The organism is Streptomyces sp. NPDC017940 (genome assembly GCF_044328435.1).
GTDB lineage: Bacteria > Actinomycetota > Actinomycetes > Streptomycetales > Streptomycetaceae > Streptomyces.
The window spans coordinates 915,582-970,230 of record NZ_JBIRHJ010000003.1; the positions used below are offsets into that span (position 1 = coordinate 915,582).

Sequence of the window (54,649 nt, forward strand, 5' to 3'; positions counted from 1 at the left end):
TCGCCGTCCTTCGCGGACAAGCTGATCCTGCGCCTCACGGACGCCAACGAGTACTCCCTCGCGGGGCTCTCCGCCCGTGAGGTGCCCAAGGACATGCCGTCGGGCCGTGCCCTGCGCCTGACCGACCAGGGCGTCCAGGAGAGCCAGATCGCCCTGCTCGCCCCGGACCCCTCGGGCCAGGCGCAGGTGGCCGCCCTGCGGGAGATCGCGGCCGAGGCGCGGCGCGCGCACCCGGCGCCGCCGCGGGAGTGCCGCCCCCTGCGCGTCGACGAACTGCCCCTGCGGATCACCCTCGACCAGGCGCGCGCCCTGGACCCGGCGTTCGTGCCGCCGTCGCCGCTGTGGGCCCTGTTCTGCGTCGGCGGCGACGAGTTGGAGCCCATCGGCGTCGACCTGGAAGAGTCGGGTCCCGGCTTCGTGATCGCGGGTCCGCCCAGGTCGGGCCGGTCGACCGCCCTGCTCGTGGCGGCGAGGAGCCTCCTCGCGAACCGGGTGCCGACGATCCTGGTCACCCCCCGGCGTTCGCCGCTGCGATCCCTGGAGGAGGATCCCGGCGTGCTCGGCGTGCTCACCGCCGACAGCACGGAACGCGACCTGAAGGAACTCATCGAGCGTACGGACGGCACGTTCGCGGTGGTGGCCGACGACGCCGACATGCTCTACGACGGGCCCCTGGACCGGCCGTTGGAGGAGGTCGCGCAGAACGGCAGGGACGGCGGCATCGCGGTCGTCGTGGCCGGTGCCACGGACACGCTCAGCTCGCAGTACCGCGGGTTCGTGGTGGAGGCGCGGCGTTCGCGCCAGGGCATGATCCTGTCTCCGCAGAGCGCGTCGGACGGGGAGCTGTTCAACGTCCGGGTGCCGAGTGGGTCCGGCGGGGGTCCCGTCGGGCGCGGCATCCTGGTCCGCTCCGGCCTGATGGTGCCGGTGCAGGCCATCCTCGACTCCTGACCTGCCGGGCCCCGCCAGGGCCGGGCCCCGCCAGGGGCGCGGGGCTGTATCGATGTGCGGCTCCGCCGCGTGGGCGCGACCAGCCACAGAAAAGCCGCAGACGCGTCTGCACAGATATCAGGCAGACGCGTCTGCGGCTCGTCGCGCGCTGAGCGCGCAGTTCCCCGCGCCCCTTACGGGGCCCCACGTACGGGTACGCGGGAACGGGTCAGCGGGCGGTGGCCTGCTCGATTCGGTCGTGGCTGTTCTTGGCCGACTTGTGGGCGTCACCGAGGGAGTCCGCGAGCCGGTTCATCTGCGGCTTGAACTCGCGCCACTCGTCGCGGAACCGGTCGGCGCCCGGGCCCTTCCAGAAGCCGTGGCTGTCGTTGGCCTGACCGTCCAGGAGGTGAATCAGGTCGCGGACCTCAGTCTCCTTCTTCTGGAACGCCTCGTACAGCTTCTGCAACTTCTCGAGTTTTGCACCGCGGTCGATGTCGGACATCGATACCTCCCCGTGTCGCTAAAGTAAATCTTCTCAACTGCCACGTGGGACGCTACCGCACCTGTCAACGCCAGGTTTACCGCCCACCGCAACCTGCGACGGTCCTGCGACATCCCCGCGACGCAACGGTGTTCGACGAATCCCCCATAGCCTTGCAGAGGCACATATCTCCCCCGGCGTCGGCTCAGTCGCCGCCTTTGCCCCAGTCGACTTTCCTCAGTCGACTTTCCTCAGCCGCGCTTCCGGGTCCCCCGCCCCCGGGTCCACGGAGGTGTACTGCAACTCCGATCCGACCGGGCGCAGTCGTACGGTGTGGGCCGTCTGGGAGCACTGCTTCTCGTTGGACTCGGCGCCGGTGCCCGTCGCCACGAGTTCCTTGGCCGACGCCGACTTCAGGGTGAGGATGTCGACGCACTTGTTGCCGATGAGGTCCGTCTGCGTCACCGTGCCGATGCGCCGTCCCTTCGCCGGGGCCTGCCGCACGGTCACGTCGAACGTGCCGAGCGGTACGAGTCCCTCCTGCGCGGACGCCTTGCCCCGCCACGTGCCGAGGTAGCGAACGGGAACGGCGCCGTCCGCGGGTGTCCGCGCGCCACCCGTCGCACTCGGCGTCCGCCCCGCCGCGTCCTTGTTGTCGTCCCCGTCCTTCGGCAGCAGGCCGAACACGAACACCGACCCCACGGTGACCGCCGCGAGCGCCCCGGCCGCGGCCAGGACCACCGTGCAACTGACCTTCCTGCCCCGCCCGTCGGACCGCGCGGGCGTGGCCGCCGCCGCCACGGACAGGGAGAGCCTGCCGGGGCGGGAGGAGTCCCCCGGTGCGTGCGACGGAGCGGATGTCGCGCCGTACGACGCGTCGGGCGGTCCGAACGCCCCCGCCGCGGGGCCGGTGAACGGCACGGGTCCTGACGCGGGCACCGGATCGCCCGGCGGCCCGGCGGCCGCGCCCCCGGCCCCCGCGTCGAGGTTGAGGAGCCGCACCGCGCTCCGGCTCACCCGTTCCACCAGGGGTCCCGGCAGCCAGCCCGCCGCCACCAGGGCGGCGGCCCCTGCGGGGGCGAGGCGGCGGGACAGCTCGGCGGGGGCGGGGCGCGCCGCCGGGTCCTTGTGCAGGCAGGCGGCGGCGAGGTCGCGCAGGTCGCCGCTCAGGCCGCCGAGGTCGGGCTGCTCGTGGACGACCTTGTAGAGCAGGGCGGCCGTGGAGTCGCCGGGGAACGGCGCGCGGCCCGTGGCGCCGAAGACAAGGACGGCGCCGAGGGAGAAGACGTCCGCCGCGCCGTCGACCGCCCTGCCGAGGATCTGCTCGGGCGCCATGTAGCCGGGCGAGCCGAGGGAGACGCCGGTCGAGGTCAGCGCGGTGAGGGTGGCGGTGCCTTCCGTGGCGCGCGCGATGCCGAAGTCGATGAGGCAGGGCCCGTCCAGGGTGAGCAGCACGTTGGACGGCTTCACGTCGCGGTGCACCAGGCCGATGCCGTGCATGTGCGTCAGGGCCTCCGCGAGGCCGGCGGCCAGGACGCGCGCCGAGTGCCCGGGCAGCGGCCCGCCCTCGCGCACGGCGTCCGTCAGCGAGGGGCCCGCCGCGTACCCCGTCGCCACCCACGGCACCGTCGCCTGCGGGTCCGCGTCGAGGACCGGGGCGGTCCAGGCGCCGCCGGCCCGCCGTGCCGCGTCGACCTCCCTGCGGAAGCGGGCGCGGAACTCCCGGTCCTGCGCGAAGTGCGGGTGCACCACCTTCACGGCGACCGTGCGGCCGCCCGCGCTGCGGCCGAGATAGACCCGGCCCATGCCGCCGGAGCCGAGCCGGCCGAGCAGCCGGTAGGGCCCGATGGCGGTGGGCTCGTCCGGTTCGAGCGGGTGCATGGCGAAGGCCTCCCCCAGATGCGGCGACCGCATGCCCGGTGCGGTGCCCTCCGGTGCGTCCCCCGGTCGTCCGCCGCATGCCGGTGCTGGGGGCCCAGCGTAATGGGCGCGGGGTGCGCCGCCCGCGCCCTCCCGGCGTCCGGTCCCGGTGTCCGGTCCCGGTGTCCGGTCCCGGCGTCCGGGAAGCCCGGCGCCCGCCGGGGAAAAGGGGGGCCGCTGTTCCTTGCGGTGACGCCGGTGGTCGATCCCGGCGACCGGTTCCCTTATGCCGCGGCGACATAGGCGGAAGCCGCACATCGGGATCCGCTTGACGGTTTCGGACGCCTCCCCAATACCGTGCCGTCGAATTCACCCCGGTGGTTCGGGGCGGTCAGGTCCGGAGGAGTTCCACCCGTACATCCGGAGCGAACCCCGTCGTCGCGCCGACACGCCGGGCGAACTCCTGCACCCCGGCGAGCTGTGCGCCGCCGAAGCGGAAGTCGAGCGTCGTGAAGTAGCGCTCGAGGACGCCCGCGTCGAACATCTCCCAGCGCGCCGCCTGCTCGGCGACCTTCGCGACCTCCTCCAGGGACACGTCCCGCGAGGACAGGAACGCCTGGTGCACCTCGCGCACGACCTCGGGCTCGCGCGCGAGGTAGTCGCGCCGGGCCGCCCACACCGCGAAGACGAACGGCAGGCCCGTCCAGTCCTTCCACATCTGGCCCAGGTCATGGACCTCGAGGCCGAGCCGCGGCCCGTCGATGAGGTTGGCGCGCAGCGCCGCGTCGCCGATGAGGACGGCGGCGTCGGCCTCCTGCATCATCAGGCCGAGATCGGGCGGGCACGTGTAGTAGTCGGGCCGCACGCCGACCTTCTCGGCCAGGAGCAGCTGCGCCAGGCGTACGGAGGTGCGCGAGGTCGAGCCGAGCGCGACGCGGGCGCCGTCGAGCTGGTCGAGGGGCACCTGCGAGACGATCACGCAGGACATGACGGGACCGTCGCAGCCCACCGCGAGGTCGGGGAACGCGACCAGTTCGTCGGCGTTCTTCAGGAACTCCACGAGGGTGACCGGTGCGACGTCGAGTTCGCCGCGCACCAGCTGCTCGCTGAGCTTCTCGGGCGTGTCCTTGGTCAGCTCGAAGTCGAGGAGGGTGCCCGTCCTGGCGAGACCCCAGTACAAGGGGAGGCAGTTCAGGAACTGGATGTGACCGACGCGCGGCCGCGCGGTGCGGACGGGGCCTGCCCCGTCCGAGGTGTCAGCGGGAGAATTGTCCACATCGGCGAGGTTAGCCCTCCCTCGGTGCGGTGCGGCGGCCGGGGCCCCGGGGGTGTCTTGGGGAGCCCCTCCGGGAACACCTGGGGAGCACCTCGGCAGCACCTCGGGGAGCGCTCCCGTCAACCCCTCCGGGGGTCCGTCAAACCTGCGGGTGACGTGATCTTGATCCCTATTGCATCCGGGTGCCTGCGTGCTAAGCTCACCGCAAGTTGCAGTTTGGTTTCCCTTGCAGTACAGAGCCTGCGGAGCATGTAACCCGCAGGCTCTCGTCGTTTTCAGACTTTTGCAGTTGTTTCAACAGCAGGTTCTGGAGCAGGGCAACCCTTTGGCCCAAGGAGGGCTTATGGCTACCGGAACCGTGAAGTGGTTCAACGCCGAAAAGGGCTTTGGATTCATCGCCCAGGAAGGCGGCGGCCCCGACGTCTTCGTGCACTACTCCGCGATCAACGCCAGCGGTTTCCGCTCCCTCGAGGAGAACCAGGCCGTGACCTTCGACGTCACGCAGGGTCCCAAGGGCCCGCAGGCGGAGAACGTCACCCCCGCGTAGCGGTGGGTTGATCCGGAACGGAAGCAGTACCCAAGGAGCCCCGGGCTCCCCGCGTCCGCGGGGGCCACGGGGCTCCTGCCTTTTCCTGGCGAGGGCGCTTTTTTCTGGCGGGGGCGCCTTGGCTGGGGGCTCGTCGGCCTTCGGCCTCGTCCTCAAACGCCGGACGGGCTGACACACTCCGGCCGCCCCGCCTTGCCCCCGCACAAACCACGGCCCTCGGGCCTCGTCCTCAAACGCCGGACGGGCTGACACACTCCGGCCGCCCCCGCCTCGCGCCCCCACAACCCACGGCCTTCGACATCGTCCTCAAGCGCCGGACAGGCTGACACACTCCGGCCGCCCCGCCTCGCCCCCGCACAAACCACGGCCTTCGGCCTCGTCCTCAAGCGTCGGACGGGCTGGCATGAAGTGGTCAGGCGTGTTGCATGACCAGGACGAACGTCGTGCCGGGGGTCAGTGCCTCGTACGTATGGGGGACATCGCCCCGGTAGGACATGTAGTCCCCGGGGCCGAGTTCCACGACCTCGCCCCCGGGCCCCGCGGCCAACCGGCCCGTGCTGACGACCAGGTGCTCCACGGAGCCGGGGATGTGCGGCTCGGACGCACGTACCGAGCCGGGCTCCATCGCGCCGTGGTAGATGTCGCGCCGCACCCCCGCGGGCCCCGGGGACAGCAGCGTGCCCGCGTACGAGGCCTGCTCGGCGTGCATCGTGGGGCCCTCACCCGCGCGGATCACAGTCACCGCGGGTCCGGGCGACTCGGCGAGGACGCTGAACGGCACGCCGAGCGCCACGGCCAGCGCCCACACGGTCTCGATGCCGGGGTTGCCCGACGCCGCCTCCAGCTGGGACAGCGTGGACTTGGCGATGCCCGCGCGCTTGGCCAGCTCGGAGAGGGAGAGCCCCGCGCGGGCGCGCTCGCGGCGCAGCGCCGCGGCGATCCATTCTCGCGGCAGCCCTGCCGGACGCGGCGCCCCGGCGCCTTCGTCGACCTCGGTCATGCGGTGTTCTCCCTGCGTCCTGCTGCGATGTTCCGGTTCCCGGGCCTCTCCGGACGACCGGGCCGTTCGGTACCGGACGGGTCGTTCGGACCGTTCGGACCGTTCGGACCGTTCGGCACAGAGAACGAAGCGTTCGGCTTGACGAACGGCGCGGCGTCTGTCCATGCTACCCGGTATGCGTTCGCCAAACCGAACGGATGACCCCGTAGAGCGAACGACGGGGTGGGTCCGCTTCTCCGATCTGCCTCCGGGCGTCCCGCGCGACATCGCGCTCGTCCTGGTCGCCGACGCCGTCGTCGGCGTGTCCTTCGGCGCGATATCCGTCGCGGGCGGCCTCCCCCTGTGGGTGCCGGTCGCCATGTCCCTGCTCGTGTACGCGGGCTCCGCCCAGTTCAGCGCGGTCGCCGTGCTCACCGCGGGCGGCGGCCCCGCGGCAGCGGCGGCGACCGGGCTGCTGCTCAACTCCCGTACGGCCGCCTTCAGCCTGGCCGTCGCCGACAGCCTCGGGCGGTCCTGGCCGGCCCGGCTCGTGGGCGCGCACCTGATCACCGACGAGACCGCGGCCTTCGTCCTCGCGCAGCCGGACCTCCGCAGCCGCAGGGCCGCGTTCTGGCTGTCGGGGGTCGGGCTCTTCGCCGTATGGAACGTCAGTGTGCTCGGCGGTGCGCTCGCCGGTTCCGCGCTCGGGGACACCGCGCGGTTCGGGCTCGACGCCGCGTTCCCCGCGGTGCTGCTCGCCCTGGTCCTGCCCGCGGTACGGGACGACGGCAACGCCCGCCGGGCCGGTGCCGTCGGCGCGGTGGTCGCCCTCGCCGCCACCCCGGTACTGCCCGCCGGGGCGCCGGTGCTGCTCGCCCTCATCGGCCTGCTCGCCGTGCGCCGCCGGAAGCCGGTCACCCCGCCGAGCCCCGGAAGCCCCTCGTGAACGCCTACCTCGTCTGCGTCCTGGTCCTCGCCGCCGGGACCTATGCCTTCCGCCTCGCGGGCCCGGTCCTGCACGGCCGCGTCGAACTCCCCGCGCGCGTGCAGGAACTGCTGACCGTCGGCGCCACCGTGCTCCTAGTCGCGCTGCTCACCACCGGCGCCTTCACCGAGGGGCAGGACTTCGCGGGCTGGTCGCGTCCGGCGGGTGTGCTCGTCGGTGGTGTCCTCGCCTGGCGCAGGGCACCGTTCGCGGTGGTCGTGGCGGGGGCGGCGGGCGCGACGGCGCTGCTGCGGCTCGCGGGCCTGCCGTAGGCGTCCGTCACCTGGGCTCGCGGGCGCCACCGCGGCCGCCGTCCGCCGGAGGCCGCCTCACGAACCGTCCTCGTACAGCCGCTGCACCTGGGCCGCGTACCGCTCCGTCACCGCCCGCCTGCGCACCTTCAGGCTGGGGGTGAGCAGGCCGTCCGCCACCGTGAAGTCCTCCTCCAGGATCGCGAAGGCACGGATCCGGGCGGGCCGTGACACCCGGGCGTTCGCCGTGTCGACGGCCTCCTGGACGAGGGCGCGGACCCGGGGGTCGGCCGCCGCGGGGACGGCGAGGGTGACGCCGGAGCGTTCCGCCCACCCCGCGACCTCCTCCGCGTCGAGGGTGATCAGGGCGACGGGGTGGGGCCGCCGGTCGCCGACGAGGACGGCGCGGGAGACGAACCGGGAGGCCTGGACCGCGAACTCGGTCAGGGACGGCGTGAGGTTCTTGCCGCCCGAGGTGATGATGAGGTCCTTCTTGCGGCCGGTGATGCGCAGATAGCCGTCCTCGTCGAACGAGCCGAGGTCGCCCGTGTGCAGCCAGCCCTCGTCGTCGAGGGCGGCGCGGGTGGCGGCCTCGTCGGCGTAATAGCCGGGGAAGATGTTGGCACCGCGGGCAAGGAGTGGTGAACTCGACGAGCTGCGCGAGGAGATGGGCGAGCGGCAGATAGAGGTAGGTGGCGTCGCCGGGCCCGCCCTCGATCAGGGGCAGCGAGGCGTCCTGCACGGCGCCGACGTTGCCGTGCGTGAGGACACAGCCCTTGGGCGGGCCCGTGGTGCCCGAGGTGTAGATGATGGTCGCGGGGTCCTCGGGCGCGCGGCTCTCCGCCCGTGCCACCAGTGCCTCGGCCGTGACGGCTCCGGCGGCGGCGTACGCGTCCGCTGCCGTCATCACGACGACGCGCCGCAGCCCCGGCAGCTTCCCCCGCAGCCGCTCCACCGCGGCCGCCCGCGCCGCGTCCTCGCAGAGCACCACCGAGGTCCCCGAGTCGCCGAGCACCCAGGTCACCTCGTCGTCGCCCGCCGTCGGATACACCGGCACCACGACGGCTCCGGCGGCGAAGGCGCCGAAGTGCGCGTACGTCCACTCCGGGCGGGTCTCGGCGAGGATCGCCACCCGGTCCCCGCGCTCGACGCCGAGTCCGAGCAGGGCGCGCCCCACCTCCCGTACGGCGGTGCGCAGACCTTCGTAGGTGACCTCCTGCCAGGCGTCGTCGCGCTGGAAGCGCAGGGCGGGCAGCTCGCCGTGGCGGTCGGCCGCCCACTCCGTGAGGACGGACAGGGTCCGCGGCCGTGCGGCCGGCGGCGGCGCGGAGGTCTGAGTCATGCTCACGACGCTAGGGACGGCGCCCGGTCGCGCGGGATGACCCGAAACGTCAGCGCCCCTGGCCGGGGCGCTCACCCGACCGGCGCCCCCCGCCGCCGAACTCCCCCCTGAGCCCGGCACCCCGGAGCCGGGCTCCCCTGCCGCGCGCTCTTCTTGACCGCGCCCCCGGCGGCTAACGTCGTGGTCATGGCCAGGCGGACGATCACCGTGCACCATGTACGGGCCGTGCTGCGCGGTGCCGAGCGCGGGGGCATCGACACCGTGCCACTGCTCCAGGCCGCGCAGATACCGCCGCTGCTCCTCGGTGACGACCGGGCGCGCATCACGGCCGCCCAGTTCGCGCGCCTGTTCCGGGAGTTGTACCGGGCGACGGAGGACGAGTTCCTCGGCCTCGGCTCGTCGCGGAGCGGGCCGGGCACCTTCGCGATGATGTGCTACGCCGCCCTCGGCTGCCGTGATCTCGGCGCCGCGATGGAGCGTGGCGTGACGTTCTACGGACTGTTCCCCGGCGGCCCCGACCTCGCCCTGACGCAGACGCCCGACGGCGTCGTCTTCACCGTACGCAACGACCTCGACCAGGACTTCTTCCTCGCCGAGTGCCTGGTCATCATCTGGCACCGGCTGTGCAGCTGGCTGATCGGCCGCAGGATCGCGCTGCGCTGGGCGGACTTCGGGCATCCGCCACCCCCGCACCAGGACGAGTACGAGCTGCTCTTCGGCTGCCCTGTCCGCTTCGGCGCTCAGCGCACCGGGGTCGGGCTCGACGCGCACTGGCTGGCCGCGCCGCTGGTGCGGGACGAGGACGCGCTCTCGGCGATGCTGCGCCGGGCGCCGTTCGACCTGCTCTCGCGCCGCGACTACGGGACGACGGTCGCCGAACAGGTGCGGCGGGCCCTCGCGGTGGCGCTGCGGACCTCGCCGCGGCTGCCCTCGCTCGGCGAGATCGCGGCGCGGCTCGCGGTGAGCCCGGCGACGCTGCGGCGGCGGCTCGCCCAGGAGTCCACCTCGTACCAACAGCTGAAGGACGCGGTGCGGCGGGACGCGGCGATCGCCGGGCTCGCCGAGGGGCGGGAGCCGATCGCACGCCTCGCGGCGCGGCTCGGGTTCTCCGAGGACACGGCGTTCCACCGGGCGTTCAGGCGCTGGACGGGAACGACACCCGGCGCGTACCGGGCCGAAGGAGCGGGAGCCGAAGGACCGGGAGCCGAAGGGCCGAGAGCCGAAGGACCCGGAGCCGCAGGACCGGGGGCCGACGGCATGCGCGGGGCCTCCCCCGCGGGTGTCGCTGGTGCCCCAGGCCAACAAAGCTGAGCGTTCGCGTCAGCCCCGTCCTTACTCGCCAGTCACTACGGTCGTCCTCCCATCCCCCACGTTCCGCCGGGAGAGCCGCATGCAGATGCGCACGAGCTTCAGAGCGGTCGCCCTGCTGGCCGCCGCGGGCCTGTCGGCCGCGACCCTGACGACCGCCGCGCACGCCGACGCCGCCGCGGCCGCCGGTGGCCCCGCACGCTCGCAGGCCGCGGCCGCCGCGCCGGGCGACATCGTCAGCTCCGAGCCGAGCGCCTTCCACCCGCTGCCCGGCCAGCCCACCCACACCAGGGCCTGGAAGATCCACTACCGCTCCACCACGGCGAAGGGCACCCCGAACACCGTCTCCGGCACCGTCATCGTGCCCCAGGACGGCCGCACCGGGCCGCGCCCGCTGGTCACCTACGCCGTGGGCACGGTCGGCGTCGGCGACCACTGCGCGCCGAGCGCGGGCTTCCCCCGGGGCACCACGCCGGAGGCCAACCTCATCCGACAGCTCACCCTGCGCGGCTGGGCGGTCGCCGTGACCGACTACGAGGGTCTCGGCACCCCCGGGGACCACACGTACACGGTGGGCAGGGCCGCGGGGCACGCGGTCCTCGACGCCGCCCGAGCCGCGGTCCGGTTGCCCGGCGCGGGGCTCTCGAAGGACTCGCCGGTGGGCATCATGGGCTACTCGCAGGGCGGCCAGGCCTCGTCCTGGGCCGCGGAGCTGCACGGCTCGTACGCTCCCGACCTCGACGTCAAGGGCACGGCGACCGGCGGTGTGCCCGGCGACCTGAGGAAGGTGGCCGACTTCAACGACGGCGGCCACGGCTCGGGGCTCGTCTTCATGGCGGCCATCGGGCAGAACGCGGCGTTCCCGGAGCTGCGGCTCGAGTCGTATCTGAACGCCACGGGCAGGAGCCTGATCGGTGCGCTGCGCGACAGCTGCGTGGCGGACGGCGCGGTGCTCGGCTCGTTCAAGAAGATCCGCGACGTGACGACCGAGAACCCCCTCGAACGGGCCGACTGGCAGCAGCGCCTGCGGGAGTCCCAGGTCGGCACGCGCGCTCCCGACGCGCCGGTGTACCTCTACCACGCGCTGGCCGACGAGCTGATCCCGTACGGCGTCGGCAGGCAGGTCCGCACGGACTGGTGCGCGCGGGGCGCGAACGTGGAGTGGCACACCGTCCCGCTCGGCGAGCATGTGAGCGGCGTCATCACCCAGTCGCCCCTGGCCGCGCAGTGGCTGGCGAACCGGTTCGCGGACAAGCCGGTGCGCGGCAACTGCTAGCGCCCTGGCCGGGGCGTGCGGTCGCGCCCGGGCCGGGGGGCGCCGGCGCGGGCCCCCGCCCGCCTACCGGGGGCCGGGCTCACGACGCCCGGCCCCCACGCCGCGGCAGCAGCCACACCGAGAGACCCGCCGTGGCCAGGAGCGTCGCGCCCACCACCACGAGCCCCTGCCGCATGCCGCCCACCGCGAAGCCGTCGGCACCGGAGCCCCCGGAGCCCCCGATCAGGGCGCCGAACAGGGCCACCGACAGCGCCCCGCCCGTCTGGCGCAGGGAGTTGAGGAGGCCGGACGCGGTGCCCGCGCGGTGGCCGGGGACGGCGTCCATCAGGAGGGCCGTCAGCGCGGGCACGGCGAGGGCCCCGCCGATGCCGGTCGGGACGAGGAGCAGCAGGACGAGCCACAGGGGCGTGTCCGCGCCGAGGGGCAGCAGGGCGAACATGGCCACGGCGAGGACGAGCTGCCCGGTCACGATCACCGGGCGGCGGCCGACACGCTCCGCCATGCGCGGCGACACCAGGTTCGTCGAGGTGATGAGCGCGGCGAGCGGCACGAACATCAGGCCCGTCGCGATCCCCGACATGCCAAGGAGCTGCTGGCAGTAGAGGCCGAGCAGGAACACCACCCCGTAGAAGCCGGCGTTCACCGCGAAGCCGACGGCGAGCGGGACGCCGACCTCGCGCTGCCGCAGCATCGGCAGCGGCACCATGGGCGCACGGTGGCGCTTCTCGGCGGCGCGGAAGGCGACCGCCGCCAGGACCGCGACCGCGGCGGCGGACAGGACCCCCGGGTCCGTCCACCCCGCGTGCCCGCCCTCGATGACCGCGTACGCGAGCCCGGCGAGGGCGGTGACGGCGGTGAGCTGGCCGGGCACGTCGAGCGGGGCGGAGCGGCGCGGGGAGGGCGCGGTGCGGGTGAGCAGGGCGAGGATCACGGCACCGACGGGCAGATTGAGGAGGAAGACGGCGCGCCAGCCCACGGTCTCGGAGAGCACCCCACCGAGCACCGGGCCCGCGGCCATCGCCACCGAACCGCCCACCGTCCACAGCGCGATGGCGCGGGCCCGGCGCCGCGGCTCGTCGTAGGCCTGCCGGATCAGCGCGAGCGAGGCGGGCATGACGACGGCGGCGGCCGCGCCCTGCGCCACCCGCGCGGCGATCAGCGTGCCGATGCCCGGCGCGAGCGCGCACGCCAGCGAGGCCAGGGCGAACAGGCCGGTGCCCCAGGCGTACGCACGCCGGGCGCCCGCCCGGTCCGCGAGCGCCCCCGCGGAGATCATCAGCGCGGCGAACATCAGGGTGTAGGCGTCGACGACCCACTGGAGTCCCGTCATCCCGCCGTGCAGATCGGCCCTGATGCCGGGCAGCGCGATGTTCACGGCGGACACGTCGACGGTGATGACGGTGAAGCCGAGCAGGGCGGCGACGAGGGCGACGACGGGCCGGTCCCGGGGGACGGGGCCCGGGGCGCCGGGGTCAGGGGCGCGCACAGGGGTGGTGGTGCGTGACCGCGGCAGCAAGGTGGAGGACGACATCGCGGGCCCTTCGACAGGAGGAGGGAGGGGGGTGACGGGTGGCGCCCGTGCACCGGCCGCCGGGCACCCACGCTCCCCGTGCGCGGCCGCGCCCGGCAGACCGCGCTGTTCCTGGTCCTGACACGGCCCCCCACTTCCCGCACGCGTCACGGACACTGGAGCCATGACGAACGGCACGCCCCCCGGACGCGGCGGGACCGAACTCGGCCGGTACCTGCGGGCCCGGCGCGCCCAGATCCGCCCCGAGGAGGCCGGTCTCCCGGCCGGGACCGGGCTGCGCCGCACGCCGGGCCTGCGCCGTGAGGAGCTGGCGACGCTCGCCGGGGTGAGCGTCGACTACTACACGCGCCTGGAGCGCGGCCGCGAGACCAACCCGTCGCCGGCCGTGATCGACGCCCTGGCCCGGGCGCTGCGGCTCTCCGGCGACGCCCACGAGCGCCTGCACGAACTGGCCGAGCTGGCCTCGGGACGGCTCACCGAGCCGCGTCCGACGACGGAGTGCGAGGTGCGCCCCTCCGTCGTGCGGATGCTGGAGGCCCTGCGCCCGCTGCCCGCCTATGTGGTCAGCCCGCACAACCACCTGCTGGCCGCGAACGTCCCCGGCCGCCGCCTCATGCCGGGCCTGTGGGACTGGCCTGCCGAGCAGCGCAACATCACCCGCTATTTGTTCCTGCACCCCGTGGGCCGCGAGCTGTACGTGCCGTGGGAGGAGACCGTCGCCAGTTCGGTGGCCCATCTGCGCGCGGTCGGCGGCCGGGACCCGGACTCGCCGCAGCTGGCCGCCCTGGTCGGCGAGCTGTGCCTGAAGTCCCCGGAGTTCGCCCGCCTCTGGGACCGGTACGAGGTCCGTGAGCGCGGCGGCGGCGTGAAGACCTTCGCGCACCCCAAGGCGGGATCGATGACCCTCACGTACGAGGTGATGCGCCTCGCACGTACCGCGGGCCAGCGCCTGATCACGTACCAGGCGGAGCCGGGCAGCGCGGACGAGACGGCGATGCTGAGCCTGGACACGGCGGCCCGTTCGGCACCGCGGGACGACGTCCTCACGGCGTCGCGAGGCTGACGGCCGTCACTCGGCGGCGCACGAACTGCCGTTCTTCGGCAGCTCCTTGTACAGCAGGAACGCGTCCACCTTGGCCTGCACGCACTTCGAACCGAAGTAGCCGGTGTGCCCGTCGCCCTTGTTGTCGAGGACGACGGCGGAGGACCCGAGCCGCTTCGCGGTCTCCTCCGTCCAGCGGTAGGGCGTCGCGGGGTCGCCGCGCGTGCCGACGAGCAGGAACTTCGGGGTGTCCACGTCGCGTACGTCGTTGCGGATGTAGTCGGTGCCCGCGGGCCGCCCGAAGCACAGGAGCACGGGCGTCAGCATCGACTTGCCGAAGACCGGCGAGGCCTCCTCGAACTCCCGCTGGATGCGGCCGACCTCCCGCTCCACCCGCTTCGCGTCCGGCCGGTCCGGATCGTCCGCGCAGTTCACCGCCATGAGCGCGGCATCGGCGTTGTCCTCGGGCACCGCGGTGCGCGCGCCCCGCGGTGCCTGCGGCCGCTCGCCCATGGCGCCGCCCATCCGCAGCAGCGCACGCGGGTCGCCGTCCGCGAGCAGCCCGCCGAGCGCCTGGGAGAGAGCGGGCCAGGCCTGCCTGCTGTAGAGCGCGGTGCCGAGGACGCTCACCACGTCCTGGCCCGTGAACTCCTGGCCGTCCATGGCCCGCAGGGGGTACGCGTCCAGATCCTCGACGATCTTCACCATGGTCCGCCGGGCGGCACGGGAGTCCTCGCCGAACACGCAGCCGGCGTTCTTGGTGCACCACAGCAGGAAGTTGTCGAGCGCGGTCTGGCGCCCCTCCGCGCCGACGAGGCCCTGCTCCTCGACGTTCTCGGTGAGGGTGTCCACGCCGTCGAGCACCATCCGGCCGACCTTCTTCGGGAACTGCGAGGTGTACACCGCCCCGAGCCGGGTGCCGTACGAGAAGCCCAGGTAGTTGAGCTTCTTGTCGCCGAGCGCCTGCCGCATGACGTCCAGGTCCCTGGAGACGTTCACGGTGCCCATGTGCTGGAGGACGGGGCCCGACTCCTTAGCGCACCGCGCGGCCTCCTCGCGCAGTTGCTCCAGGAGCACCGCAGGGTCGTCGTCGCCGTCCCCCGTGCCGTCGCCGGGGTCCGGCCGGCCGCCGCAGCTCACGGGCTCGCTCAGGCCCACCCCGCGCGGGTCGAAGCCCACGACGTCGTACCCCTTGCCGACATAGCCGAAGTCCTTCTTGGAGCCCGCGAGCCCCGAGACGCCCGCGCCGCCGGGCCCGCCGAAGTTCACCAGGAGCGACCCGCGCTTGTCGCCGCTCGCCCGCACCCTCATGAGCGCGAGGTCGAGGGTGGCGCGGCCGGGGTGCGCGTAGTCCAGCGGGACGGTGACCTTGCCGCAGCCGACGTCCTTGTCCTTGGTCACGTCCTCGGGCAGGTTCTGCACATCGGGCTTGCAGGCGACCCACTTGATCTTCTGTGCGTAGAAGCGCCCGAGGTCCGGCTTCGCCGGTTCCGGCGGCGCGGGTGCGGCGGACGGCGCCGTCGGTGCTGACGGGGCTGACGGGGCTGCCGGAGCGGCTGTCGCGGGCAGAGCCGTCAGGGCCAGTGCCAGGGTCGCGGCTGTGGCTGTGGCTGCGGTGAGCGCGGATGTGCTGCGCACGGCGACCTCCAAGAGGTGCGGGTCCCCTCCGGTCACCCTAGGCGCCCCCCGGCCTCCTCGCCCGTTCAGGTCATCACGGTGCGTGACCGGCCACTGACGGGCGCCCACCCGAGGCATGCGCCGGTACGTGTACCCCGCGCTCCCTTGATCTTCCCCGTCCGCCCCCTCGACCGCCCCCCTGACTCCCAAGTAACCTTACTCCGAAGTAAATTCAGCACGAGTTCGCCGGGAGCAGGACCATGGCCGACCGCTACGCGACCTTCACCCGCACCGGCCCCGGCCGCTTCCTCGCCCGCAGGCTCGGCCTCCCCCAGCCCGTCGCCCTGCACCGCTGGTCGCCGGGGCGCCCGGCCCTGGAAGGCCCGCTCCTCCTGTTGACCGCGGGCGACATCCCCCTCCCCGGCCTGCACGAGGCGCTCACCCGCACCGGCCTGCCCCCGCACAGCGGGCCCCTCGGCGGCCGCCGTCCCTGCGCCGTCGTCCTGGACGCGACCGGCGTCGCCACGGTCACCGCCCTCGCCGACGTGCACGCCGCGCTGCACCCCGTCGTCCGGTCCATAGCCCCCTGCGGGCGCGTGGTGGTCCTGGGCGCGCCCCTCTCCCCCGCCGACCACCACCAGGCCGCCGCCCAGCAGGCCCTCGAGGGGTTCGTGCGCTCCCTCGGCAAGGAGACGGGCCGCGGCAGAACGGTCCAGCTGGTCCGCGCGCCGTCGGCGCGCGCCGCCGAGGCCACCCTGCGCTTCCTGCTCTCCCCGAAGTCGGCGTACGTGAACGGGCAGGTCATCGACGTCGACCTCGACGAGGACACGGCGGACACCGGACGACCGCTCGCGGGCCGCACCGCCCTCGTCACCGGAGCGGCCCGCGGCATCGGCGCCGCCGTCGCCGAGGTCCTGGCCCGCGACGGCGCCCACGTCGTCGTCCTCGACGTGCCGTCCGCCGCGCCCGAACTCGGCGGCGTCGCCGCGCGCGTCCAGGGCACGGCGCTGCCCCTGGACATCACCGCGGACGACGCGGGCGAGCGGATCGCCGCCGCGCTGCCCGACGGGCTCGGCGTCCTCGTGCACAACGCGGGCATCACCCGGGACCGGCGGTTCGCCGACATGGCCGCCGACCGCTGGAGTTCGGTCGTCGAGGTGAACCTCGCGAGCGTGCTGCGCACCACGGACTTCCTGCTGAAGTCCGGCACGCTGCGCCGCGGCGGCCGGGTCGTGGCCACGGCGTCCATCGCGGGCATCGCCGGGAACGCGGGCCAGACGAACTACGCCGCCGCCAAGGCGGGCGTCGTCGGCTTCGTACGCTCCCTCGCGCCCCGGGCGCTCGCCGAGTACGGCGTGACGGTGAACGCCGTCGCGCCCGGCTTCATCGAGACCCGGATGACGGCGGCGGTCCCGCTGTTCGTCCGCGAGGCCGGGCGGCGCATGAACTCCCTGGGGCAGGGCGGGCTTCCCGTGGATGTCGCGGAGGCGGCGGCGTGGCTCGCGACCGGCGCCGTCAACGGCCAGGTCCTCCGCGTGTGCGGGCAGAGTCTGCTGGGCGCGTGAGCCTCCGGCTGTTCCGCGGCCCCCCTGAACCTGTGCCTCTCCGTCCCGTCGGACTTCCCGCCGCCTCGCGGCGTGCTTTTCCCACCACCCACCCACCCTTTCCCCCACCGAACTCGCCGGACCCGTCCTTACCGCCCCAGTCGCCCCGAACGCCCAGTGACCAGAAGGGTCCGTCATGACCTCGCTCGCGCTCACCCTGCTCCGGGGAGCAGCCCTGTCCGCGTTCAAGCGGGCCCGCTCCGACGCTCCGCTGCCCGGGGCCGTCACGGCGCGGGTGCGGGCCGATGTGGAGCGGCTCGCCGCGTACGAGAGGCTGTGCGGGTTCGCGGCCGGGCGGGGCGGCGGCGCGGGCGGGGGCGAGCCGCTGCCGGTGACGTACCCGCACGTCCTGGCGTTCCCGGGGGCCATGCGGCTGATGGCGGGCCGGGACTTCCCGCTGCCGCTGCTCGGGCTCGTGCACACGTCCGTGGAGATCGTGCAGCACCGCGCCCTGCTGCCCGCGGACGACCTGGAACTCACCACGTACGCGCAGGCGTTGGCACCCCACCGGCGGGGCACCGAGGCGACGGTCGTCACCCTCGCGAGCGTCGACGGCACGCCCGTGTGGGAGTCCCGCAGCACCTACCTGTCCCGGCACCGTACGGCGGAGCCGTCCGCGGCCGAGCGGGGCGGGCGGCCCGGCCCCGGCCCCACCCCCGACCCGCCGCCCGGCGCGCCCGCGCACGCGCAGTGGCGGCTGCCCGGCGACCTCGGCCGGCGCTACGCCGCCGTGTCGGGGGACCGTAACCCCATCCATCTGCACCCGCTCACCGCCCGCCTCTTCGGCTTCCCCCGCGCCATCGCCCACGGCATGTGGACGTTCGCGCGCTGCGTCGCCGAGCACCAGCGCGACACGGGGCCCCGGGCGGACGGCGGGAGCGGCTCGGCGCTCCACGTGAGCGCGGAGTTCCGGTCGCCGGTGCTGCTTCCCTGCTCGGTGATGTACGCGGCCGCGGGCGACACCTTCGCACTGCGCGGACCCGGGGCCCTGGTGCACCTGACGGGCGCGGTGCGGCAGGGCCCGCCGCGGGAGCCCGACGGGGCCCCGCCGGCCCCGGAGCCGCACCGCCTGCCGGGGCGGTGAGAAGGAATGCCAGGGACGGCCTACCGGGGCGGTGACCAGGGACGTCCCTCCATCAGGTCGCCGAGGCCCGCCCACGCGAAGTTCATCAGCGTCGCCGCCGCCTGGTGCGCGGACACGGACGCCTCGGTGTTGGCCCAGCCCGCGAGCGACTCGGCCGCGCCCACGAGCGCGTGGGCGAGCCCCGCGACCTCCCGGTCGGGCAGCGAGGCGTCGTGGTGGGCGGCCCGCGCGGCCGCGGCGATGAGCACGGTCACGAAGGTGACGATCTCCTCGCGCATGACGTTGACCTCGGCGGCGAAGGGCTCACCGACGGTGCGGGCCTGGCTGTGCAGCACCGCCCAGGCGTCCGGGTGCTCGGCGGTGTGCGCGAAGAACGCCCGCAGTCCGTCCCAGAGCTGGCGGTCGGCGGGCGCGTCCGGGGTCACGGCCTCACGGACGGCCTCGACGAGGGCTGCGGCCTCACGCCGGATGCAGGCCGTGAACAGGTCCTCCTTGGAGTTCAGATACAGATACACGAGCGGCTTGGAGACCCCGGCGAGCTCCGCGATCTCGTCCATGGACGCGGCGCGGTAGCCCCGCTGCCCGAAGGTGCGCACCGCCGCGTCGAGCATCTGCCGCTCCCGCACGGCACGCGGCATCCGCTTCTGCCGCACCGTGGTGTCCCCGCCCTGCACCTCCGCCGTCTTCCCCGCCCTCGCTCCCTTCTTGGGCTTCACAGCCTTGTTGGGCTTCGCAGCCTTCTTCGGCTTCGCAGCCCTCACCGCCTTCACATCCGCCACTCCGGCCCCCGCCTTCCGCACCGACCGTCCACCGGTCAGCGTACGGCGAGCCCCGCCCCGCCCGTAGGTCACCCGGCGATCACCCGGCCATCACCGGCCGCCACGAAACCTCCACGCCGCGGATCCCCCCGGACGAGCGGGTCCCCTGGGCCGAACAGAGCACTGCTGTTTCCCCGTGCGGGCGCCCCGACGAGGCTCGAAACCGTTCGACTTTCCCTCATCAGGAGGTAAGCCCATGCGCAAGCGCGCGTTCTTCGCCGCAGCGGCCCTCGCCGCGACCGTCGTCATCGGCGGTGCCGGCGCCGCGGCAGCGAACCCCGAGCCCGAAGCCGACGCCCAGGTCGCGAACTCCCCCGGCGTGATCTCCGGCAACGCGGTGCAGGTCCCCGTCGACCTCGGTGTGAACCTCTGCGGCACCACCGTCGACGTCGTCGGACTTCTCAACCCGGCGACCGACAACCAGTGCAAGAACGACCAGTGACCGGCCCGGGCATCTCCCGGCACACCCCATGAGACCGGCCCCTCCGCGATGACGCGGAGGGGCCGTCAGCCGTACGGCCGGGGCCGTCGGGCGTTGTCCGGGGCGGTCAGGCGGCGGCGGGGGCCACGCCCGGCTCGTCCACCGGCGACGCGGTGGCGTTGTCGTACGCCTCGCGGTCGAGGATGTTCTCCCGCGCGGCCACGATCAGCGGCGCGACGACCTGCCCGGCCACGTTGGTGGCGGTGCGCATCATGTCCAGGACGGGGTCGATGGCCAGGAGCAGGCCGACGCCCTCCATGGGCAGGCCGAGCGTGGAGAGGGTCAGCGTCAGCATGACCGTCGCGCCGGTCAGACCGGCCGTGGCGGCGGAGCCGACGACCGAGACGAACGCGATGAGCAGGTACTCCTTGACGCCCATCTGTACGTCGAAGATCTGCGCGACGAAGATCGCGGCGATCGCCGGGTAGATCGCGGCGCAGCCGTCCATCTTGGTGGTGGCGCCGAACGGCACCGCGAAGGAGGTGTACTCCTTCGGCACGCCGAGGCGCTCGGTGACCTTCTGCGTGAGCGGCATGGTGCCCACCGAGGAGCGCGAGACGAACGCCAGCTGGATGGCGGGCCAGGCGCCCTTGAAGAACTGCCACGGGTTGAGCTTGGCGACGGTGGCGAGCAGCAGCGGGTAGACGCCGAAGAGCACCAGGGCGCAGCCGATGTAGATGTCGGCGGTGAACGTCGCGTACTTGCTGATCAGGTTCCAGCCGTAGTCGGCGATGGCGAAGCCGATGAGGCCGACGGTGCCGATCGGGGACAGCTTGATGACCCACCACAGGGCCTTCTGGAGCAGTTCGAGGACGGCCTCGCTGAGGTCCAGGATCGGCTTGGCCTTCTCGTCGCCGATCTTGAGGATGGCGACACCGGCGACGGCCGCCATGAAGACGATCTGGAGGACGTTCAGCTCGGTGAACGGCGTGATCACGTCGGTCGGGATGATGCCCGTGAGGAAGTCGATCCAGGAGCCCGTGTGCTCGGGCTTGGCGCCGTCCTTCGGCGTCAGTCCCGTACCGGCGCCGGGGTTGGTGACCAGGCCGATGACCAGGCCGATCGCGACCGCGATCAGCGAGGTGATCATGAACCAGAGCAGTGTGCGGGTGGCCAGCCTCGCGGCGTTGTTGACCTTCCGCAGGTTGGTGATGGAGATCAGGATCGCGAAGAACACCAGCGGCGCCACGGCCAGCTTGAGCAGGCCGATGAAGGTGTCACCGACCTTCGAGAGGGTGGTGACAAGCCAGCTGATGTCCTGGCTGCGGGCGAGCCAGCCGAGGAGCACGCCGAGGACGAGACCGCCGAGGATCTGGGCCCAGAAGGGGATCTTGAGGAACTTCGGTATCCGGAACCTGGACTCGGGCTCGGCGGGGGACGCGGAATTCGCGGACACGGACACACTCCGGGTGATGACGGGAAACGTGTGGGAGCGGCGACCGCGAAGGGCCGACGGGCACCGCTGCTGGGTCTGATCGGGGAACTCAGACGCGGCGACAGGCCGCGGACACGCAGCGGCAGAGATCGACATGCAGGCGCGCCACGAGCAGAGTGCCCATGGCTGTGCGGTGCGCGGCTGCTGTCTTCATGTCGAATACATTAACACTTGAACTTTGAGTACATCAAAGACCTTGTTTGAGGTAGGAGGGCCCCCAAGCGTCTCAAGAACGGCGAAACCCCGGTACCGGAGCCACAAGCTCCGTTACCGGGGTTTCGATGTGTGTGAGGAACCTTACGACCCGCCCGCGGGCACCCCCGCGCGTCGTGGGTGCGGGGCGGCCGTGGTCGCTACGGCTTCGCGGTGCGCGCCGCGTCGTCGGCGACGTCCTCCTGCGTACGGTTGCGCTCGAGGCCCGCCTTGACGTCGTTGACCTTGGCCACGACCTTCTCCGACGCGCGGTCGCGCTCCTTGCGCAGGACGACGAAGCTGATCGGCGCGGAGATCACCAGGGCGAGCAGGGCCACCCACAGCAGGTTGGACCCGCCGAGACCGCGGGGAACGATGCCGGAGTAGACGAGGCCCCAGACGACCAAGAAGCAGCCCGCGAAGATCCCGAGTCGCATCAGCGTGTAGCGGAGCATGTCAATCCACTCTTCCGTTCCGAAAGGGAGCCTCTCCAGTGAAGCACGGGTGCCACGGCGAGCAGGAGGGGGGTGCGGACGGGCTGGGTGCGGCTCAGAACCGCATCGGCTGCGGCGACTCCCGCAGCTCCCGGTCGGGACCGGGGTACTCGCGGATCACCTCGTAGCGGGTGTTGCGCTCGACCGGGCGGAACCCCGCCTCGCGGATGAGGTCGAGCAGATCGTCGCGGGTCAGCTTGTTCGGCGTGCCGAAGTTGTCCGCGTCGTGGGTGATCTTGTACTCGACGACGGAGCCGTCCATGTCGTCGGCGCCGTGCTGGAGGGCGAGCTGCGCGGTCGCGACGCCGTGCATGACCCAGAAGACCTTGACGTGCGGCACGTTGTCGAAGAGCAGCCGCGAGACGGCGAAGGTCTTCAGGGCCTCGGCGCCGGAGGCCATCTTCGTGCGGGCCTGGAGCTTGTTGCGGACCTTGCCGTCCTTCATGTCCACGAAGTCGTGCTGGTAGCGCAGCGGGATGAAGACCTGGAAGCCGCCGGTCTCGTCCTGGAGCTCCCGCAGCCGAAGGACGTGGTCGACACGGTGCCGGGGCTCCTCGATGTGGCCGTACAGCATCGTCGCCGGGGTCTTCAGACCCTTCTCGTGGGCGAGCCGGTGGATGCGGGACCAGTCCTCCCAGTGGGTGCGGTGGTCCACGATGTGCTGGCGGACCTCCCAGTCGAAGATCTCCGCGCCGCCGCCGGTCAGCGATTCGAGGCCGGCGTCGATCAGCTCGTCGAGGATCTCGCTCGCGCTCAGCTTGGAGATGGTCTCGAAGTGGTGGATCTCGGTGGCCGTGAAGGCCTTGAGGGAGACGTCCGGCAGGGCCGCCTTCAGCTCGCGCAGGGAGCGCGGGTAGTAGCGCCACGGCAGGTTCGGGTGCAGGCCGTTGACGATGTGCAGCTCGGTGAGGTTCTCGCCCTCCATCGCCTTGGCGAGCTTCACCGCCTCCTCGATGCGCATCGTGTACGCGTCCTTCTCGCCCGGCTTGCGCTGGAACGAGCAGTACGCGCAGGAGGCGGTGCACACGTTCGTCATGTTGAGGTGCCGGTTGACGTTGAAGTGCACGACGTCGCCGTTCTTGCGGGTGCGCACCTCGTGGGCGAGACCGCCGAGCCAGGCCAGGTCGTCGGACTCGTACAGGGCGATGCCGTCCTCACGGGACAGCCGCTCCCCGGAGCGGACCTTCTCCTCCAAGTCGCGCTTGAGCCCTGCGTCCATTGCCGTACCTCTATCTCTCCGACGACCTGCGACAGACCCGCCCCACCGTACTCCCTGGCCGTCAGACCTCTTCGGGGAGCTCCCCGACCCGGTTCTCCCACTTGGTGGAGAGCACGATCGTGGTGCGGGTGCGCGAGACGCCGCGCGTGCCGCTGAGCCTGCGGATGGTCTTCTCCAGGCCGTCCACGTCGGAGCCGCGCACCTTGAGCATGTACGAGTCGTCGCCCGCGATGAACCAGCAGTCCTCGATCTCGTGCAGGTCCCGAAGGCGCCGGGCCACGTCCTCGTGGTCGGCGGCGTCGGACAGGGAGATGCCGATCAGCGCGGTGACGCCGAGGCCGAGGGAGGCGGAGTCGACCGTCGCGCGGTAGCCGGTGATGACGCCGGCCGCCTCCAGGCGGTTGATGCGGTCGGTGACGCTGGGGCCGGAGAGGCCGACGAGGCGCCCGAGCTCGGCGTAGGAGGCGCGGCCGTTCTCACGCAGAGCCTGGATGAGCTGCCTGTCCACGGCGTCCATAGAGCGAAGCCTTTCATTATTTAGCGTTTTCGAGAGTCTACGTGTAGAATCTAAGGCGTAACAGGGTTTAGACCCTGCGAATCTTCCGAAAACTCAGCCGATCAACGACGATCCTTCGAACTTTCAGGAGTGTTTTCCGTGTACACGATCGAGATGGCCTACGCCCGTATGCGCGAGCTTCAGGACCTGGCCAACCGCTCGCGTGCGACCGTCGCGACGGCGCGTAAGCCTGCCAAGCAGGCGCGGGGCCGCAAGAAGCGGTAGTCCCACCGCGGAGGTGCGCGTCAGTGCCGGCTGCGGGTGCCGCGTGGCTGGTCGCGCAGTTCCCCGCGCCCCTTCGGGGCGCTCCACCGCGCGGCGTTCAGGGTTCACGGGAGCCGCCTCCCAGCTCCCCCTTCCAACGGCGGTACAGCGTGTGCGGCACCCCTGCCGCGTCGAGCACCCGCCCCGCGACGAAGTCCACCAGATCCTGGATGTGCGTCGCGCCCGCGTAGAACGCCGGAGAGGCGGGCAGCACGACCGCGCCCGCCTCGTCCAGGCCCACCAGGTGCTTCAGCGTCTGCCCCGCCAGCGGCGTCTCGCGTACGCAGACCACCAGGCGGCGGCCCTCCTTCAGCGTCACGCTCGCCGAGCGCTGCAACAGGTCCTTCGAGAGCCCGAGCGCCACTCCGGCCACACAGGCCGTGGACGCAGGCACGATCAGCATCCCCTTCGCCGGGTACGAACCCGATGACGGACCCGCCGCGAGGTCCCCGGCCGCCCAGTACCGCACGTCGTCCGCGCGCACCGCGAACGTCCCCGGCTTGCCGTCGGCGCCGCGGGCCAGCCACTCCTCGAGGTCCTCGCGCCAGTGCGCGTCCCGGAACGAGATGCCCGTCTCGTCGAGCAGCGTCAGGCGCGAGGCCCGCGACACCACCAGGTCCACACTCTCCCCGGCCGCGAGCAGCGCCCGCAGCACGGAGGCGGCGTACGGCGTACCGGAAGCGCCGGAAACCCCCACGATCCAAGGCCTACGCTGCGTATCTCCTGCGTTCACACCGTGAAGCCTATCCCCGGCCGCACGGGCCCGCCCCGGGCCATCAGGGCGTGAGGCCCCGCACCAGCAGGTCGAGCAGCGCGCAGACGAAGAGCGCTATCCCGATGAAGCCGTTGACCTGGAAGAAGGCGCGGTTGAGGCGCGAGAGGTCGTGCGGGCGCACGAGGGTGTGTTCGTACCCGAAAGCGGCCGCGACGATCAGCAGTCCCAGCCAGAAGAACGGGCCCGCGTCGGTGACGAGGGCGTACCAGACGAGCAGGGCCGTCGTCACCAGGTGGCAGGCGCGGGCCCCCCAGATCGCGCCCGGAATGCCGAACCGCGCGGGCACCGACTTGACGCCCACCTCCCGGTCGGTCTCCACGTCCTGGCAGGCGTAGATGAGGTCGAAGCCGCCGATCCAGACCCCCACCGCGAGGCCCAGTATCACCGCCGTCCACGACCACTCGCCGGTGACCGCGAGCCAGGCGCCGATCGGCCCCATGGCCTGCGCGATGCCGAGGATCGCCTGCGGGAAGTCGGTGAACCGCTTGCCGTAGGGATAGACCACCATCGGCACCACCGCGACCGGCGCGAGGGCCAGGCACAGCGGGTTGAGCAGGGCTGCGGAGCCCAGGAAGACGACGACGGCGACCAGCGCGCCGGTCCAGGCGGACCGCACGCTCACGGCACCGGTGACCAGTTCGCGGTGCGCGGTGCGCGGATTGCGGGCGTCGATCTCACGGTCGATGATCCGGTTCGCGGCCATGGCGAACGTACGGAGGCCGACCATGCAGATCGTCACGAGCAGCAGCCGGCCCCAGTGGATGTTCTCGTCCCACTGGAACATCGCGGTCAGGGCGGCGATGTAGGCGAAGGGCAGCGCGAACACGGAGTGCTCGATCATGACGAGGCGCAGGAACGCCCTGGCGCGTCCGGGCTGCCGCGGCAGGGCGGCGGATGCGGAGCTCACAGGCCGTACTCCCGCCAGCGCCGGTCGACCTTCGCCGCCGTCTGCGGATCGGACTCCACCATGTCCGGCCACCCCCCGTCGCGCGTATAGCCCTCCTCGGGCCACTTCCTCGTCGCGTCGATGCCCGCCTTGCCGCCCCAGAACTGCTGGTACGAGGCGTGGTCGAGGTGGTCGACGGGGCCCTCGACCACCGTGAGGTCCCTGGCGTAGTCGGTGTTCCCGAGCGCGCGCCAGGCGACCTCGTGCAGATCGTGCACGTCGCAGTCGGAGTCGACCACGACGATCAGCTTGGTCAGGGACATCATGTGCGCGCCCCAGATGGCGTGCATCACCTTCTGCGCGTGCTTGGGGTACTTCTTGTCGATCGCCACGATCGCGCAGTTGTGGAAGCCGCCCGCCTCGGGCAGGTGGTAGTCCACGATGTCCGGCACGATGATCTTCAGCAGCGGCAGGAAGAACCGCTCGGTCGCCCGGCCGAGGGGGCCGTCCTCCGTCGGCGGCCGCCCCACGACGATCGACTGGAGCAGCGGCCGTTTGCGCATCGTCACGCAGTCGATGGTCAGCGCGGGGAACGGCTCCTGCGGCGTGTAGAAGCCGGTGTGGTCGCCGAAGGGCCCCTCCGGCAGCATCTCACCGGGCTCGAGCCAGCCCTCGATGACGACCTCGGCCTGCGCGGGCACCTGGAGCGGCACCGTCTTGCAGTCGACCATCTCGATCCGCTTGCCCTGGAGGAACCCCGCGAACAGATACTCGTCGATGTCACCGGGCAGCGGCGCCGTGGACGCGTACGTGACGGCGGGCGGACACCCGAAGGCGATCGCGACGGGCAGCCGCTCCCCCCTGCGCGCGGCCACCTGGTAGTGGTTGCGGCTGTCCTTGTGGATCTGCCAGTGCATGCCGATGGTGCGCTTGTCGTGCCGCTGGAGCCGGTAGAGCCCGAGGTTGCGGACGCCGCTCTCGGGGTCCTTGGTGTGCGTGAGCCCCAGGTTGAAGAAGGACCCGCCGTCCTTCGGCCAGGTGAACAGGGCCGGGAGCCGGTCGAGGTCCACGTCGTCGCCGTGCAGGACGACCTCGTGCACCGGCGCGTCCTTCACCTTCTTCGGCGGTACGTGCGCCATCGCGCCGAGCTTCCCGAAGGCCTCCCGCACCCCGACGAAGCCGTGCGGGAGCTCCGGCTTGAGCAGCCCGCCGATCTTCTCGCTGATCTCGCCGTACGACGTCAGGCCGAGCGCCTTCAGGAGCCGCCGGTCGGTGCCGAAGACGTTCATCGCGAGCGGCATGTCGCTGCCCTTGACGTTCTCGAAGAGCAGCGCGGGGCCGCCCGCCTTCTGCACCCGGTCGACGATCTCGCCGACCTCCAGGTACGGGTCGACCTCGGCCTTGATGCGCTTGAGATCGCCCTCGCGGTCCAGGGCCCGGAGCAGAGAGCGGAGATCGTCGTGAGCCATGCGGTCAAGTATCGGTCACCGGCTACCCTGGCCCCGTCACCGGGGGCACACCGGCCGGGTGCCGGCGCCCGCACTCCGTTCCTTGGGGGATCTCCGACACATGCTCAGGTATCTGCCGTTCCTGCTGGTCCTGGCCGTGTGGATCTACGCCTTCATCGACGTCCTGAACACCCCGGAGAAGGAGGTCCGCCACCTGCCGAAGGTGGTGTGGGTCATCATCGTCCTTCTCTTCGGCGAGGTGTTGCTCGGGCCGATCGCGTGGTTCGCCACCGGCAAGAAGCGTCGGCCCGCCGGGGGTGGGGGGCGCAGGGCCGGGGGCTGGGTCGCCCCCGACGACAACCCCGACTTCCTCAAGGGCTTGAACAAGGACCGCGACGAGCCTTGAGCCGGGGGTGACCATGGGGGCCGCGCCCCCGTTCCCCCTGCTCCCGGCGCTGCGCGCCTTGCCCTCAGACGCCGGACGGGCTTTTTCCCACCCGCCCACCCTTCCCGCCCTTCCCGACCGCAGGCGAAGTTCCGGGCGGCATGATCTCAGCCCGTCCGGCGTTTGAGGACGAGGCGCGAAGCGCCGACGGAGCGGGGGCCCAGGGGGCGCAGCCCCCAGCCACCCGGCGAGGCAGTCGAGCCGGAAGGAGTCGTCGCCGGTCAGCTCGTTGGTGAGGCGCAGCGTCGCCCCGGTGCCCCCGGCGTGCTCCAGGTGGAACCGGCACCGCCGTGAACGTAACCGGGGCGGACCCGCCGGGGGTCACTCGGCGGGACCGCCCCGGGGCCGATCTGCGGGTCCGCCCCGGGGCCGCAGGCCCGCCCGGCTAGGGGCGGGCGCCCGCCTCGTCGACGACCTTGCGCTCCAGAACGGCGCTGTGCCCGGTCACCGTGCCCTTCTCGAAGCCGCTCGGCAGGTCCCGAACCGCGACCTGCCGCTCGCCGAGGAACTCCTTGGTCTCCTTGTCGAAGATCAGCTCCTGCCGCTCCCCGTCGTTCTCACGGGCGATGGCGACGCCGTGCCGCCCGGCCGCGTCGGCCACGTCGTCGATCATCTCGACGCCGGGGATCTTCGACGCCGCGAGGAAGAGGGCGGCGCCCTGCTCCGGCGGCATCAGGCCACCGCTGAGGTCGCCGACCAGCACGAAGACGTTCTGGTCGGCGCTCTCGCCCCCGCTCGCCACGCGGTAGAGCCAGTCCCGCATGGTGCCGGCGTCGGTCGGCAGCTTCTGGAGGCTGCGGTAGTGCTTGTCGCCCTCGACCAGGGGCAGGTCCGGCGGCATGCGCTCGTTGTCGAAGCCGTCGAGCGGGTCGTTGATGACCTCGGTGTGCTTGCCGTCCACGGACTGCCACCACTCCCTGAGGTGCGGGGGGGTGATCCGCGACTTCTCGTCGCTCCCCGACGACACGTAGCTCTCCTTGGTCTTGACGTACACGAACTGGTCGTCACGCAGGCCCTTCGGTACGTCCCGCTTCCCGGCCGCCGCCGAGATGTCCTTCAGCATCGCCACCGTCTCCTTCGACGGCGGTCCGGCCTGCGCCCCCTCACCGTCGAACGGGGAGGCGACCAGAACGCCCGCAGCGACGGCGGCGGCCACGGCGCCCGCCACGAGCGCGGACCGCAGCCACGGACGGCGGCGCGGGGCGGGGGCCGCGGCGGCCCCGGCCTTCTCGGACTGCCGGATCTCGGTCATCAGGTGCTCCTTGAGCAGAAGGTGACGGCCCGGCGGGAGGTCCCGCTCGCTAGGAGACGGGAAGTCGGTCTCGGACTTCATCGGTTTCCCTCCTGGGTGGGCCCGACCGCGGTGGTGCGGTCACCTCTCACCTGTCCGCGCCCGCCGAGCGGTTCCATGGCTTTCGCGAGTTTTGTACGGGCTCTGAAGAGCCGGGAGCGCACCGTCCCCACCGGGATGCCGAGAACGTCCGCCGCGGCCTCGTAGCCGAGCCCCGACCACACGCAGAGCGCGAGCACCTCCCGCTCGGGGCGCCGCAGCCCCCGCAGCGCGGCCTCGACGAGGGCGAGCTGCCCGGCGTCGTCGATGCGCCCCGCGACCTCCTCGGCGAAGTCGGCGACGGACTCGTCGCGCGGCAGCCGGGCGACGGCCGCGGCGTGCCTGCGGGCGGCGCGGCGCTGGTTGCGCGTGACGTTGGTGGCGATCCCGAGCAGCCACGGCCGCACCGACCCCCCGTCCGCCTCGACCCTGGCCCGCAGCCGCCAGGCCTCCAGGAACGTCAGCGAGACGACCTCCTCGGCCGCCGACCAGTCCCCCGTGAGCCGGTAGGCGTGGTTGTAGACGGAGCGCGCGTAGGCGTCGAAGACCTCCCCGAACGCGTCGGCGTCCCCGTCCCTGATCCGGACGCGCAGGGCGCGCATGCGCTCACGCTGCTCGTTCGCTTCCCCTGGTTCCCCCTGGTTCGTCTCCACGCCCCTTGTCTGTCCGCATGCCGAAGGCCGGTTCCCATGACCTGGGTCACGGGAACCGGCCTCCGAGGCCGTGCGGGGTCAGACCCCCGCGTACGAGTGCTTGCCGCTGACGAAGATGTTGACGCCGTAGTAGTTGAACAGCCAGCAGCCGAAGGCGATCAGGGCCAGATAGGCGGCCTTGCGGCCCTTCCAGCCCGCCGTGGCACGGGCGTGCAGGTAGCAGGCGTAGGCGACCCAGGTGATGAACGACCAGACCTCCTTGGGGTCCCAGCCCCAGTAGCGGCCCCACGCGTCGCCCGCCCAGATGGCACCGGCGATGATCGTGAACGTCCACAGCGGGAAGATCGCCGCGTTCATGCGGTACGTGAACTTGTCCAGCGAGGCCGCCGCGGGCAGCCGCTCCAGGACGGAGGTCGCGAACCGGCCCGGCGTCTCACCGCGTTGCAGCTTGGCCTCGTAGCTGTCCTTGAACAGGTACGCCGTCGTGGAGACCGCGCCCACGTAGAACGCGGCACCGCAGAAGATCGCGGTGGAGACGTGGATCCACAGCCAGTACGAGTGCAGCGCGGGCACCAGCTGGTCGGAGTCGGTGTACAGGACCGTGACCGCGAGCCCGAGGTCGAGCAGGATCGTGGTGACCAGCGGGAGGCCGATCCAGCGCACGTTCTTCCGCAGGGCGAGCAGCGTGAGGAAGACGCCGATGGCCACCGTGGAGAAGGTGATGTTGAACTCGTACATGTTGCCCCACGGCGCGCGCTCCACCGACAGGGCGCGGGTGACGACACCGCCCGCCTCGATGAGGAACCCGAGCGCGACGAGGGAGATGGCGATGCGGCCGTAGAGGTCGCCCTGTTCGTCGCCGGCCGCGGCGCCGGGGCCGTCCGGTACGTCACGGCTGCCCGCGACGGCCCGCGTGACGACCTTCGGCGCGGCCGCCCGCTCGCTCTTGGGGCGCTCCAGGGTGGCCGTGCCGCCCTTGGTGCGCACGGTGACGCCGGGCGCGGACGCCTTGGCGGCACCCGGCGCGGCCTGCGCGGTGTCCTTCGTGGCGGTGAGCGCGGCGGCCGTACGGGCGACCTTGCTGCGGCTGCCGAACAGCCACTCCGCCATCAGCGCGAAGAAGGCGAGCAGATAGACCGCCATCGCGGAGTAGATCAGCACATTGCTGGTGTGCGCGAGATCCTCGTTCGGCGCGGCGGCGAGGGTGGTGGCGAGAGTCACTTCTCAGCCCCTTCGGCAGGAACGACATCGGGGGTGGGTTCGGGGTCGGCGGGGGTTTCGACTGCGTCGGGCTCGGCGGCGGGGCTGCTGGGCGCGCGTTCGTGCAGGGCCGCGGCCAGCGCCGCGAGCTCCTCCGGGAGCTTCGCGGACTCGCTGCGGCCAAGGCTCGCCATCTCCACGACGGTGGTTCCGTCAGGAGCGGCCGTCGCCCGGACCCACACGCGCCTGCGCTGGATGAACAGGGACCCGGCGAGCCCGACGATCGCGGCGATCGCGCCGCCGAGGGCCCAGCCGCTGCCGGGCTCCTGCGAGATCTGGAAGGTCGCCCACTGCTTGAGCTCCTTCTCGAAGGTGATCGAACCGGCGCCGTTCGGCAGCTTCATGGTCTCGCCGATCTTCAGCCGCTTCTTGAGCAGCTCACCCTTCGCGTCCTCGAACTTCCGCATCTTCCGCGTGTCCAGCTGGTACACGTTCTGCGGGACACCGGAGTCCACACCGAGGCTGCCGTGGTACGCGGACAGCGCGAGCCGCGGATTGAAGGGCGCGGGGAACTGGGAGAACATCTGCCCGTTGCCCTCGCCCGCGAAGGTCGGCACGAAGAAGGCGTTGAAGCCGAGCTGTTCCTTCTTGCCGTTCTTGTCGCGGTACCCGTCGAGGATCTTGATGGCGCCGGTGGCGGTGCCCATGGAGTCGATGGGGAGGAGCGGCACGGAGACCCGCTGGACGACCTTGCCCCTGCCGTCGCGGACGGTGACGGTGGGCGCGTAGCCGTGGCCGATGAGGTAGACCTTCGAGCCGTCGACCTCGAGGGGCTTGTTGACCTCGATGGTCTTCTTCTTCTCCGGCCCGTGGGCGCCTTCGCTGTAGGTGACGTGGGCGCGGTACGTACGTGCCGTGCCGCGCTCGGGGCCCGTCATCTCGTACGAGCCCTCGAAGCTGTCGAGCCTGAAGCTGAAGGGCGCGAGCTCCTGGGTGTCGAAGAGGCTGCCGGACTTGAAGTCGTCGTACTGCGAGAGCGTGTTGGAGAAGCCGTCGCCCTCCATGATCAGCTTGCCGCCCTCGGACTTGAAGAGCTGTCCGACGGCGAACGCGATCAGCAACACGATCAGCGCGACGTGGAAGGCCAGGTTCCCGGCCTCGCGGAGGTAGCCCTTCTCTGCGGCGACGGACCCGCCCACCAGGTGCGAGCGGAAGCGGCGCTGCCGCAGGAGGCCGTGCGCGGCCTCGTGGACCTCGTCGGGGGTCGCGTCGGTGCGCCAGGTGGTGTACGCGGGCAGCCGCGTGAGCCGCCCGGGCGCGGCCGGGGGCCGGCCGCGGAGCTGGCCGACGAACTGCCAGGTGCGCGGCACGATGCAGCCGATGAGCGAGACGAAGAGCAGGATGTAGATCGCGGAGAACCACACCGAGCTGTAGACGTGGAAGAGCCCGAGCCTGTCGTAGATCGGCCCCAGCGTGCTGTGGGTGTCCTTGAAGTCCTGGACCTTCAGCTCGTCGGTGCCCTGCTGCGGGATCAGCGAGCCGGGGATCGCGCCGAGCGAGAGCAGCAGGAGCAGCAGGAGCGCGATCCGCATCGAGGTCAGCTGCCGCCAGAACCAGCGGATCCAGCCGATGACGCCGATACCGGCGACGCCGCGCCCGCCGCCCGGTGCCGCCGCCTCGTCGAGGGGCGCGGTGGACAGCTGCGCGCCCGCGGCGCCGAGGTCGTCCTGGCCCTCGGGGCCCGCGGCCCGCGCGTCGGTGTCGGTCGTGGTGTTGCTCATGGATCAGATCCCCACCGTGAAGCCCCTGGACCAGACTTGCATTTCCTGCACGAGGTCCTCCCAGACACCGGTCAGCATCAGCAGGCCGGTCGCGATCATCATCACGCCGCCGACGCGCATCACCCAGACGTAGTGGCGCTTGACCCACCCGAAGGCGCCGAGTGCCTTGCGGAAGGCGACCGCGGCGAAGATGAACGGCAGTCCGAGTCCCAGACAGTACGCGACGTTCAGTATGGCGCCGCGTCCGGCGGTCGCCTGGTCGATAGCGAGCGCGTTGACGGACGCGAGTGTCGGACCCACGCACGGCGCCCAGCCGACCGCGAAGAGCGCGCCGATCAGCGGCGCCCCCACGAGCCCGGTGGCGGGCTTCTTGTGGAAGCGGAACTCGCGCTGCGAGAGCCAGGGCATGAGCCCCATGAAGAACAGGCCGAGCGCGACCATCAGGACGCCGAGGACCTTGTTGATGACGCTCTGGTGGTCCTGGAGGTTCTGGCCGAAGTACCCGAAGAGGGCGCCGGTGGAGACGAAGACGACGGTGAAGCCGAGGACGAAGAGCCCGGCGCCCGCGACCATCCGCCCGCGCCTGGCCTCGGCGAGGTCGGTGCCGCTGACGCCGGTGACATAGCTGAGGTAGCCGGGCACGAGCGGCAGCACGCAGGGCGAGAAGAAGGAGACGAGGCCGCCGAGCAGCGCGATCGGCAGGGCGAGCGCGAGGGTGCCGCTGTACACGGTCTGGTTGATCTCGCCGGGCTGGGCGGCGAGGGTGGTGGCGTGTGCGGCGGCGCCGTGCGCGGTCGCGGGGTCGGCGAGCACCGCGGTCAACAGGGCGGACACGCGATCACTTCTCCGCGATCAGGGGGTCGACCATCTTGCGCAGCTTCTCCTCGTTGAGGGGCTGCTGGGAGCGCGCCGCGATCTTCCCGTCCCGGTCGATGACGACGGTGGACGGGATGAACTGCGGGTTCAGCGTGCCCTTGGGGAAGCGCAGCATCAGCTTGCCCATCGGGTCGTACAGGCTCGGGTAGCCGATCCCGTAGTCCTTCTCGAAGGAGATCGCCGGGCCCTTCTCCGGGTCGCGGGCGTTGATGCCGACGAACTGCACGTCGTCCTCGGTGGCGGCCGAGACCTTCTTGAAGTTCGGCGCCTCCGCCCGGCACGGCGGGCACCAGGAGCCCCAGACGTTCAGGACGACGACCTTGCCCTTGTAGTCGTCGATGCTCAGCTTCTTGCCGTCGAGGGTCTCGCCGTCGATGACCGGCGCGTCGTGCCGGTCGCCCCTCTCGGCGGTGGAGATGCCGTCCTTGCTGGTGATGAAGTTGGTCTTGCCCGAGCCGCCGGACGTGCCGCCCGAGCCGCACGCGGACAGTGTCAGCGCCAGGGCCGCGGCGCCCGCCGCGAGGAGTGCCGCGCGGCTGCGGCGGCCGCGGACGCTTCGGCGGAGGCTGCGGTTCGGGCTGCGGGGGGCGCGGCAGGCGGCACTCATGTGAAAAGTTTCGCATGCCCGTTTCGAGGATCTTCGACGCCCCCCGCGGAACCGGAAAGTCCCTTTTCAGACAGGGTTCCGGACTGCTCCCGGGCGGCTTCAATCCTTCTCGGCGTCCGTACGGCTGTCGGACGAGGCGCCCCCGAGGAAGCTCTTCCAGCCGCCGGCCGGCCGCTGCCCGACCTGGAGGCCGCGCAGCTTGGCGAGGACCTCCGGCTTCTGCACGTCGAGCCAGTCCACGAACTGCCGGAAGGAGACCAGGCGTACGTCCTTCTTGCCGGCCATGCCCTTGAGGGCCTCCTCGACGGCGTCCATGTAGATGCCGCCGTTCCACTGCTCGAAGTGGTTGCCGATGTAGAAGGGGGCGCGGTTGGACTCGTAGGCGCGCTCGAAGCCCGCGAGGTAGGCCTCGGTGGCCTGCTTGCGCCAGCCCGGGTAGTTGTGGGCCGGGGCCTTCGTGGAGTTCTTCGACTGGTTGGCGAGGATGTTGTAGTCCATCGACAGGACCTCGAAGGAGTGACCCGGGAACGGTATCTGCTGCAAGGGCAGGTCCCAGATACCCATCTTCTTGTCGGGCCACATCTGGCGGCCGCCCGGCGAGGACGCGTCGTAGCGCCAGCCGAGCTTCTTGGCCGTCGGCAGCAGGTTGTCCTGGCCGAGCAGGCAGGGCGTGCGGCCGCCGACGAGTTCCTTCTCGTAGTCGAAGGGCAGCGGCGGCAGGTCGTTCCAGCCGGTGTTCGTGCGCCACTTCGTCACGAAGGACTTGGCCTGGTCGATCTCGGACTGCCACTGGGCGGGCGTCCAGTTGCCGACCGTGCCGGTGCCCGCGCAGAAGTGCCCGTTGAAGTGGGTGCCTATCTCATGGCCCTCCAGCCACGCCTGGCGCACGTACTTCAGCGTCTCCTTGATGTGGCCGTCCGTGAGGTAGCCGATGTCGGAGGCGCCCACGCTGTTGTTCGGGGGCCGATAGAGCCGCTTCTTGGACTCGGGGAGCAGATAGAGCCCGGAGAGGAAGAACGTCATCCGGGCGTCGTGCTCCTCGGCGAGCTTCAGGAAGCGCGGGAACAGACCGTTGCCGACCTCGCCCGCGCCGTCCCAGGAGAACACGACGAACTGCGGCGGCGTCTCGCCCGGCTCCAGGGGGCGCGGCTTCTCGGGCTGGTTCGGCTGCTTGCCCGTGTAGGCCGTGGAGCCGTCGCCGATCGGCTTCGCGGGACGGCTCGGCCTGCCCGGCTTCCCGGCCTCGGTCCGGTCCCCGCCGGAGCCGGAGCCGGAGTCGCCGGAACCCGAGCCGCAGGCGGTCAGGCCGAAGGCCGCCGCGGCGCCGACCCCCAGGCCGATGGCACCCCGGCGACTCATGGCAGCCCGGCCGGTTGCGGGCGCTCCGCCGCCCATATCCGTGCGGCTGTCGTCGCGCATTCCAACCCCATTCGTCGTGCCTTCGGTCCTCCCCGGCGGAAGGACAACTCCTTAGAGGGTGCGGCGTGGGTCGGGGTTCCGGACAGCGATACAGATATGGGCCTTATTACACAGGGCAGACATTCGACGTCACAGGGTGCCCGCACCATTACCCGGCGCACACAGCGGACGCACAGGACACGAAAAGGCGGGCGCTTCTCCGTGTTAATGGAGAAGCGCCCGCCTTTCGTGACCGGGCCGCTACGGAACGTCAGCGCCGTTGCCGGTGCCGGGTAATCGCGGCGCCGGAGGAGTCAGGCGCCAAAAGCCTTGCTCTTGCCCTTCACGGGTTTGGCGCCCGCGAGCAGGTGCTTGGGGACAAGATTTCGGGCAGGTTCCGAGTAACCCACGGACACGATCTTGTCGCCGCGATAGGTGAACGACGTCAGCGAGGCGAGCGTGCACTGCCGCTTGCGCGGGTCGTGCCACAGCCTGCGCTTCTCCACATAGCTGCGCACGATCCAGATGGGCAGCTGGTGGCTGACGCACACGGCCTCGTGGCCGCGGGCGGCGTCCCTGGCCGCGTCCAGCGCGCCCATCATCCGCACGACCTGGTCGATGTACGGCTCGCCCCAGGACGGCTTGAACGGGTTGACCAGGTGCTTCCAGTTGTCCGGGTTCTTCAGGGCGCCGTCGCCGACTCCGAAGGTCTTGCCCTCGAAGACGTTCTCGGCCTCGATCAGACGGCCGTCGGTGGCCAGGTCGAGGCCGTGCGCCTTGGCGATGGGGGTCGCCGTCTCCTGGGCGCGCTCGAGCGGCGACGCCACGACGTGCGTGACGTCCCGCGACGAGAGGTGCTCGGCGACCCGGTCGGCCATCCGGCGGCCCAGGTCGGAGAGGTGATAGCCGTCGAGCCGCCCGTACAGGACCCCGTCGGGGTTGTGCACCTCGCCGTGGCGCATGAGGTGGACGACGGTCAGCTCTTCGGCACGCTTGCCGGCCGCGGTCATGCGGAGCCCTCCGGGGAGTTCGTGGCTTCGGCGGCCGCGCGGGCGGCGGCCGGCAGGGCGGCCGCGACGCGCTCCACGGCACGCTCGTCATGGGTGGTGGAAACGAACCAGGACTCGAAGGCCGAGGGCGGCAGATACACGCCCTGCGACAGCATCGAGTGGAAGAACGCGGTGAAGCGGAAGGACTCCTGGCCCTTCGCGTCCTCGTAATTGCGCACCTCACGGTCGGTGAAGAACACGGAGAACATATTGGAGGCGTTCTGCACCCGGTGCGCCACGCCTTCCTTGCGCAGTGCGTCGCTCACGAGTCCGCGCAGTTCGAGCGAGACGGCGTCGACCTTCTCGTACGCGGTGTCGTCGAGGAGGCGCAACTGCGCGAGACCGGCGGCCGTGGCGATCGGATTCCCGGACAGCGTGCCCGCCTGATAAACCGGGCCCACCGGCGCGAGATGCCCCATGACATCGGCGCGGCCACCGAATGCGGCGGCGGGAAATCCACCGCCCATGACCTTTCCGAAGGTCATCAGGTCCGGGGTCACGCCGTCGACACCGAACCAACCCGCCCTGCTGGTACGGAATCCGGTCATGACCTCGTCGGAAATGAACAGCGCGCCGTTCTTCGCACAGGCCGCCTTGAGGCCCTCGTTGAAGCCGGGCCGCGGCGGCACCACGCCCATGTTCCCCGGCGACGCCTCCGTGATCACACAGGCGATCTCGCCGGGGTGGGTGTGGAAGGCCTCGTGCACGGCCTCCAGGTCGTTGTACGGAAGGACGATGGTGTCGCCCGCCTGGGCGCCCGTGACACCGGGCGTGTCCGGCAGGCCGAGGGTCGCGACGCCCGACCCCGCCGCGGCGAGCAGGGCGTCCACGTGCCCGTGATAGCAGCCGGCGAACTTGACGACCTTGGCCCGGCCCGTGAACCCGCGGGCGAGCCGGATGGCGGACATCGTGGCCTCGGTGCCGCTGGAGACGAGCCGGACCTGCTCGACGGGGGCGACCCGGTCGACGATCTCCTCGGCGAGGGCGACCTCGCCCTCGCCGGGCGTGCCGAAGGAGGTGCCGCGGGCGACGGCCTCCTGGACGGCCGCGAGGACCTCGGGGTGGGAGTGCCCGAGGATCATCGGACCCCAGGAACACACGAGGTCTACGTACTCACGTCCATCGGCATCCGTCAGGTACGGACCGGTACCGGACACCATGAAACGGGGCGTACCACCCACCGCGCGGAAGGCGCGCACGGGCGAGTTCACACCGCCGGGCGTCACGGCCGCCGCACGGTCGAAGAGAGTCTGCGAAACTGGGGCGCTATACGGGAAGCTCACATGAACCATGGTGTCAGAGGGTCCGGACATCGTGGCCGGGCCTCCCGCGCGGCGGCTTTCCACGCCGTCTCCCCAGCCAGGGGGCGGCGGGCGCGGAAATCCCGTGGACCGGTGTTTCGCCCCACGTTTCGGCGGGTGACCGTGGGGGAGGTCACTGACACGATGATCGGGTTGCGTGGCAGGGTCCACGCGCCTTAGAAAAGCACTCGGGTGGAGATATGCAGCGCGGTGGCGGACTGGGCGAGGGGACCGACGGCCCGGTCCCCCGGCGTGCCCGGCGGGGCAAGCACCGGCGAGAGGCAGAGGCGGTCCCGGCCCCCGAGCAGCGGACGCCGGACAGGGTGGAGCGTGACCGGTCGGGAATCAGGAGCGGCGGGGTGGGGGTGACGTACAAGTACTTCGGCGCCCCCGACGGCGCCACGGCGGCCAGGGTCCCCATCTCGATGCGCCCCGAGGAACTCGGCGGCGACGAGCTGGGCATGGGCGGCATGTTCACCAAGATCAAGCCGGAGACGATGGCCGCGATGGTCCTCACCGGCATCGAGGGCATACCCCTGCACAAGGTCCCCCCGCTGGAACTGGTCGTCCTGCACCCCGACTACGCCGTCGTCAAGCTCCCCATGACGGTCGTCGACCCGCTGCGCGGCGTCGGCGAGGAGTCGGTCGGCGCGGCGGCCTTCATCTGGTCGACGGTCCCCGACCGCGGCGGCCCCAGGGACGCCTTCAACGTCTACCAACTCCTGCACGAGTGGCAGGACTTCAGCCACCGCCTGCACGACGCGGGACACCAGGCCTACTGCCTGGTGTGGCCCTAGGCCCGCCGTCAGCGCTTGAGCACCGCCTTCATCACCGCCTTCGCGATCGGCGCCCCCAGCTTCCCGCCCGCGATCTCCGAGCGGGAGATGTCCATGTCCTGCGGGTCGACCAGGACGGCGACGGCCACCGGCGAGCTGCCGTCGGACCGCTTGGCGTAGGAGACGAACCACGCGTACGGGCGCTCGTCGCGCACATGCGCGCCGTGCTGCGCGGTGCCGGGCTTGCCGCCGACCGTGACGCCCTCGATCGCCACCTTGTCGCCGGTGCCGTCGGTCACGGTGTGCTCCATCATCTCCTGGACCTTGCGCGCGGTGGACTCCGAGACGGCCCGGTTCAGCTCCTGCGGCTCGGTCTTCGCCACTGTCGAGAGGTCGGAGCCCCGCAACTCCTTGACCAGGTACGGCTTCATCACCTTGCCGTCATTGGCGAGGCCCGCGGTCACCATGGCCATCTGGAGCGGGGTGGTGGTGACACTGCCCTGCCCCATGCCGGTCAGCGCGGTCTGCGGCTCGTCCAGCTTCTCGGGGTACGCGCTCGGCGCCGTACGCACCGGCATGAACTGCTCCTCGTTGAAGCCGAACTTCTCGGCCGTCTCCCGCATGCCGTCCTTGCCGGTCCGCAGCGCGGCGTCGAGGAAGACGTTGTTGCACGACCACTGCATCGCGGTCTTCATGGAGACCTTGTCGCACATCGAGTCCGGCACCACGTTGCCGATCGTCGTCGAGCTGAGCGGCAGCCGGTAGGGGGCGCGGGCCTTCGAGCGCGCGTCGATGTCGGTGACCGTGCCGTGCTCCAGGGCGGCGGCCGCCGTGAGGATCTTGAACGTCGAGCCCGGCGGATACGTCTCGCGGAACGCGCGGCTGTTCAGCGGCTTGCGCTTGTCCTCGTTCAGCTTCTTGAACGCGGCCCCGTCCTTGCCCGAGATCCCCGCGAACACCGACGGGTCGTACGAGGGCGTGCTCGCCATGGCCAGGATCCGCCCGGAGCGCGGGTCGAGAGCGACCACCGCGCCCTTGGCGTCCAGATCCGTCAGCCCCTTGTACGCCGCGCGCTGCGCCTTCGGGTCGATGGTGGTGATCACGTCGCCGCCCGCGGGGCGCTCCCCCGTCAGCGTGTCGAGCGGCGAGCCGAGCAGCCGCCTGTCCTTGCCGCTGAGCAGGTCGTCGTGCACCCCCTCCAGGAAGGTCTGCCCCTGGCTCTGCGAGAAGAAGCCGGTGACCGGCGCGTACATCGGGCCGTCCCGGTAGACCCGCTTGTACTTGAAGTCCGACCCCGGCGTCGGCACCGAACCGGTGATCGCCCGGCCGCCGACGACGATGTCACCACGCGGCTGGGCGAAGGTGTCGATCTTCACCCGCCGGTTCAGGTCGTGCTCGGCGAGGGCGTCGCCCCGCACGAACTGCACCCAGGTCGCGCGTATCAGCAGGGCCAGGACGAGGACACCGCAGAAGACGGCGGCACGGCGGACGGTCTTGTTCATGCGCCGAACAGAACAGCACTTCGCCCCCTCATGTCCAAGTTCCCTATCGCCCACTTATCCATCAATCCGCGATATCGTTGCTGCTCGTGGACCTGATAAGGCACATGGAGTGCTTTGTGGCTGTTGCAGAAGAGTCACATTTCGGTCGGGCCGCGGAGCGTCTCGGCATGGCGCAGCCGCCCCTGTCGCAACGCATCCAGCGCCTGGAACGCCACCTCGGCGTACGGCTCTTCGAGCGCACCAGCCGCCAGGTGACGATCACCAAGGCCGGCACCCTCCTCCTCGACGACGCCCGCGAACTGCTCGGCCGTTCCGAGGCGCTCCTCGCCACCGCACGCCGCATCCGGGACGGCGAGAGCGGACTGCTGCGCGCCGCGCTCCCGCCGGACATCGCGGGCGACACCGTCGCCGCCCTCCTCGACGGCTTCCGCGCCCACGGCACCGGCGTGGAACTGGAGCTGCGCGAACTCACCACCGCCCAGCAGCTCGCCCAGCTCGCCGCCCACGACCTCGACGTCGGCCTCATCCACCACCCCTGCGACGTCACCGGCCTCGAACTCGGCCCCGTACTGCGCCGCGAAATAGGCGTCCTGCTGCCGCGCGGCGCCCCCGCGGCCGCGCTCACCGAGGTGCCGCTCACCGCGCTCACCGGCTACGACCTGGTCCTCTTCCACCGCAGCGCCGCCCCGGGCCTGCACGACGACCTGCTCACCACCTGCGCCCGCGACGGCTACACCCCGACGGCGGTCCGGCACGGCCAGGGCGCCAGCTTCGTCCGCGGCCTGATCCTGTCCTCGCACGCCGTCGCCTTCGGCCCCAAGGACGCCCATCCCGCACCCGCCGCCGACCAGGACCTCGACCTGGTCTGGCGGCCACTCGCGGGCGCCCCGCTCGCCCTGCGGCACTCCGTCGCCTGGCCCAAGGGGCGCGGCGACACCGCCGTGAGCACCTTCGCGCGGGCGGTCACGCGGGCCCTGCACAGCACCGCCGCCGTGAGTGCCGACACGCCCCCGCGCCCACTCCATCTGCGCCCTACCGCGGAGTACTGGCTGTGACCAACACCCCCGCACGCCTCCGGGAGGCCTTCGCCGAGGCCGGCGTCACGGGCCGGCTGCACGCCGTCGACATCGACTCCGGCGCCGACGTCGGCACCGGCGCCGACCAGGCCGTCGTCACCGCGAGCGTCCACAAGCTGTGCGTCCTGATCACCCTGCACGAACAGGCCGCCGCCGGCCTCGTCGACCTCACCGAGCAGGTCGAGTGCCCCGCTGACGGGCGGGCCTCGGGTCCTACCGGGCTCTCCGCGATGCTCGACCCCGTCCGGATGTCCCTGCGCGACGCGGCCTATCTGATGACGGCCGTCAGCGACAACACCGCCGCCGAACTCTGCCTGGCCCGCGTCGGCCTCGACGCCGTGAACGCCACCACCGCCCGCCTCGGCCTCACCCGCACCCGGGCCCTGCACACCTTCCGCGCGATGTTCGAGTCCATGCGCGAGGACGCGGGCCCGGGCGGCGCCCGGGCACTCACCGACCCCTACGTCATCGCCCGCCTCCGCGCCCTGGACCCGGCCCGCTCCAACCACAGCACCCCCCGCGACATGACCCGCCTGCTGCGCGCCCTGTGGCGGGACGAGGCCTGCACCCCCGAGCACGGCGCGGCCGTGCGCCGCGTCCTCGGCCTCCAGGTGTGGCCGCACCGCCTGGCCGCCGGCTTCCCCTTCGACGACGTCCACGTCGCGGGCAAGACCGGCAGCCTGCCGACGCTGCGCAACGAAGTGGGCGTCGTCGAGTACCCCGACGGCGGCCGCTACGCCGTCGCCGTCTTCACCCGCGCCGCCCGCACCGACGCCACCCTGCCGTCGGCGGACGCCGTCATCGGCACGGCGGCGCGCATCGCGGTGGAGGCGCTGCGGGCGGCGGGGTGAGGCGGGCGGCGGGGCGGGACTGTCAGACCCTTTGCCTACCGTGAGGGAATGGAGAGATCACCAGCACCGGACGTCCGGCTCGTGCCCTGGTCCAAGGACGACTTCGACCTGCTCGTCCGGCACAACGCACCCGAGATGACCGCGCACCTGGGCGGCCCCGAGTCCGACGAGAAGCTCCTCGACCGGCACCGGCGCTATCTGGGCCTCGAAGGCAGCCGCAGCGGCTGGATGTTCCGGATCGTGGCGGGCCCCGAGGAGAGCACGGCCGGGATCGTCGGCTTCTGGGAGAGTACCCACCACGGCGAGGACATCTGGGAGGCCGGCTGGGGCGTGCTGCCCGAGTCCCAGGGCCAAGGGATCGCGGGCGCGGCGGTGCGCCTGGTGGTGGCCGCGGCCCGCGCCACGGACACGCACCGCCACCTGCACGCCTTCCCCTCCGTGGACAACGCCGCGTCCAACGGGGTGTGCCGCGGGGCGGGCTTCGTCCTGCTCGGCGACGAGGAGATGGAGTACCCCAAGGGCCGCTGGATGCGGTGCAACGACTGGCGGATCGACCTGACGCGGGGGTAGCGGCGACAGGGGTAGGAGGGGTCGGCACCGGCCCGAGTCGGCACCGGCCCGAGTCGGCACCGGCCCGCGCCGACACCAGCACGCGCCGACACCAGCACGCGCCGACACCAGCACGCGCCGACACCAGCACGGGCCGACACCAGCACGAGTCGGCATCACACGAGCCGACACCGGCGCGAGCCCCGCTCCCGCCCGGCGCCGCCGCCACGGCCGTCCCTGGCACCCGGTGCCGCTCCGAACCCCCGCAGACCCCACATGCCACCCTGGTGACCATGTCGGTCGCCCGCTCCGCAGCCCTCTTCGTCGTCGCCGCCCTCTTCGAGATCTCAGGCGCCTGGCTGGTCTGGCAGGGCGTGCGCGAACACCGCGGCCTGCTGTGGGTCGGCGCGGGAGTGCTCGCGCTCGGCGCCTACGGCTTCGTGGCCACGCTCCAGCCCGACGCCGAGTTCGGCCGGATCCTGGCCGCGTACGGCGGGGTCTTCGTGGCCGGTTCGCTCGCCTGGGGCGCGGTCGCGGACGGCTACCGGCCCGACCGCTTCGACGTCACGGGCGCGCTGATCTGCCTCGCGGGCATGGCCGTCATCATGTACGCCCCGCGCGGCGGCTGAGGGCGCCCCGAGGCCCCGTGGGGCCCGGGCCCACGCCCGCCTATGCTGACCGGACCGGCCCAGCACGGACCGCACGTACGCAGCCGGATCCGCACCGGAACCGGACCCGAACCCCAGGGAGCCCCGCATGGCAGCCGCCGCCGAAACGCCCCGCAAGCCCGGCATCGCGATCGTCACCGGTGCCAGCGGCGGCATCGGCGCGGCCACCGCGCGCGGCCTCGCGGCGGCAGGGCACCGGGTGGTGCTCACGGCCCGCCGCAAGGACCGCATCGAGGCCCTTGCCGCCGAGCTGACGGCCGCGGGGCACGACGCGACGGCGTACGCCCTCGACGTCACCGACCGCGCGGCCGTCGACACCTTCGCGACGGCCTTCCGCGAGATCGCGGTCCTCGTGAACAACGCGGGCGGCGCGCTCGGCGCCGACCCGGTCGCGACGGGCGACCCAGAGGACTGGCGCCGGATGTACGAGACGAACGTCATCGGCACCCTGAACGTCACCCAGGCCCTGCTCCCCGCGCTCACCGCGAGCGGTGACGGCACCGTGGTCGTCGTCTCCTCGACGGCGGGCCACGGCACGTACGAGGGCGGCGCCGGTTACGTGGCGGCCAAGCACGCCGAGCACGTACTCGCCGAGACCCTCCGCCTGGAGATCGTCGGCACCCCGGTCCGCGTGATCGAGGTGGCCCCCGGCATGGTCAGGACGGAGGGCTTCGCGCTGACCCGCTTCGGCGGCGACGAGGAGAAGGCGGCCAAGGTCTACGCGGGCGTGGCCGAGCCGCTCACCGCCGAGGACGTGGCGGACACGATCACCTGGGCGGTCACCCGCCCGCCGCACGTCAACATCGACCTCCTCGTGGTCCGCCCCCGCGCCCAGGCGTCCAACACGAAGGTCCACCGGGAGCTGTGATGACGTACGCCGCCGACGACCCCGGCACCCCCGGCGGCTCGCCCGACTCCCCCGACCCCCTGGTCAGGCTCACCTACGAACAGGAGTCCCGCCGCCTGGCCGAGGAGAAGAAGAACGAACGCATGGTGTGGTGGTACCTCGCGTACTTCCTCTTCGGCATCCACATCGTCGCCTTCGTCATGATCTACGCGGTCACCCACTCCGGGTAGGCGCCCGCCCGGCCCCCGCGCCGGGCGACCGCTCAGCCCTTCACGCAGACGACCTGCTTCAGCTTCGCCACCACCTCGACCAGGTCCGTCTGCTGGTCGATGACCTTGTCGATGGACTTGTACGCCCCGGGGATCTCGTCCACGACACCGGAGTCCTTGCGGCACTCCACGCCCCGTGTCTGCTCCTCCAGGTCCTGCGTGGAGAAGCGCTTCTTCGCGGCGTTGCGGCTCATCCTGCGGCCCGCGCCGTGCGACGCGGAGTTGAAGGACGCCTCGTTGCCGAGGCCCTTCACGATGTACGAGCCGGTGCCCATCGAGCCCGGGATGATGCCGTGGTCACCGGAGCCCGCGCGGATCGCGCCCTTGCGGGTGACCAGCAGGTCCATGCCGTCGTAGCGCTCCTCGGACACGTAGTTGTGGTGGCAGGAGATCTCCCGCTCGAAGTCGGGACGGGCCTTCTTGAACTCCTTGCGGATCACGTCCTTCAGGAGCTCCATCATGAGCTTCCGGTTGTGCTTCGCGTACTCCTGCGCCCAGAACAGGTCGTTGCGGTACGCGGCCATCTGCGGGGTGTCCGCGATGAAGACCGCCAGGTCGCGATCCACGAGGCCCTGGTTGTGCGGCAGGTCGCGGGCCACCCCGATGTGGTGGTCGGCGAGCTCCTTGCCGATGTTGCGGGACCCGGAGTGCAGCATGAGCCACACCGAATCGGACATATCTACACATACTTCAACGAAATGATTTCCGCTGCCGAGCGTCCCCATCTGCTTCACGGCCCGCTCCCGACGGAACTTGACCGCCTCCGCCACTCCCTCGAACCGTCCCCAGAAGTCGTCCCACCCCCCGGTGGCCACCCCGTGGAAGCGCTCCGGCCCGACGGGGTCCTCGTGCATCCCCCGCCCCACCGGAATCGCCTGCTCGACCTTCGCGCGCAGCCGGGACAGGTCGTCGGGCAGGTCGGCGGCCGTCAGCGACGTCCTCACCGCCGACATTCCGCAGCCGATGTCGACGCCCACCGCCGCCGGGCACACGGCACCCTGCATGGCGATGACCGAGCCGACCGTGGCGCCCTTGCCGTAGTGGACGTCCGGCATCACGGCCAGGCCCTTGATCCACGGCAGCGTGGCGACGTTCTGGAGCTGCTGCATGGCGGCGCCCTCGACCGTCCTCGGGTCCGCCCACATCCGGATGGGCACGTTCGCACCCGGCAGTTCCACGTACGACATGGCTTCCCCATTCCCCCGGTACGACAACAAAAGACGTGAAGCGCAAATACCGGCGCCAAGGTCGACGTATGAGACAACGGACCGGCATCCACAGCAGTGCGTGCGATACACATTGTCTCCACCGGTCGTCCGCCGGCGGCAACCGAATAACCAGGCCGTCCACGTCGAGAGGAGCCAGCACGGTGCAGCGGAGGGTCTACGTACCGGGCGCCGCCGCGCTCCTCGTGGTGCTGCTCGCCGGGTGCACCGGCGGCTCGGGCACCACCGGCGGCGACGACGGCAAGCCGGGCGAGTCCGGCAGCGCCGCGGCCGTCGCGGAGCCCGGCAAGTACCGCACGCTGCCCGAGCCCTGCGGCGCGGTCGACCCGTCCTCGCTCGACTCCCTGCTGCCCGGCCTCACGGACATCGAGGACCCCGTCCAGCGCGAGAGGGCCTACGAGGGCGCCGCCACGGTCACCTACGACACCGACCGGCGCGTGGGCTGCCGCTGGAAGGTCGAGGCGCCGGACGCCACGCACCATCTGCTGGTCGACTTCGAGCGCGTGGTGTCGTACGACGGGACGGTCAGCGACGACACCCGCGCCGAGGACAACTACCGGGCGAAGCTGACGGAGGCGGGCATTCCGGCACCCTCCGACTCCGAGTCCGAGTCCGACTCCGAGCCCACGGGGGACGGCGGCGGGAGCGACGGGCCCGGCGCCTCCGACGGGCCCGCCACGGACAAGGAGAGCGCGAAGGGCGAGGAGGGCGATGGGGGCGAGGAGGGCGATGGGGGCGAGGAGAAGGACGGCGCGTCCGGCTCCGCGGCCCGCTCCGACGACGGCTCCCGCGGCTCCCGCAGCGCCCACAAGGCCGACGGCCCGGAGGGTCCCACCCCCCACGCCACCGAGAACGCGACCGAGGGCGAGGGCGACCCCGAGGCCACCCGGTCCGCCCCCGAGGGCTACGAGCCCCGCACCCTGGACGACCTGGGTGAGGAGGCCTTCGTCGACGACACCCTCGCGACGGCCGCGGCGGCCACCCGGCACCGGACCGTGACTGTGGTGTTCCGCACGTCGAACGTCATCGTCACCGTCGAGTACGACGAGCAGCCCGCCCGCCGCACCGAGGTCCCCGATTCCAAGGAAATGCAGGACAACGCGCGCGAACTCGCCGGGAAGCTCGCCGACAGGTTCGACGGCTGACACCCCCGCGGCCCGCCCGCGGGCTGCCGGGAACCCGGGTCACCCGGTTCGCACACCGCGTACGGTGACTCAACGGCCCCATCGAACGGCACGGGCGCCGAGCGACCCGAGTGCCCCGTGAACCCGAGTGACCCCGTGAACCTGAGTGAAGGAACCATGCACCGACCCGCACAGCGACAGCGACAGCGACTCACCCGCGTTCTTGTGGGCGCGGCCGCCGTACCGGTGATCCTTTTCGCCTCCGCATGCAGCGGCGACGACTCCGGATCGGACGGGGACAAGAAGGACGCGGGCGCAGCCGAGTCCTCGGCCTCCGCGTCGGGTGGCGCCGACGGCTCCGCCGACAAGCCCGCCGAGGTGGAGAAGGCCGCCTTCGGCAAGCTCCCCGAGCCCTGTGACGCGCTCTCCGAGAAGACGCTCGGCGACCTCGTCCCCGCCGCCAAGAACAAGTCCGGCAAGGCGGGCACGTCGAACGACGTGTCGACGCGCGGCAACTGCACGTGGGACAGCCTGGACAACAACGGCGTCGACGGTTCGCAGTTCCGCTGGCTGCGGGTCTCGCTGAACCGCTTCGAGTCCGACCAGTCGCTCGGCGCGGGTGCCAAGCGCGCCCAGACCAACTTCACCAAGCAGGTCACCGACGCCCAGGCGGCGAAGGACGCCAAGGGCGTCAAGACCACGCCGGTGCAGGGTGTGGGCGACCAGGCGACGCTGGTCAGCTACGACGTCAAGAAGGACAAGGACACCTTCAAGCAGCAGACGCTCGTGGCCCGCCTGGAGAACGCCGTCGTCACCGTCGACTACAACGGCGCGGGGCTCGCGGGCGACGATTCGCCGGACGCGTCCTCGCTCGCCAAGGACGCGCAGAAGGCCGCCAAGGAGGCCGTGGCGGCGGTCGCCGACGCCAACAAGGCGGGCGGCGCCGAGGGTCCGGCCACGGACGGCAAGGACTCGAAGGCCCCGAAGGACCCCAAGGCCTCCGAGGACCCGAAGGATTCCGAGGGCTCCAAGGACTCCGGCGAGGGGTCCGGTGCCGCGCCCGGGAACGACGCCCAGGGCTGATCCCTCCCCCCCGCCTCCCCCGACGGACCATCAACTCGCCGCTCCCTGAGCGCAGTTGCGGAAGCCCGGCCGCCCCGGTGGCCGGGCTTCCGCCGTACCGGCGTACGAGTGCGCGCACAGATGTGCCAGGCTGTCGCTCGCAACACGCCGGGCGGGCACAGGCACAGGCACCGGTACAGGCACAGGCAGGGAGGGGTTCGCGGGTGGCCGCGATGCAGCTGACACGCATGCACCGGATACTCATCGGGGTCGTCGTCTTCGGTGCGCTCGTCATCGCGGGGATCGGCTTCGCGGGGTCGTACGCGGCCGTGCGCGAGCTGGCGGAGAAGAAGGGCTTCGGCTCCTTCTCGGTGGTCTTCCCCATCGGCATCGACGCGGGCATCTGCGTCCTGCTCGCGCTCGACCTCCTGCTGACCTGGATCAGGATCCCCTTCCCGCTGCTCCGCCAGACGGCGTGGCTGCTCACGGCCGCCACCATCGCCTTCAACGGCGCCGCGGCCTGGCCGGACCCGCTGGGCGTGGGCATGCACGCGGTCATCCCGGTGCTCTTCGTGGTCGCGGTGGAGGCGGCCCGGCACGCGATCGGCCGGATCGCCGACATCACGGCCGACAAGCACATGGAGGGCGTGCGCATGACGCGCTGGCTGCTCTCCCCCGTGCCGACGTTCCTGCTGTGGCGGCGCATGAAGCTGTGGGAGCTGCGCTCCTACGACCAGGTGATCAAGCTGGAGCAGGAGCGCCTGGTGTACCAGGCCCGGCTGCGGTCCCGCTTCGGCCGCTCCTGGCGCCGCAAGGCCCCGGTGGAGTCCCTGATGCCGCTGCGCCTGGCCCGCTACGGCGTACCGCTCGCGGAGACGGCGCCCGCGGGTCTGGCGGCGGCCGGTATCGAACCGGCCCTGCTCCCGCCCGTGGCCCCGGCCCCGGCCCCCCGCACGCCGGAGCTGACGAAGGCGGAGACCCCGTCCCCCGCGGCCCTGGCCAAGGACCCGTCCCCCGAGCCCCGCCCCCTGCCGGATCCGGAGCCCGCACCGCAGCCGCAGCCCGCACCGGGGCCCGCCGTGGAGCCGCAGCCCGCTCCCGGGGACCAGCCCGCCCCGGAGCCGGAGCCCGCCCCCGAGGAGCAGCCCCCCGGCGCCCACGCGAGCCCGTGGTTCGCGGCCCCGCAGCCGCCGCAGCAGTACGCCGAGGGCCCGGTGTCGTACGACCCCGAGGCCCCGTACGACGAGTGGTACGAGGAACAGGCACAGGGGCAGGGCTACGCCGAGCAGTTGGCGTACGAGCAGCAGCAGTACGCCGACCAGCAGGCCTACGAGCAGCAGGCCTACGACCAGCGGGTCCACGACCGCCGGGCCCGAGCCCAGGAGGTCTACGGGCAGCAGGCCCACGAGCAGGGGACTTACGCCGCGCAGCCCGAGACGGCCGACGACGGCTCCGGATTCCGGGTCCCGGCGGGCCCGGGCCGCACCCGCCCCCTCGCCAACCCCCCGCTGATCCCCGGCCCGCGCGAGGAGCAGGCCCCGGCCCCCGAGAGCGCCCCTGAGCCCCTGCCCGAGCCCGCCGCGGCGGAGAGTGCGGGCCTTCCGGACGACATGACCCGCGAGGAGGCGTACTTCAACGCCTTCCGCAAGTACGTGGGCGAGCTGGGCGACTATCCCAACGCCCGCCAGTTCAGCCTGTACCTGATGGACCTGTACGGCGTCACCGGCCAGTCCGGCGGCCCCCTCACGGAGAGCACGCTCCGGCCGTACCTGCGCGACTTCCGCGACCGCTACCAGCGCTCGCTCGACGAGGACGCCGAACACATCGCGTAGCGGCCCCGCCGGGCACCGCGGGGGCCGTGGGGCCCCCGCGTCGCGCTAGGCCCCGAGCAGCTTGCGCACCCGCTCCGCTCCCACGGCGAGGAGCAGCGTGGGCAGGCGGGGGCCGGTGTCGCGGCTCACGAGCAGGTGGTACAGGAGCGCGAAGAAGGTGCGCTGGGCGGTCTTGATCTCCGGCGGGAGCTCCTTGGGTCCCGCGTCGGCGGAGAAGCCGGCGCGGACCTTCGGGACGCCGTACACGAGGTGGGTCAGGCCGTCCAGGGACCAGTGGGAGTCGAGGCCCTCCAGGAGCAGCGCGAGCGACTCGCGGGCCTCATCGTCGAGGGACGCGAGCAGCTCCGTGTCCGGGGTCTGCCGTACGACCGTGCGCTGGTCGGCGGGGACGTGGGCGTTGATCCACGCCTCCGCCCTGTCGAGGCGCGGCCTGGCCTCGTCCAGGGAGGCCAGGGGGTCGGCCGGGTCGAGCTCGGACAGGATGCGCAGCGTCTGGTCCTCGGCGCCCGCGGTGATGTCCGCGACGGAGGCGAGGGTGCGGTACGGCAGCGGGTGCGGGGTCGCGGGCAGCGGTCCGGCGGCCGTGCCCACGGCGCGCGCGTACGCTGCGGCGTCGGCGGGCAGCGCGGAGCCGTCGGCGACCTTCGCGGCGAGCTTGTCCCACTCGTCGTAGAGCCGCTGGATCTCCTGGTCGAAGGCGATCTTGAAGGACTGGTTGGGCCTGCGGCGGGCGTAGAGCCAGCGGAGCAGCGGCGCTTCCATGATCTTCAGCGCGTCGGCGGGCGTGGGCACGCCGCCGCGCGAGGAGGACATCTTGGCCATGCCGGAGATCCCGACGAAGGCGTACATGGGGCCGATGGGCTGGACGCCGTCGAAGATCTGCCGGACGATCTGCCCGCCGACGACGAACGAGGAGCCGGGCGAGGAGTGGTCGACGCCGCTGGGCTCGAAGATCACGCCCTCGTAGGCCCAGCGCATCGGCCAGTCGACCTTCCAGACCAGCTTGCCGCGGTCGAACTCGCTGAGGCGCACGGTCTCCTGGAAGCCGCAGGCCGTGCAGACGTAGGCAAGCTCCGTCGAGTCGTCGTCGTAGGAGGTGACGGTGGTGAGGTCCTTGCCGCACTGCCCGCAGTAGGGCTTGTACGGGAAGTACCCGCCGGATCCGCCGCCGCCGTCGTCCTCGGCGGCCGCGCCGGAGCCCTCGGCGGCCTCAAGCTCGGCCTCGTCGGCCGGCTTCTGCTGCTTGCCCTTGCCCTGGGCCTTGGCCGGGTCCTTCTTCGTGCGGTACTGGTCGAGGATCGCGTCGATGTCGGCGCGGCGGCGCATCGCGTGCAGGATCTGCTCGCGGTAGGCCCCCGAGGTGTACTGCTCGGTCTGGCTGATCCCGTCGTGCTCCACGCCCAGGTCGGCGAGCGAGGCCGCCATCGCGGCCTTGAAGTGCTCGGCCCAGTTCGGGTACGCGGACCCGGCGGGCGCGGGCACGGACGTCAGGGGCTTGCCGATGTGCTCGGCCCAGGACTCGTCGACGCCGGGGACACCGGCCGGGACCTTGCGGTACCGGTCGTAGTCGTCCCAGGAGATCAGGTGCCGGACCTGGTGGCCGCGGCGGCGGATCTCGTCGGCGACGAGGTGCGGGGTCATGACCTCGCGGAGGTTGCCCAGGTGGATGGGGCCCGAGGGGGACAGACCGGAGGCGACGACCACAGGTTTGCCCGGGGCACGACGCTCCGACTCGGCGATGACCTCGTCCGCGTAGCGGGAGACCCAGTCGGTGGTATCGGTGCTCTGAGCCACGGTCGGCACGTCCTCTTGTTTCCTCGGGATCCACGGAATCTGGCGTGAGCCATTCTCCCAGACGGCGGAAGCCGGTCCGGGGCCCCGCCCGGCGGGGCGCGCGGGGCCCTGCGGGGGCCGGGGTGAATCCGGGCGAACCGGCGGCCCTCCCCATGGGACACTTGACGCTCACCCTGATGCACGCCATTTACCAGAACGGAAGCTCATGGCCCCGGTCACGTCCCTCAGCGCATCCGTCCACCAGCGTCTCGCGGACGCCCTCTCGGCAGCGCTGCCGGAGGCCGGAGCCACGGACCCGCTTCTGCGACGCAGCGACCGGGCGGACTTCCAGGCCAACGGCATCCTCGCGCTCGCCAAGAAGGCGAAGGCCAACCCGCGGGAGCTCGCCACGAAGGTCGTCGACTCGATCGACGCCCCGGAGCTGCTGCGGGACGTCGAGGTGTCGGGCCCGGGCTTCTTGAACATCACGGTCACGGACCGGGCCGTCGTGGAGACGCTCGCGGCCCGCGCCGCCGACGGCGACCGCCTCGGCGTGCCGTTCGCGGAGCACCCCGGCACCACGGTGATCGACTGGGCGCAGCCGAACGTGGCCAAGGAGATGCACGTCGGCCACCTGCGGAACTCGGTGATCGGCAACGCCGTCAAGCGGATCCTCGAATTCACCGGCGAGAAGATCGTCAACCGTCACCACATCGGTGACTGGGGCACCCAGTTCGGCATGCTCATCCAGTACCTCCTGGAGCACCCGCACGAGCTGGACCACAAGGAGGCCGCCGCGGGCGAGGAGGCGGGCGAGGAGGCGATGTCCAACCTCAACCGCATCTACAAGGCCGCCCGGGTCCTCTTCGACTCCGACGAGGAGTTCAAGACCCGCGCCCGGCGCCGGGTCGTGGACCTCCAGGCCGGTGACCCGGAGACGCTGGCGCTCTGGCAGCGGTTCGTGGACGAGTCGAAGATCTACTTCTACTCGGTCTTCGGCAAGCTGGACGTGGAGATCCACGACGAGGACATCGTCGGCGAGTCGGGCTACAACGACATGCTGGCCGAGACCTGCCGCCTCCTCGAGGAGTCGGGTGTCGCGGTCCGCTCCGAGGGCGCGCTGTGCGTGTTCTTCGACGACGTGAAGGGCCCCGACGGCAACCCCGTCCCGCTGATCGTGCGGAAGTCCGACGGCGGCTTCGGCTACGCGGCCACCGACCTCTCCGCGATCCGCGACCGCGTCTTCAACGTGAAGGCGGACACGCTGCTGTACGTGGTCGACGCCCGCCAGTCCCTGCACTTCAAGATGGTCTTCGAGACGGCGCGCAGGGCGGGCTGGCTGACGGACGGCGTCAAGGCGGTGCAGCTCGCCTTCGGCACGGTCCTCGGCAAGGACGGCAAGCCGTTCAAGACCCGTGAGGGCGAGACGGTCCGCCTGATCGACCTGCTCGACGAGGCGATCGACCGGGCGACGGCCGTGGTGCGCTCCAAGGCCGAGAAGGTGGGCCTGAGCGAGGAGGAGATCCTGGAAAACGGCCGGCAGGTCGGCATCGGCGCCGTGAAGTACGCCGACCTCTCCACGTCGGCGGTACGGGACTACAAGTTCGACCTGGACCAGATGGTCTCCCTGAACGGCGACACGTCGGTCTATCTCCAGTACGCCTACGCCCGCATCCAGTCGATCCTGCGCAAGGCGGGCGACGCCCGTCCCGTGGCGCACCCCGAGCTCGACCTCGCCCCGGCGGAGCGGGCCCTCGGCCTGCACCTGGACCAGTTCGCGGCGGCGGTCGCGGAGGCCGCGGAGGAGTACGCCCCGCACAAGCTGGCCGCGTACCTGTACCAGCTCGCCTCGCACCTGACCACGTTCTACGACCAGTGCCAGGTGCTCAGCGCCGACAACCCCGCCGAGGTCGTCGAGAACCGCCTGTTCCTCGTCGCCCTCACGGCCCGCACCCTCAACAAGGGCATGGAACTCCTGGGCGTCCGCACCCCCGAGCGCCTGTAGGGGGCACCCTCAGGCCCGCCCGAGCCCGAGCCGGAGGCGCCGCAGCCCCTCGGCGATCTCGTCGGGCGTCTGCGTGACGAAGCACAGCCGCAGCGTCCCCGGCTCCGGGTCCCCGGCGAAGAACGGCGCCCCGGGCACGTACGCCACGTGGTGCGCGACGACACCGGGCAGCAACGCCGTGGCGTCGTACCCGGAGGGCAGCCGCACCCAGAGGAACATCCCGCCCTCGGGCCGGGTCCACGAGGACCCGGCGGGCAGGGCGTCCCCGATCCCGGCGAGCATGGCGTCCCGCCGCTCCCGGTACACCCCGGCCACCCGGGCCACGTGCGCGTCCAGGTCGTAGTCGGCCAGATAGCGCGCGGCGGCGAGCTGATTGACGGTCGGCGTGTGCAGATCGGCGGCCTGCTTGGCGATGGCGCAGGCACGCCGCAGCGCGGCGGGCGCCCGCAGCCACCCGAGGCGCAGCCCCGGCGCCATCACCTTGGAGAAGCTCCCGAGCAGCACGGTCCGGTCCTCGGCGCCGGCGTACGAGGCGATCCAGGGAACGTGCTCGCCGTCGAACCGCAGCTCCCCGTACGGGTCGTCCTCGATGATCCACAGTCCGCGCCGGGCGGCGACCGCGGCCACGGCGGCCCTGCGGTCGCCAGGGACGGTCCTGCCGGTCGGGTTCTGGAACGTGGGCACGGTGTAGAACAGCTTGGGCCGGTGCTCGGCGACGAGCGCCTCCAGGGCGCCGGGGTCGACGCCGTCGTCGTCCCCGGGCACGGCCACGACCCGCGCGCCCGCGAACGCGAACACCTGAAGTGCCGCCAGATAGCAGGGGTTCTCCACGAGCACCGTGTCACCGGGTTCGACGAGCGCGGTGGCGAGGAGCGAAAGGCCCTGCTGGGAGCCGGTGGTGACGAGCAGGTCGTCGGCGCCGGTGGGCAGGGAGCGGTTCGTGTACCGCTCGGCCAGCGCGGTGCGCAGCGCGGGCTCGCCCTCGGTCGTCGAGTACTGCATGGCCCGGTCCGACGCCTCGTCGAACACGGCCTGGTAGGTGGCGGCGACGTTGCGCACGTCGAAGAGCTCGGGCGCGGGCAGCCCGCCGGCGAAGTTGATGACCTCGGGCCGCGCGGTGATCGCGAGGATGTCCCGTACCGGCGAACCCCCGATGGCGGCGGCACGCGCGGCGAGCGGCGGCGTGGGGGCGGCGGCGGGGGCGCTGCTGGTGACGGTCATCGGGTTCCCTTCCCTACGTGAGGTCCCGGGCAGGGTAGTCACGTGGGTGCCGTCTACAACAGCCATTCCGCGATACGGACCCTGGCGACACTGACCGCGGGCTACCGCACCTCTTCCACGGCCCCGTCCGGATTGCGCTCGATGCCGACCCACTTCTTGCTGTCGAGGGAGAAGCCGAACGTGGGGTTGTCGCCCTCGCCGCTGGTGCGGAACGGCTTACCCGAGTCGTCGATCCGCACGGTGCCGTGCCGTGTGCCGCTGGACCACTCCATCTCGAGGAACCAGCTCACGTCGTGCGCCTTGACGTCGGCGTCGACGTAGAAGGCCGCGGGGTCCTTCTCGCTCACCTTGTAGGGGAAGTCGACCTCCCCCGACTTGGGGGTCAGGCGCGGGACCGACGCGTCGAGGTTCACGTCGAAGGAGTGCTGGGGCACGTTGCCGCCGCAGCCGACGCCGACGTACCCCATCTCGTAGGCGTTGCGCCTGAGCGGCGCGCCGCTGCCGACGACCCGGACGTCGAGCGACTCCAGGACGACGGTGTCGT

53 protein-coding genes and 1 pseudogene (2 of these 54 only partly in view) are annotated in these 54,649 nt (G+C 72.0%); 24 read left to right on the forward strand and 30 right to left on the reverse strand.

Annotation, left to right across the window (positions count from 1 at the left end; genetic code table 11):
* Positions 1-951, forward strand: the 3' end of a protein-coding gene (locus tag ACH4DX_RS14130) for an FtsK/SpoIIIE domain-containing protein (RefSeq protein WP_398155198.1). It extends 3,603 nt beyond the left edge of the window; 951 of the gene's 4,554 nt are visible here — the last part of the coding sequence; its start codon lies off the left edge, out of view; its stop codon occupies positions 949-951.
* 208 nt (positions 952-1,159) lie between these two features.
* Here the strand turns inward: ACH4DX_RS14130 and ACH4DX_RS14135 are convergent, their stop codons facing one another.
* The 3 genes from ACH4DX_RS14135 to ACH4DX_RS14145 form a co-directional block, all read right to left on the reverse strand.
* The gene (locus tag ACH4DX_RS14135) at positions 1,160-1,435 is read right to left on the reverse strand and encodes a WXG100 family type VII secretion target (protein WP_051852801.1); all 276 of its coding nucleotides are present in this window, start codon (positions 1,433-1,435) and stop codon (positions 1,160-1,162) included.
* Between the two features lie 216 nt (positions 1,436-1,651).
* Positions 1,652-3,295 (reverse strand): serine/threonine-protein kinase, encoded by a 1,644-nt coding sequence (locus ACH4DX_RS14140; protein WP_398155199.1) that lies wholly within the window; start codon positions 3,293-3,295, stop codon positions 1,652-1,654.
* A gap of 370 nt (positions 3,296-3,665) precedes the next feature.
* Positions 3,666-4,550 (reverse strand): menaquinone biosynthetic enzyme MqnA/MqnD family protein, encoded by an 885-nt coding sequence (locus ACH4DX_RS14145; protein ID WP_398122211.1) that lies wholly within the window; start codon positions 4,548-4,550, stop codon positions 3,666-3,668.
* A gap of 343 nt (positions 4,551-4,893) precedes the next feature.
* On the opposite strand from ACH4DX_RS14145, the gene ACH4DX_RS14150 reads away from it, so the two are divergent.
* Positions 4,894-5,097 carry a cold-shock protein gene (locus tag ACH4DX_RS14150; protein ID WP_016645643.1) on the forward strand — a complete coding sequence of 68 codons (204 nt, stop codon included), beginning with the start codon at positions 4,894-4,896 and terminating at the stop codon, positions 5,095-5,097.
* 412 nt (positions 5,098-5,509) lie between these two features.
* On the opposite strand, the gene ACH4DX_RS14155 is transcribed toward ACH4DX_RS14150, so the two are convergent.
* Positions 5,510-6,097 carry a helix-turn-helix domain-containing protein gene (locus ACH4DX_RS14155; RefSeq protein ID WP_398155200.1) on the reverse strand — a complete coding sequence of 196 codons (588 nt, stop codon included), beginning with the start codon at positions 6,095-6,097 and terminating at the stop codon, positions 5,510-5,512.
* Between the two features lie 175 nt (positions 6,098-6,272).
* Between ACH4DX_RS14155 and ACH4DX_RS14160 the strand changes: the two genes are divergently transcribed.
* Together ACH4DX_RS14160 and ACH4DX_RS14165 are read left to right on the forward strand one after the other, a co-directional pair.
* Positions 6,273-7,022, forward strand: a complete 750-nt coding sequence (locus ACH4DX_RS14160; RefSeq protein ID WP_398155201.1) for an AzlC family ABC transporter permease — start codon at positions 6,273-6,275, stop codon at positions 7,020-7,022.
* On the forward strand, positions 7,019-7,333 hold the full coding sequence (locus ACH4DX_RS14165; RefSeq protein ID WP_398122214.1) for an AzlD domain-containing protein: 315 nt from the start codon (positions 7,019-7,021) through the stop codon (positions 7,331-7,333). Before ACH4DX_RS14160 ends, ACH4DX_RS14165 begins: the two co-directional genes overlap by 4 nt.
* Before the next feature lie 57 nt (positions 7,334-7,390).
* Here ACH4DX_RS14165 and ACH4DX_RS14170 read toward each other — a convergent pair whose 3' ends face one another.
* Positions 7,391-7,546, reverse strand: coding sequence for a hypothetical protein (locus ACH4DX_RS14170; protein WP_398155285.1), 156 nt, complete (start codon positions 7,544-7,546; stop codon positions 7,391-7,393).
* A 141-nt stretch (positions 7,547-7,687) separates the two neighbouring features.
* Here ACH4DX_RS14170 and ACH4DX_RS14175 point away from each other — a divergent pair, with 141 nt between their 5' ends.
* Positions 7,688-7,957, forward strand: a complete 270-nt coding sequence (locus ACH4DX_RS14175) for a hypothetical protein (protein ID WP_398155286.1) — start codon at positions 7,688-7,690, stop codon at positions 7,955-7,957.
* A 58-nt stretch (positions 7,958-8,015) separates the two neighbouring features.
* On the opposite strand, the pseudogene ACH4DX_RS14180 reads toward ACH4DX_RS14175, so the two are convergent.
* Positions 8,016-8,870 (reverse strand): annotated as a pseudogene (locus tag ACH4DX_RS14180) (AMP-binding protein); the annotation flags it as partial.
* Between ACH4DX_RS14180 and ACH4DX_RS14185 the strand changes: the two are divergent.
* Positions 8,841-9,965, forward strand: a complete 1,125-nt coding sequence (locus ACH4DX_RS14185; protein WP_398155202.1) for an AraC family transcriptional regulator ligand-binding domain-containing protein — start codon at positions 8,841-8,843, stop codon at positions 9,963-9,965. The pseudogene ACH4DX_RS14180 and the gene ACH4DX_RS14185 overlap by 30 nt on opposite strands.
* Positions 9,966-10,044: 79 nt before the next feature.
* Positions 10,045-11,238, forward strand: a complete 1,194-nt coding sequence (locus ACH4DX_RS14190) for a lipase family protein (RefSeq protein WP_398155203.1) — start codon at positions 10,045-10,047, stop codon at positions 11,236-11,238.
* A 79-nt stretch (positions 11,239-11,317) separates the two neighbouring features.
* On the opposite strand, the gene ACH4DX_RS14195 is transcribed toward ACH4DX_RS14190, so the two are convergent.
* On the reverse strand, positions 11,318-12,769 hold the full coding sequence (locus ACH4DX_RS14195) for an MFS transporter (protein WP_398155204.1): 1,452 nt from the start codon (positions 12,767-12,769) through the stop codon (positions 11,318-11,320).
* A 163-nt stretch (positions 12,770-12,932) separates the two neighbouring features.
* Here ACH4DX_RS14195 and ACH4DX_RS14200 point away from each other — a divergent pair, with 163 nt between their 5' ends.
* Entirely contained in the window at positions 12,933-13,832 is a 900-nt protein-coding gene (locus ACH4DX_RS14200) for a helix-turn-helix domain-containing protein (RefSeq protein ID WP_398155205.1), read from the forward strand.
* 6 nt (positions 13,833-13,838) lie between these two features.
* On the opposite strand, the gene ACH4DX_RS14205 is transcribed toward ACH4DX_RS14200, so the two are convergent.
* The gene (locus ACH4DX_RS14205) at positions 13,839-15,449 is read right to left on the reverse strand and encodes an alpha/beta hydrolase (RefSeq protein WP_398155206.1); all 1,611 of its coding nucleotides are present in this window, start codon (positions 15,447-15,449) and stop codon (positions 13,839-13,841) included.
* Between the two features lie 239 nt (positions 15,450-15,688).
* Here ACH4DX_RS14205 and ACH4DX_RS14210 point away from each other — a divergent pair, with 239 nt between their 5' ends.
* On the forward strand, positions 15,689-16,993 hold the full coding sequence (locus ACH4DX_RS14210; RefSeq protein WP_398155207.1) for a 3-oxoacyl-ACP reductase: 1,305 nt from the start codon (positions 15,689-15,691) through the stop codon (positions 16,991-16,993).
* Positions 16,994-17,168: 175 nt separating this feature from the next.
* On the forward strand, positions 17,169-18,116 hold the full coding sequence (locus ACH4DX_RS14215) for a MaoC/PaaZ C-terminal domain-containing protein (RefSeq protein WP_398155208.1): 948 nt from the start codon (positions 17,169-17,171) through the stop codon (positions 18,114-18,116).
* Between the two features lie 20 nt (positions 18,117-18,136).
* Here the strand turns inward: ACH4DX_RS14215 and ACH4DX_RS14220 are convergent, their stop codons facing one another.
* Entirely contained in the window at positions 18,137-18,754 is a 618-nt protein-coding gene (locus ACH4DX_RS14220; RefSeq protein ID WP_398122276.1) for a TetR/AcrR family transcriptional regulator, read from the reverse strand.
* 376 nt (positions 18,755-19,130) lie between these two features.
* Between ACH4DX_RS14220 and ACH4DX_RS14225 the strand changes: the two genes are divergently transcribed.
* Positions 19,131-19,376 carry a chaplin gene (locus ACH4DX_RS14225; RefSeq protein ID WP_398122223.1) on the forward strand — a complete coding sequence of 82 codons (246 nt, stop codon included), beginning with the start codon at positions 19,131-19,133 and terminating at the stop codon, positions 19,374-19,376.
* Between the two features lie 106 nt (positions 19,377-19,482).
* Here the strand turns inward: ACH4DX_RS14225 and ACH4DX_RS14230 are convergent, their stop codons facing one another.
* From ACH4DX_RS14230 to ACH4DX_RS14245, 4 genes are all read right to left on the reverse strand, one after another.
* The gene (locus ACH4DX_RS14230) at positions 19,483-20,811 is read right to left on the reverse strand and encodes a dicarboxylate/amino acid:cation symporter (RefSeq protein ID WP_398155209.1); all 1,329 of its coding nucleotides are present in this window, start codon (positions 20,809-20,811) and stop codon (positions 19,483-19,485) included.
* 392 nt (positions 20,812-21,203) lie between these two features.
* Positions 21,204-21,497, reverse strand: a complete 294-nt coding sequence (locus ACH4DX_RS14235; RefSeq protein WP_030565276.1) for a DUF4229 domain-containing protein — start codon at positions 21,495-21,497, stop codon at positions 21,204-21,206.
* Positions 21,498-21,591: 94 nt separating this feature from the next.
* Entirely contained in the window at positions 21,592-22,755 is a 1,164-nt protein-coding gene (gene mqnE, locus ACH4DX_RS14240) for an aminofutalosine synthase MqnE (RefSeq protein WP_398122225.1), read from the reverse strand.
* Between the two features lie 61 nt (positions 22,756-22,816).
* Positions 22,817-23,272 carry an Lrp/AsnC family transcriptional regulator gene (locus ACH4DX_RS14245; protein ID WP_398122226.1) on the reverse strand — a complete coding sequence of 152 codons (456 nt, stop codon included), beginning with the start codon at positions 23,270-23,272 and terminating at the stop codon, positions 22,817-22,819.
* Between the two features lie 138 nt (positions 23,273-23,410).
* Here ACH4DX_RS14245 and ACH4DX_RS14250 point away from each other — a divergent pair, with 138 nt between their 5' ends.
* Positions 23,411-23,536: a hypothetical protein gene (locus tag ACH4DX_RS14250; protein ID WP_398122278.1), complete on the forward strand. Its 126-nt coding sequence runs from the start codon at positions 23,411-23,413 to the stop codon at positions 23,534-23,536.
* 97 nt (positions 23,537-23,633) lie between these two features.
* On the opposite strand, the gene ACH4DX_RS14255 is transcribed toward ACH4DX_RS14250, so the two are convergent.
* The 3 genes from ACH4DX_RS14255 to ACH4DX_RS14265 are packed head-to-tail and all read right to left on the reverse strand — an operon-like array spanning position 23,634 to position 26,705.
* Positions 23,634-24,308, reverse strand: coding sequence for a UbiX family flavin prenyltransferase (locus tag ACH4DX_RS14255; RefSeq protein ID WP_398155210.1), 675 nt, complete (start codon positions 24,306-24,308; stop codon positions 23,634-23,636).
* Between the two features lie 43 nt (positions 24,309-24,351).
* Entirely contained in the window at positions 24,352-25,257 is a 906-nt protein-coding gene (gene mqnP, locus ACH4DX_RS14260) for a menaquinone biosynthesis prenyltransferase MqnP (protein ID WP_398122228.1), read from the reverse strand.
* Positions 25,254-26,705, reverse strand: a complete 1,452-nt coding sequence (locus ACH4DX_RS14265) for a menaquinone biosynthesis decarboxylase (protein ID WP_398122229.1) — start codon at positions 26,703-26,705, stop codon at positions 25,254-25,256. The genes mqnP and ACH4DX_RS14265 overlap by 4 nt, the downstream gene beginning before the upstream one ends.
* Before the next feature lie 100 nt (positions 26,706-26,805).
* Between ACH4DX_RS14265 and ACH4DX_RS14270 the strand changes: the two genes are divergently transcribed.
* Positions 26,806-27,090, forward strand: coding sequence for a PLDc N-terminal domain-containing protein (locus ACH4DX_RS14270; RefSeq protein WP_398122230.1), 285 nt, complete (start codon positions 26,806-26,808; stop codon positions 27,088-27,090).
* Between the two features lie 424 nt (positions 27,091-27,514).
* Here ACH4DX_RS14270 and ACH4DX_RS14275 read toward each other — a convergent pair whose 3' ends face one another.
* The 9 genes from ACH4DX_RS14275 to hemL form a co-directional block, all read right to left on the reverse strand.
* Positions 27,515-28,462 (reverse strand): CU044_5270 family protein, encoded by a 948-nt coding sequence (locus ACH4DX_RS14275; protein ID WP_398155211.1) that lies wholly within the window; start codon positions 28,460-28,462, stop codon positions 27,515-27,517.
* Positions 28,459-29,061 carry an RNA polymerase sigma factor gene (locus tag ACH4DX_RS14280; protein WP_398155279.1) on the reverse strand — a complete coding sequence of 201 codons (603 nt, stop codon included), beginning with the start codon at positions 29,059-29,061 and terminating at the stop codon, positions 28,459-28,461. The genes ACH4DX_RS14275 and ACH4DX_RS14280 overlap by 4 nt, the downstream gene beginning before the upstream one ends.
* A gap of 129 nt (positions 29,062-29,190) precedes the next feature.
* Positions 29,191-30,333 carry a c-type cytochrome biogenesis protein CcsB gene (ccsB, locus tag ACH4DX_RS14285; protein ID WP_398122233.1) on the reverse strand — a complete coding sequence of 381 codons (1,143 nt, stop codon included), beginning with the start codon at positions 30,331-30,333 and terminating at the stop codon, positions 29,191-29,193.
* On the reverse strand, positions 30,330-32,093 hold the full coding sequence (locus ACH4DX_RS14290; protein WP_398155212.1) for a cytochrome c biogenesis protein ResB: 1,764 nt from the start codon (positions 32,091-32,093) through the stop codon (positions 30,330-30,332). The genes ccsB and ACH4DX_RS14290 overlap by 4 nt, the downstream gene beginning before the upstream one ends.
* 3 nt (positions 32,094-32,096) lie before the next feature.
* Positions 32,097-32,834, reverse strand: coding sequence for a cytochrome c biogenesis CcdA family protein (locus tag ACH4DX_RS14295; protein WP_398122277.1), 738 nt, complete (start codon positions 32,832-32,834; stop codon positions 32,097-32,099).
* Between the two features lie 97 nt (positions 32,835-32,931).
* On the reverse strand, positions 32,932-33,576 hold the full coding sequence (locus tag ACH4DX_RS14300; RefSeq protein ID WP_398155213.1) for a TlpA family protein disulfide reductase: 645 nt from the start codon (positions 33,574-33,576) through the stop codon (positions 32,932-32,934).
* 99 nt (positions 33,577-33,675) lie between these two features.
* The gene (locus tag ACH4DX_RS14305; RefSeq protein ID WP_398155214.1) at positions 33,676-34,935 is read right to left on the reverse strand and encodes a hypothetical protein; all 1,260 of its coding nucleotides are present in this window, start codon (positions 34,933-34,935) and stop codon (positions 33,676-33,678) included.
* Between the two features lie 353 nt (positions 34,936-35,288).
* The gene (locus ACH4DX_RS14310; RefSeq protein ID WP_398122237.1) at positions 35,289-35,984 is read right to left on the reverse strand and encodes a histidine phosphatase family protein; all 696 of its coding nucleotides are present in this window, start codon (positions 35,982-35,984) and stop codon (positions 35,289-35,291) included.
* The gene (hemL, locus tag ACH4DX_RS14315) at positions 35,981-37,315 is read right to left on the reverse strand and encodes a glutamate-1-semialdehyde 2,1-aminomutase (protein WP_398155215.1); all 1,335 of its coding nucleotides are present in this window, start codon (positions 37,313-37,315) and stop codon (positions 35,981-35,983) included. Before hemL ends, ACH4DX_RS14310 begins: the two co-directional genes overlap by 4 nt.
* A 209-nt stretch (positions 37,316-37,524) precedes the next feature.
* Here hemL and ACH4DX_RS14320 point away from each other — a divergent pair, with 209 nt between their 5' ends.
* A complete protein-coding gene (locus ACH4DX_RS14320) occupies positions 37,525-38,121 on the forward strand; it encodes a hypothetical protein (protein ID WP_078965292.1) in 597 nt (198 codons plus the stop codon).
* 8 nt (positions 38,122-38,129) lie between these two features.
* Here ACH4DX_RS14320 and ACH4DX_RS14325 read toward each other — a convergent pair whose 3' ends face one another.
* Positions 38,130-39,602 (reverse strand): peptidoglycan D,D-transpeptidase FtsI family protein, encoded by a 1,473-nt coding sequence (locus tag ACH4DX_RS14325; protein WP_398155216.1) that lies wholly within the window; start codon positions 39,600-39,602, stop codon positions 38,130-38,132.
* Between the two features lie 86 nt (positions 39,603-39,688).
* Between ACH4DX_RS14325 and ACH4DX_RS14330 the strand changes: the two genes are divergently transcribed.
* The 6 genes from ACH4DX_RS14330 (at position 39,689) to ACH4DX_RS14355 (ending at position 43,823) form a co-directional block, all read left to right on the forward strand.
* A complete protein-coding gene (locus ACH4DX_RS14330) occupies positions 39,689-40,657 on the forward strand; it encodes a LysR family transcriptional regulator (RefSeq protein WP_398155217.1) in 969 nt (322 codons plus the stop codon).
* Entirely contained in the window at positions 40,654-41,529 is an 876-nt protein-coding gene (locus ACH4DX_RS14335) for a serine hydrolase (RefSeq protein WP_398155218.1), read from the forward strand. The genes ACH4DX_RS14330 and ACH4DX_RS14335 overlap by 4 nt, the downstream gene beginning before the upstream one ends.
* 48 nt (positions 41,530-41,577) lie before the next feature.
* Positions 41,578-42,099 (forward strand): GNAT family N-acetyltransferase, encoded by a 522-nt coding sequence (locus ACH4DX_RS14340; protein WP_398155219.1) that lies wholly within the window; start codon positions 41,578-41,580, stop codon positions 42,097-42,099.
* Positions 42,100-42,371: 272 nt separating this feature from the next.
* Positions 42,372-42,707 carry a YnfA family protein gene (locus tag ACH4DX_RS14345; RefSeq protein ID WP_398122242.1) on the forward strand — a complete coding sequence of 112 codons (336 nt, stop codon included), beginning with the start codon at positions 42,372-42,374 and terminating at the stop codon, positions 42,705-42,707.
* A 127-nt stretch (positions 42,708-42,834) separates the two neighbouring features.
* On the forward strand, positions 42,835-43,614 hold the full coding sequence (locus ACH4DX_RS14350) for an SDR family NAD(P)-dependent oxidoreductase (RefSeq protein WP_398122243.1): 780 nt from the start codon (positions 42,835-42,837) through the stop codon (positions 43,612-43,614).
* Positions 43,614-43,823, forward strand: coding sequence for a hypothetical protein (locus ACH4DX_RS14355; protein WP_398122244.1), 210 nt, complete (start codon positions 43,614-43,616; stop codon positions 43,821-43,823). Before ACH4DX_RS14350 ends, ACH4DX_RS14355 begins: the two co-directional genes overlap by 1 nt.
* Before the next feature lie 32 nt (positions 43,824-43,855).
* Here the strand turns inward: ACH4DX_RS14355 and ACH4DX_RS14360 are convergent, their stop codons facing one another.
* On the reverse strand, positions 43,856-45,049 hold the full coding sequence (locus ACH4DX_RS14360) for an RtcB family protein (RefSeq protein ID WP_398155220.1): 1,194 nt from the start codon (positions 45,047-45,049) through the stop codon (positions 43,856-43,858).
* A gap of 182 nt (positions 45,050-45,231) precedes the next feature.
* On the opposite strand from ACH4DX_RS14360, the gene ACH4DX_RS14365 reads away from it, so the two are divergent.
* From ACH4DX_RS14365 to ACH4DX_RS14375, 3 genes are all read left to right on the forward strand, one after another.
* The gene (locus ACH4DX_RS14365; protein ID WP_398155221.1) at positions 45,232-46,233 is read left to right on the forward strand and encodes a DUF3558 domain-containing protein; all 1,002 of its coding nucleotides are present in this window, start codon (positions 45,232-45,234) and stop codon (positions 46,231-46,233) included.
* Positions 46,234-46,389: 156 nt separating this feature from the next.
* On the forward strand, positions 46,390-47,295 hold the full coding sequence (locus tag ACH4DX_RS14370) for a DUF3558 domain-containing protein (protein WP_398155222.1): 906 nt from the start codon (positions 46,390-46,392) through the stop codon (positions 47,293-47,295).
* Between the two features lie 212 nt (positions 47,296-47,507).
* Positions 47,508-49,106 (forward strand): DUF2637 domain-containing protein, encoded by a 1,599-nt coding sequence (locus ACH4DX_RS14375; RefSeq protein ID WP_398155223.1) that lies wholly within the window; start codon positions 47,508-47,510, stop codon positions 49,104-49,106.
* A 45-nt stretch (positions 49,107-49,151) separates the two neighbouring features.
* Here the strand turns inward: ACH4DX_RS14375 and lysS are convergent, their stop codons facing one another.
* The gene (lysS, locus tag ACH4DX_RS14380; protein ID WP_398155224.1) at positions 49,152-50,909 is read right to left on the reverse strand and encodes a lysine--tRNA ligase; all 1,758 of its coding nucleotides are present in this window, start codon (positions 50,907-50,909) and stop codon (positions 49,152-49,154) included.
* A 196-nt stretch (positions 50,910-51,105) separates the two neighbouring features.
* Here lysS and argS point away from each other — a divergent pair, with 196 nt between their 5' ends.
* Entirely contained in the window at positions 51,106-52,884 is a 1,779-nt protein-coding gene (gene argS / locus ACH4DX_RS14385; RefSeq protein WP_398155225.1) for an arginine--tRNA ligase, read from the forward strand.
* Positions 52,885-52,893: 9 nt separating this feature from the next.
* Here argS and ACH4DX_RS14390 read toward each other — a convergent pair whose 3' ends face one another.
* Positions 52,894-54,105: a PLP-dependent aminotransferase family protein gene (locus tag ACH4DX_RS14390; RefSeq protein ID WP_398155226.1), complete on the reverse strand. Its 1,212-nt coding sequence runs from the start codon at positions 54,103-54,105 to the stop codon at positions 52,894-52,896.
* A gap of 101 nt (positions 54,106-54,206) precedes the next feature.
* Positions 54,207-54,649, reverse strand: the 3' portion of a protein-coding gene (locus ACH4DX_RS14395) for a helix-turn-helix domain-containing protein (protein ID WP_398155227.1). 940 nt of this gene lie beyond the right edge of the window; the window shows 443 of its 1,383 coding nt (coding positions 941-1,383); its start codon lies beyond the right edge, outside the window — the gene reads right to left on this strand; its stop codon occupies positions 54,207-54,209.

What these genes read in the sequence shown, in the direction of transcription:
- ACH4DX_RS14135 (WP_051852801.1), bottom strand. Translation starts at nt 1,435, where the DNA reads ATGTCCGACATCGACCGCGGTGCAAAACTCGAGAAGTTGCAGAAGCTG.
- ACH4DX_RS14140 (WP_398155199.1), bottom strand. Translation starts at nt 3,295, where the DNA reads ATGCACCCGCTCGAACCGGACGAGCCCACCGCCATCGGGCCCTACCGG.
- ACH4DX_RS14150 (WP_016645643.1), top strand. Translation starts at nt 4,894, where the DNA reads ATGGCTACCGGAACCGTGAAGTGGTTCAACGCCGAAAAGGGCTTTGGA.
- ACH4DX_RS14155 (WP_398155200.1), bottom strand. Translation starts at nt 6,097, where the DNA reads ATGACCGAGGTCGACGAAGGCGCCGGGGCGCCGCGTCCGGCAGGGCTG.
- ACH4DX_RS14160 (WP_398155201.1), top strand. Translation starts at nt 6,273, where the DNA reads ATGCGTTCGCCAAACCGAACGGATGACCCCGTAGAGCGAACGACGGGG.
- ACH4DX_RS14185 (WP_398155202.1), top strand. Translation starts at nt 8,841, where the DNA reads ATGGCCAGGCGGACGATCACCGTGCACCATGTACGGGCCGTGCTGCGC.
- ACH4DX_RS14190 (WP_398155203.1), top strand. Translation starts at nt 10,045, where the DNA reads ATGCAGATGCGCACGAGCTTCAGAGCGGTCGCCCTGCTGGCCGCCGCG.
- ACH4DX_RS14195 (WP_398155204.1), bottom strand. Translation starts at nt 12,769, where the DNA reads ATGTCGTCCTCCACCTTGCTGCCGCGGTCACGCACCACCACCCCTGTG.
- ACH4DX_RS14200 (WP_398155205.1), top strand. Translation starts at nt 12,933, where the DNA reads ATGACGAACGGCACGCCCCCCGGACGCGGCGGGACCGAACTCGGCCGG.
- ACH4DX_RS14210 (WP_398155207.1), top strand. Translation starts at nt 15,689, where the DNA reads ATGGCCGACCGCTACGCGACCTTCACCCGCACCGGCCCCGGCCGCTTC.
- ACH4DX_RS14215 (WP_398155208.1), top strand. Translation starts at nt 17,169, where the DNA reads ATGACCTCGCTCGCGCTCACCCTGCTCCGGGGAGCAGCCCTGTCCGCG.
- ACH4DX_RS14220 (WP_398122276.1), bottom strand. Translation starts at nt 18,754, where the DNA reads ATGCCGCGTGCCGTGCGGGAGCGGCAGATGCTCGACGCGGCGGTGCGC.
- ACH4DX_RS14225 (WP_398122223.1), top strand. Translation starts at nt 19,131, where the DNA reads ATGCGCAAGCGCGCGTTCTTCGCCGCAGCGGCCCTCGCCGCGACCGTC.
- ACH4DX_RS14235 (WP_030565276.1), bottom strand. Translation starts at nt 21,497, where the DNA reads ATGCTCCGCTACACGCTGATGCGACTCGGGATCTTCGCGGGCTGCTTC.
- mqnE (WP_398122225.1), bottom strand. Translation starts at nt 22,755, where the DNA reads ATGGACGCAGGGCTCAAGCGCGACTTGGAGGAGAAGGTCCGCTCCGGG.
- ACH4DX_RS14245 (WP_398122226.1), bottom strand. Translation starts at nt 23,272, where the DNA reads ATGGACGCCGTGGACAGGCAGCTCATCCAGGCTCTGCGTGAGAACGGC.
- ACH4DX_RS14265 (WP_398122229.1), bottom strand. Translation starts at nt 26,705, where the DNA reads ATGGCTCACGACGATCTCCGCTCTCTGCTCCGGGCCCTGGACCGCGAG.
- ACH4DX_RS14270 (WP_398122230.1), top strand. Translation starts at nt 26,806, where the DNA reads ATGCTCAGGTATCTGCCGTTCCTGCTGGTCCTGGCCGTGTGGATCTAC.
- ACH4DX_RS14275 (WP_398155211.1), bottom strand. Translation starts at nt 28,462, where the DNA reads ATGAAGTCCGAGACCGACTTCCCGTCTCCTAGCGAGCGGGACCTCCCG.
- ACH4DX_RS14280 (WP_398155279.1), bottom strand. Translation starts at nt 29,061, where the DNA reads ATGCGCGCCCTGCGCGTCCGGATCAGGGACGGGGACGCCGACGCGTTC.
- ACH4DX_RS14290 (WP_398155212.1), bottom strand. Translation starts at nt 32,093, where the DNA reads ATGAGCAACACCACGACCGACACCGACGCGCGGGCCGCGGGCCCCGAG.
- ACH4DX_RS14300 (WP_398155213.1), bottom strand. Translation starts at nt 33,576, where the DNA reads ATGAGTGCCGCCTGCCGCGCCCCCCGCAGCCCGAACCGCAGCCTCCGC.
- ACH4DX_RS14305 (WP_398155214.1), bottom strand. Translation starts at nt 34,935, where the DNA reads ATGAGTCGCCGGGGTGCCATCGGCCTGGGGGTCGGCGCCGCGGCGGCC.
- ACH4DX_RS14310 (WP_398122237.1), bottom strand. Translation starts at nt 35,984, where the DNA reads ATGACCGCGGCCGGCAAGCGTGCCGAAGAGCTGACCGTCGTCCACCTC.
- hemL (WP_398155215.1), bottom strand. Translation starts at nt 37,315, where the DNA reads ATGGTTCATGTGAGCTTCCCGTATAGCGCCCCAGTTTCGCAGACTCTC.
- ACH4DX_RS14320 (WP_078965292.1), top strand. Translation starts at nt 37,525, where the DNA reads ATGCAGCGCGGTGGCGGACTGGGCGAGGGGACCGACGGCCCGGTCCCC.
- ACH4DX_RS14325 (WP_398155216.1), bottom strand. Translation starts at nt 39,602, where the DNA reads ATGAACAAGACCGTCCGCCGTGCCGCCGTCTTCTGCGGTGTCCTCGTC.
- ACH4DX_RS14340 (WP_398155219.1), top strand. Translation starts at nt 41,578, where the DNA reads ATGGAGAGATCACCAGCACCGGACGTCCGGCTCGTGCCCTGGTCCAAG.
- ACH4DX_RS14345 (WP_398122242.1), top strand. Translation starts at nt 42,372, where the DNA reads ATGTCGGTCGCCCGCTCCGCAGCCCTCTTCGTCGTCGCCGCCCTCTTC.
- ACH4DX_RS14350 (WP_398122243.1), top strand. Translation starts at nt 42,835, where the DNA reads ATGGCAGCCGCCGCCGAAACGCCCCGCAAGCCCGGCATCGCGATCGTC.
- ACH4DX_RS14355 (WP_398122244.1), top strand. Translation starts at nt 43,614, where the DNA reads ATGACGTACGCCGCCGACGACCCCGGCACCCCCGGCGGCTCGCCCGAC.
- ACH4DX_RS14360 (WP_398155220.1), bottom strand. Translation starts at nt 45,049, where the DNA reads ATGTCGTACGTGGAACTGCCGGGTGCGAACGTGCCCATCCGGATGTGG.
- ACH4DX_RS14370 (WP_398155222.1), top strand. Translation starts at nt 46,390, where the DNA reads ATGCACCGACCCGCACAGCGACAGCGACAGCGACTCACCCGCGTTCTT.
- ACH4DX_RS14375 (WP_398155223.1), top strand. Translation starts at nt 47,508, where the DNA reads ATGCAGCTGACACGCATGCACCGGATACTCATCGGGGTCGTCGTCTTC.
- argS (WP_398155225.1), top strand. Translation starts at nt 51,106, where the DNA reads ATGGCCCCGGTCACGTCCCTCAGCGCATCCGTCCACCAGCGTCTCGCG.
- ACH4DX_RS14390 (WP_398155226.1), bottom strand. Translation starts at nt 54,105, where the DNA reads ATGACCGTCACCAGCAGCGCCCCCGCCGCCGCCCCCACGCCGCCGCTC.